Origin of the sequence: Mycobacterium sp. GA-2829, assembly GCF_001499965.1 — a bacterium.
Classification (GTDB): Bacteria; Actinomycetota; Actinomycetes; order Mycobacteriales; family Mycobacteriaceae; genus Mycobacterium.
Map to the genome: position 1 here is coordinate 1 of NZ_LQIT01000040.1, position 50,611 is coordinate 50,611.

General features: G+C 67.1%; 49 protein-coding genes, 1 tRNA gene and 2 pseudogenes. 31 read left to right on the plus strand and 21 right to left on the minus strand.

Translation table 11 applies throughout. The features are described from left to right. Nucleotides 1-232 precede the first annotated feature (232 nt). The 4 genes from AU194_RS31375 to AU194_RS32715 all read left to right on the plus strand — a co-directional run bounded on the left by AU194_RS31375 (nucleotide 233) and on the right by AU194_RS32715 (nucleotide 2,658). On the plus strand, nucleotides 233-916 hold the full coding sequence (locus tag AU194_RS31375; protein ID WP_231743532.1) for a site-specific integrase: 684 nt from the start codon (nucleotides 233-235) through the stop codon (nucleotides 914-916). Nucleotides 917-936: 20 nt separating this feature from the next. Further along, nucleotides 937-1,010, plus strand: a tRNA-Leu gene (locus AU194_RS22050). Nucleotides 1,011-1,174: 164 nt separating this feature from the next. After that, complete coding sequence (locus AU194_RS22055) at nucleotides 1,175-1,888, plus strand: hypothetical protein (RefSeq protein WP_059091405.1); 714 nt, start codon at nucleotides 1,175-1,177, stop codon at nucleotides 1,886-1,888. Then, the gene (locus AU194_RS32715; RefSeq protein ID WP_231743533.1) at nucleotides 1,885-2,658 is read left to right on the plus strand and encodes a hypothetical protein; all 774 of its coding nucleotides are present in this window, start codon (nucleotides 1,885-1,887) and stop codon (nucleotides 2,656-2,658) included. Before AU194_RS22055 ends, AU194_RS32715 begins: the two co-directional genes overlap by 4 nt. Here AU194_RS32715 and AU194_RS22065 read toward each other — a convergent pair. Further along, nucleotides 2,655-3,179, minus strand: a pseudogene (locus AU194_RS22065) (site-specific integrase); the annotation flags it as partial. The gene AU194_RS32715 and the pseudogene AU194_RS22065 overlap by 4 nt on opposite strands. Here AU194_RS22065 and AU194_RS31380 point away from each other — a divergent pair. Next, nucleotides 3,139-3,360 carry a recombinase family protein gene (locus AU194_RS31380; RefSeq protein ID WP_082698790.1) on the plus strand — a complete coding sequence of 74 codons (222 nt, stop codon included), beginning with the start codon at nucleotides 3,139-3,141 and terminating at the stop codon, nucleotides 3,358-3,360. The pseudogene AU194_RS22065 and the gene AU194_RS31380 sit on opposite strands and share 41 nt — an antisense overlap. 419 nt (nucleotides 3,361-3,779) lie before the next feature. Here the strand turns inward: AU194_RS31380 and AU194_RS31385 are convergent, their stop codons facing one another. From AU194_RS31385 to AU194_RS22075, 3 genes are all read right to left on the minus strand, one after another. Continuing rightward, on the minus strand, nucleotides 3,780-4,238 hold the full coding sequence (locus AU194_RS31385; protein ID WP_082698785.1) for a hypothetical protein: 459 nt from the start codon (nucleotides 4,236-4,238) through the stop codon (nucleotides 3,780-3,782). 16 nt (nucleotides 4,239-4,254) lie between these two features. Beyond that, nucleotides 4,255-5,118, minus strand: a complete 864-nt coding sequence (locus AU194_RS22070; RefSeq protein WP_197417710.1) for a TIR domain-containing protein — start codon at nucleotides 5,116-5,118, stop codon at nucleotides 4,255-4,257. Between the two features lie 506 nt (nucleotides 5,119-5,624). Beyond that, entirely contained in the window at nucleotides 5,625-6,479 is an 855-nt protein-coding gene (locus tag AU194_RS22075; RefSeq protein WP_059091406.1) for a MerR family transcriptional regulator, read from the minus strand. Between the two features lie 149 nt (nucleotides 6,480-6,628). Between AU194_RS22075 and AU194_RS22080 the strand changes: the two genes are divergently transcribed. Together AU194_RS22080 and AU194_RS22085 are read left to right on the plus strand one after the other, a co-directional pair. After that, complete coding sequence (locus tag AU194_RS22080; protein WP_059091407.1) at nucleotides 6,629-6,967, plus strand: nuclear transport factor 2 family protein; 339 nt, start codon at nucleotides 6,629-6,631, stop codon at nucleotides 6,965-6,967. Beyond that, nucleotides 6,964-7,803, plus strand: coding sequence for an SDR family NAD(P)-dependent oxidoreductase (locus AU194_RS22085; RefSeq protein WP_059091408.1), 840 nt, complete (start codon nucleotides 6,964-6,966; stop codon nucleotides 7,801-7,803). The genes AU194_RS22080 and AU194_RS22085 overlap by 4 nt, the downstream gene beginning before the upstream one ends. A 1-nt stretch (nucleotide 7,804) precedes the next feature. Here AU194_RS22085 and AU194_RS32895 read toward each other — a convergent pair whose 3' ends face one another. Then, entirely contained in the window at nucleotides 7,805-7,933 is a 129-nt protein-coding gene (locus AU194_RS32895) for a hypothetical protein (protein WP_255374845.1), read from the minus strand. 41 nt (nucleotides 7,934-7,974) lie between these two features. Between AU194_RS32895 and AU194_RS22090 the strand changes: the two genes are divergently transcribed. Further along, nucleotides 7,975-8,370, plus strand: a complete 396-nt coding sequence (locus tag AU194_RS22090) for a nitroreductase family deazaflavin-dependent oxidoreductase (protein WP_059091409.1) — start codon at nucleotides 7,975-7,977, stop codon at nucleotides 8,368-8,370. Between the two features lie 128 nt (nucleotides 8,371-8,498). Here AU194_RS22090 and AU194_RS22095 read toward each other — a convergent pair whose 3' ends face one another. Continuing rightward, on the minus strand, nucleotides 8,499-9,287 hold the full coding sequence (locus AU194_RS22095; protein WP_255374846.1) for a DeoR/GlpR family DNA-binding transcription regulator: 789 nt from the start codon (nucleotides 9,285-9,287) through the stop codon (nucleotides 8,499-8,501). Nucleotides 9,288-9,387: 100 nt separating this feature from the next. Here AU194_RS22095 and AU194_RS22100 point away from each other — a divergent pair, with 100 nt between their 5' ends. The 7 genes from AU194_RS22100 to AU194_RS22130 all read left to right on the plus strand — a co-directional run bounded on the left by AU194_RS22100 (nucleotide 9,388) and on the right by AU194_RS22130 (nucleotide 16,515). Beyond that, nucleotides 9,388-10,950: an FGGY family carbohydrate kinase gene (locus tag AU194_RS22100; protein ID WP_059091410.1), complete on the plus strand. Its 1,563-nt coding sequence runs from the start codon at nucleotides 9,388-9,390 to the stop codon at nucleotides 10,948-10,950. Beyond that, nucleotides 10,947-12,404: an NAD(P)/FAD-dependent oxidoreductase gene (locus tag AU194_RS22105; protein ID WP_059091411.1), complete on the plus strand. Its 1,458-nt coding sequence runs from the start codon at nucleotides 10,947-10,949 to the stop codon at nucleotides 12,402-12,404. Before AU194_RS22100 ends, AU194_RS22105 begins: the two co-directional genes overlap by 4 nt. Further along, on the plus strand, nucleotides 12,401-13,243 hold the full coding sequence (locus AU194_RS22110) for an FAD-dependent oxidoreductase (protein ID WP_059091412.1): 843 nt from the start codon (nucleotides 12,401-12,403) through the stop codon (nucleotides 13,241-13,243). The genes AU194_RS22105 and AU194_RS22110 overlap by 4 nt, the downstream gene beginning before the upstream one ends. Then, nucleotides 13,240-13,461, plus strand: a complete 222-nt coding sequence (locus tag AU194_RS22115) for a hypothetical protein (RefSeq protein ID WP_059091413.1) — start codon at nucleotides 13,240-13,242, stop codon at nucleotides 13,459-13,461. The genes AU194_RS22110 and AU194_RS22115 overlap by 4 nt, the downstream gene beginning before the upstream one ends. A 54-nt stretch (nucleotides 13,462-13,515) precedes the next feature. After that, nucleotides 13,516-14,772 (plus strand): ethanolamine utilization protein EutH, encoded by a 1,257-nt coding sequence (locus AU194_RS22120; RefSeq protein WP_059091414.1) that lies wholly within the window; start codon nucleotides 13,516-13,518, stop codon nucleotides 14,770-14,772. A 118-nt stretch (nucleotides 14,773-14,890) separates the two neighbouring features. Continuing rightward, a complete protein-coding gene (locus AU194_RS22125; RefSeq protein WP_059091415.1) occupies nucleotides 14,891-15,580 on the plus strand; it encodes a TetR/AcrR family transcriptional regulator in 690 nt (229 codons plus the stop codon). Further along, the gene (locus tag AU194_RS22130; protein WP_059091416.1) at nucleotides 15,577-16,515 is read left to right on the plus strand and encodes a R2-like ligand-binding oxidase; all 939 of its coding nucleotides are present in this window, start codon (nucleotides 15,577-15,579) and stop codon (nucleotides 16,513-16,515) included. Before AU194_RS22125 ends, AU194_RS22130 begins: the two co-directional genes overlap by 4 nt. Here the strand turns inward: AU194_RS22130 and AU194_RS22135 are convergent. Then, nucleotides 16,446-17,357, minus strand: coding sequence for an oxygenase MpaB family protein (locus AU194_RS22135; protein WP_059091417.1), 912 nt, complete (start codon nucleotides 17,355-17,357; stop codon nucleotides 16,446-16,448). The genes AU194_RS22130 and AU194_RS22135 overlap by 70 nt on opposite strands. Before the next feature lie 109 nt (nucleotides 17,358-17,466). Here AU194_RS22135 and AU194_RS22140 point away from each other — a divergent pair, with 109 nt between their 5' ends. The 3 genes from AU194_RS22140 to AU194_RS32280 all read left to right on the plus strand — a co-directional run bounded on the left by AU194_RS22140 (nucleotide 17,467) and on the right by AU194_RS32280 (nucleotide 20,036). Then, entirely contained in the window at nucleotides 17,467-18,954 is a 1,488-nt protein-coding gene (locus AU194_RS22140; RefSeq protein WP_082698786.1) for an amino acid ABC transporter substrate-binding protein/permease, read from the plus strand. Between the two features lies 1 nt (nucleotide 18,955). Beyond that, entirely contained in the window at nucleotides 18,956-19,729 is a 774-nt protein-coding gene (locus AU194_RS22145; RefSeq protein WP_059091418.1) for an amino acid ABC transporter ATP-binding protein, read from the plus strand. A gap of 151 nt (nucleotides 19,730-19,880) precedes the next feature. Next, complete coding sequence (locus tag AU194_RS32280; RefSeq protein WP_197417711.1) at nucleotides 19,881-20,036, plus strand: hypothetical protein; 156 nt, start codon at nucleotides 19,881-19,883, stop codon at nucleotides 20,034-20,036. 10 nt (nucleotides 20,037-20,046) lie between these two features. Here AU194_RS32280 and AU194_RS22150 read toward each other — a convergent pair whose 3' ends face one another. Next, a complete protein-coding gene (locus tag AU194_RS22150) occupies nucleotides 20,047-20,937 on the minus strand; it encodes a PHB depolymerase family esterase (protein ID WP_059091419.1) in 891 nt (296 codons plus the stop codon). 119 nt (nucleotides 20,938-21,056) lie between these two features. Here AU194_RS22150 and AU194_RS22155 point away from each other — a divergent pair, with 119 nt between their 5' ends. Continuing rightward, nucleotides 21,057-22,376 carry a ClC family H(+)/Cl(-) exchange transporter gene (locus AU194_RS22155; protein WP_059091420.1) on the plus strand — a complete coding sequence of 440 codons (1,320 nt, stop codon included), beginning with the start codon at nucleotides 21,057-21,059 and terminating at the stop codon, nucleotides 22,374-22,376. A gap of 25 nt (nucleotides 22,377-22,401) precedes the next feature. Here the strand turns inward: AU194_RS22155 and AU194_RS22160 are convergent, their stop codons facing one another. Next, complete coding sequence (locus AU194_RS22160) at nucleotides 22,402-23,259, minus strand: class II glutamine amidotransferase (RefSeq protein WP_059091421.1); 858 nt, start codon at nucleotides 23,257-23,259, stop codon at nucleotides 22,402-22,404. A gap of 195 nt (nucleotides 23,260-23,454) precedes the next feature. Here AU194_RS22160 and AU194_RS22165 point away from each other — a divergent pair, with 195 nt between their 5' ends. The 3 genes from AU194_RS22165 (at nucleotide 23,455) to AU194_RS22175 (ending at nucleotide 25,543) form a co-directional block, all read left to right on the plus strand. Next, nucleotides 23,455-24,093 carry an HD domain-containing protein gene (locus AU194_RS22165; protein ID WP_059091422.1) on the plus strand — a complete coding sequence of 213 codons (639 nt, stop codon included), beginning with the start codon at nucleotides 23,455-23,457 and terminating at the stop codon, nucleotides 24,091-24,093. A 74-nt stretch (nucleotides 24,094-24,167) separates the two neighbouring features. Beyond that, on the plus strand, nucleotides 24,168-25,106 hold the full coding sequence (locus tag AU194_RS22170; protein ID WP_059091423.1) for an NADP-dependent oxidoreductase: 939 nt from the start codon (nucleotides 24,168-24,170) through the stop codon (nucleotides 25,104-25,106). Next, on the plus strand, nucleotides 25,103-25,543 hold the full coding sequence (locus AU194_RS22175; protein WP_059091424.1) for a cupin domain-containing protein: 441 nt from the start codon (nucleotides 25,103-25,105) through the stop codon (nucleotides 25,541-25,543). Before AU194_RS22170 ends, AU194_RS22175 begins: the two co-directional genes overlap by 4 nt. A 16-nt stretch (nucleotides 25,544-25,559) precedes the next feature. On the opposite strand, the gene AU194_RS22180 is transcribed toward AU194_RS22175, so the two are convergent. Next, nucleotides 25,560-26,546 (minus strand): GlxA family transcriptional regulator, encoded by a 987-nt coding sequence (locus AU194_RS22180; RefSeq protein ID WP_059091425.1) that lies wholly within the window; start codon nucleotides 26,544-26,546, stop codon nucleotides 25,560-25,562. A gap of 139 nt (nucleotides 26,547-26,685) precedes the next feature. On the opposite strand from AU194_RS22180, the gene AU194_RS22185 reads away from it, so the two are divergent. Next, nucleotides 26,686-28,167 carry an NAD(P)/FAD-dependent oxidoreductase gene (locus tag AU194_RS22185; RefSeq protein ID WP_059091426.1) on the plus strand — a complete coding sequence of 494 codons (1,482 nt, stop codon included), beginning with the start codon at nucleotides 26,686-26,688 and terminating at the stop codon, nucleotides 28,165-28,167. Here the strand turns inward: AU194_RS22185 and AU194_RS22190 are convergent. Further along, the gene (locus tag AU194_RS22190; RefSeq protein ID WP_059091427.1) at nucleotides 28,151-29,509 is read right to left on the minus strand and encodes an alpha/beta hydrolase-fold protein; all 1,359 of its coding nucleotides are present in this window, start codon (nucleotides 29,507-29,509) and stop codon (nucleotides 28,151-28,153) included. The genes AU194_RS22185 and AU194_RS22190 overlap by 17 nt on opposite strands. A gap of 118 nt (nucleotides 29,510-29,627) precedes the next feature. Between AU194_RS22190 and AU194_RS22195 the strand changes: the two genes are divergently transcribed. Together AU194_RS22195 and AU194_RS31950 are read left to right on the plus strand one after the other, a co-directional pair. Continuing rightward, a complete protein-coding gene (locus AU194_RS22195) occupies nucleotides 29,628-30,476 on the plus strand; it encodes an N-acetylmuramoyl-L-alanine amidase (protein ID WP_059091428.1) in 849 nt (282 codons plus the stop codon). Nucleotides 30,477-30,508: 32 nt separating this feature from the next. After that, the gene (locus AU194_RS31950; RefSeq protein WP_059091429.1) at nucleotides 30,509-32,041 is read left to right on the plus strand and encodes a PucR family transcriptional regulator; all 1,533 of its coding nucleotides are present in this window, start codon (nucleotides 30,509-30,511) and stop codon (nucleotides 32,039-32,041) included. On the opposite strand, the gene AU194_RS22205 is transcribed toward AU194_RS31950, so the two are convergent. Both AU194_RS22205 and AU194_RS22210 read right to left on the minus strand, forming a co-directional pair. Continuing rightward, nucleotides 32,020-33,666, minus strand: a complete 1,647-nt coding sequence (locus AU194_RS22205; protein WP_059091430.1) for an amidohydrolase — start codon at nucleotides 33,664-33,666, stop codon at nucleotides 32,020-32,022. The genes AU194_RS31950 and AU194_RS22205 overlap by 22 nt on opposite strands. Next, the gene (locus tag AU194_RS22210; protein WP_059091431.1) at nucleotides 33,663-34,973 is read right to left on the minus strand and encodes an MFS transporter; all 1,311 of its coding nucleotides are present in this window, start codon (nucleotides 34,971-34,973) and stop codon (nucleotides 33,663-33,665) included. The genes AU194_RS22205 and AU194_RS22210 overlap by 4 nt, the downstream gene beginning before the upstream one ends. 253 nt (nucleotides 34,974-35,226) lie before the next feature. On the opposite strand from AU194_RS22210, the gene AU194_RS22215 reads away from it, so the two are divergent. Continuing rightward, the gene (locus AU194_RS22215) at nucleotides 35,227-35,739 is read left to right on the plus strand and encodes a tetratricopeptide repeat protein (protein ID WP_059091432.1); all 513 of its coding nucleotides are present in this window, start codon (nucleotides 35,227-35,229) and stop codon (nucleotides 35,737-35,739) included. 12 nt (nucleotides 35,740-35,751) lie between these two features. Here AU194_RS22215 and AU194_RS22220 read toward each other — a convergent pair whose 3' ends face one another. The 5 genes from AU194_RS22220 to ectA form a co-directional block, all read right to left on the minus strand. Beyond that, the gene (locus AU194_RS22220; protein WP_059091433.1) at nucleotides 35,752-36,060 is read right to left on the minus strand and encodes a hypothetical protein; all 309 of its coding nucleotides are present in this window, start codon (nucleotides 36,058-36,060) and stop codon (nucleotides 35,752-35,754) included. 74 nt (nucleotides 36,061-36,134) lie between these two features. Continuing rightward, a complete protein-coding gene (gene thpD / locus AU194_RS22225; protein WP_059091434.1) occupies nucleotides 36,135-37,034 on the minus strand; it encodes an ectoine hydroxylase in 900 nt (299 codons plus the stop codon). Further along, complete coding sequence (locus AU194_RS22230; protein ID WP_059091435.1) at nucleotides 37,034-37,423, minus strand: ectoine synthase; 390 nt, start codon at nucleotides 37,421-37,423, stop codon at nucleotides 37,034-37,036. The genes thpD and AU194_RS22230 overlap by 1 nt, the downstream gene beginning before the upstream one ends. A 29-nt stretch (nucleotides 37,424-37,452) precedes the next feature. Continuing rightward, nucleotides 37,453-38,742: a diaminobutyrate--2-oxoglutarate transaminase gene (gene ectB, locus AU194_RS22235; protein WP_059091436.1), complete on the minus strand. Its 1,290-nt coding sequence runs from the start codon at nucleotides 38,740-38,742 to the stop codon at nucleotides 37,453-37,455. Between the two features lie 20 nt (nucleotides 38,743-38,762). Beyond that, nucleotides 38,763-39,332 carry a diaminobutyrate acetyltransferase gene (gene ectA / locus AU194_RS22240; RefSeq protein ID WP_059091437.1) on the minus strand — a complete coding sequence of 190 codons (570 nt, stop codon included), beginning with the start codon at nucleotides 39,330-39,332 and terminating at the stop codon, nucleotides 38,763-38,765. A gap of 299 nt (nucleotides 39,333-39,631) precedes the next feature. Here ectA and AU194_RS22245 point away from each other — a divergent pair, with 299 nt between their 5' ends. Further along, a complete protein-coding gene (locus AU194_RS22245) occupies nucleotides 39,632-39,820 on the plus strand; it encodes a hypothetical protein (protein WP_059091438.1) in 189 nt (62 codons plus the stop codon). Between the two features lie 23 nt (nucleotides 39,821-39,843). Here AU194_RS22245 and AU194_RS22250 read toward each other — a convergent pair whose 3' ends face one another. Next, complete coding sequence (locus tag AU194_RS22250; RefSeq protein WP_059091439.1) at nucleotides 39,844-43,344, minus strand: hypothetical protein; 3,501 nt, start codon at nucleotides 43,342-43,344, stop codon at nucleotides 39,844-39,846. A 184-nt stretch (nucleotides 43,345-43,528) separates the two neighbouring features. On the opposite strand from AU194_RS22250, the gene AU194_RS22255 reads away from it, so the two are divergent. Continuing rightward, the gene (locus tag AU194_RS22255) at nucleotides 43,529-45,151 is read left to right on the plus strand and encodes an alpha/beta hydrolase (protein ID WP_059091440.1); all 1,623 of its coding nucleotides are present in this window, start codon (nucleotides 43,529-43,531) and stop codon (nucleotides 45,149-45,151) included. Here AU194_RS22255 and AU194_RS22260 read toward each other — a convergent pair. Continuing rightward, a complete protein-coding gene (locus tag AU194_RS22260) occupies nucleotides 45,148-45,936 on the minus strand; it encodes a M15 family metallopeptidase (protein WP_059091441.1) in 789 nt (262 codons plus the stop codon). The two genes, AU194_RS22255 and AU194_RS22260, sit on opposite strands and share 4 nt — an antisense overlap. A gap of 141 nt (nucleotides 45,937-46,077) precedes the next feature. Here AU194_RS22260 and AU194_RS22265 point away from each other — a divergent pair, with 141 nt between their 5' ends. Beyond that, nucleotides 46,078-47,508, plus strand: a complete 1,431-nt coding sequence (locus tag AU194_RS22265; RefSeq protein ID WP_059091442.1) for a cytosine permease — start codon at nucleotides 46,078-46,080, stop codon at nucleotides 47,506-47,508. A 9-nt stretch (nucleotides 47,509-47,517) separates the two neighbouring features. Here AU194_RS22265 and AU194_RS22270 read toward each other — a convergent pair. Then, nucleotides 47,518-48,148: pseudogene (locus tag AU194_RS22270) on the minus strand (TIGR03619 family F420-dependent LLM class oxidoreductase). 13 nt (nucleotides 48,149-48,161) lie between these two features. On the opposite strand from AU194_RS22270, the gene AU194_RS22275 reads away from it, so the two are divergent. Both AU194_RS22275 and AU194_RS22280 read left to right on the plus strand, forming a co-directional pair. Continuing rightward, nucleotides 48,162-49,517: a hypothetical protein gene (locus AU194_RS22275; protein ID WP_231743535.1), complete on the plus strand. Its 1,356-nt coding sequence runs from the start codon at nucleotides 48,162-48,164 to the stop codon at nucleotides 49,515-49,517. A 99-nt stretch (nucleotides 49,518-49,616) separates the two neighbouring features. After that, a partial coding sequence (locus AU194_RS22280) for an esterase family protein (protein ID WP_059091448.1) occupies nucleotides 49,617-50,611 on the plus strand: 995 nt, incomplete at its 3' end.

A 50,611-nucleotide genomic window follows, 5' to 3' on the forward strand; every position in this document is an offset into this window, starting at 1 on the left:
ACCCGCCGAAACACTCGACGCACTACTGTGCGACCCACTCAATCCACCCGCTGTTGCATAGACGCCTTGAACCCAAGAGCTGAAAAGAATTAATTATGAATCATATTCAACGTGGCTAGGGGCGCTGTCAGTCGACGGCGGGCAACGCGGAACCGGCCTGTCGGCAAGTCGGATCACCCAAGCTCATCAGCTGGTAGGCGCTGTCCTGAAGTACGCCCAACGGACTGGCAAGGTGGCGAAGAACGTCGCGTTCGAGATCAAGCGGGACGAAGATCTTCCCGAGCAAGGCGAGCGTGAGCGGCGCTATCTGACCCATGCCGAGCTGCTAATGCTGGCGAAGGCTGCTGATCGGTTCGAGACGCTGACGCTCGTTCTCGGGTACTGCGGACTGAGGTTCGGCGAAGCCGTTGCGTTGCGCCGCCGGCATGTGGGGGATCGGATGCTGACGGTGCGCTCGTCCGCAACAGCCGTCACCGGTAAGGGCATCGTGGAGTCAACGACTAAGACGAAGCGGGATCGTCACGTGCCTGTGCCCGAACCGGTTTGGAAAAAGCTCAAGGCCGAGCTGCCCGCCGACCCCAACGCGCTGGTCTTTCCCAGCCGAAAGGGCGGGTTCCTTCCACTTGGCGAATACCGCTGGGCGTTCGACAACGCGTGTGCTGATATCGGCATCGACGGGCTGGTACCGCACGGGCTGAGACACACCACGGCGTCACTGGCGATCAGTGCAGGCGCTAACGTCAAGGTCGTGCAGAGACTGCTTGGGCACGCGACCGCCGCGATGACGCTCGACCGCTACGGCCATCTTCTCAATGACGATTTGAGCGGTGTGGCGGACGCCCTGGGGAAGGCTATCGACAGCACTGCGGTATTACTGCGGTATTCAGAGCATCGTGACGAGGCGGAAAGGGCCTAAATTAGGCTCTGAACTGCAACGCCCCCATAGCCCAATTGGCAGAGGCAGCGGACTTAAAATCCGCCAAGTGTCGGTTCGAGTCCGACTGGGGGCACCGGCGTTCGCGCAGCTCAGAGGCAGTTTCTGCGGGGTCGCACGCTGCTGCCGCAGCGCCTGAATGGACACCGTGACAGCGGCGCGGCGCAGTGAGCCTTGTCGGACCTATCGATTACCTTGGCCCGTGCTGGGGGGAGTGACAGTTCAAAGGGAGGCAGACGGGTGAACGATCCGGCCTGGTACTTAGCCATCCAGGCGGCTGCCGCCGTTGCAACCACGGTCGGCGTGCTCATCGCGCTCTACGTAGCGGTGGTACGGGAACCGCGCAAGGCCGCTGAAGAACGCGAACGGCACCAAGCTGAGATGACCGCACTTAATCGCGCTGAGATGGATCGCGTAGCTGCGCAGGCCCGCAAGATTGTGCCCAGCTGCGTGCGAACACCGATGTTCGGCAATACGTGGTGGACGGTCAAGATCGAGAACGTTAGCAACGCAGTGGCAACGATCCTCAACGTGGACGTGGCGGCTATAGACGCCAGCGGCGCTGTGGTGCCCGACGGATGCCAGCGGGCGAACAACACGATGCCCATTGACGAAGCGTTTGGGCGGTCAATCCAGGCGGCTTTGTCGGGGTCACTGGAAAGTGGCCTTCAACGTTCGGGCTATGGCGCAATGATCCCGCCTGGAACGGCTGGTCAGCTGGCGGGCCAGATGACACCGACGGTCAAGCAAGCTATGCAGGAGGCAATGATTGGTCACTTCGCCGCGGAATGGCAAACCACACTCGGTCCTAACCAAAGCGCGTTGATGGCGTATGTCACCAGTGATCCTAGATTCAAGCTGCGCATCACGATTGACTATGAGGACGAGGCCGGCTACCAGTGGCGACGGATGGACAGCGGTCAGCCTGAGCGCCTCGACAGTGTGACGTCGTGACTCCGGACTGGTTTCCAACTGCGGACACGTGGGCTGCTTGGGCGCAGTGGGCTACTGCCATCATCGCTATCGGCGCAGCAGTCTTTGCCTATCAGCAGGTCAAGTTGGCCCGCGAGACGCGCGAACGGGTAGCGCAACCCGACGTTGTCGTCTACATCGATCACAACGAGGTTCGGCATTACTTGGATCTGGTGATCAAGAACTTTGGACAGACCACGGCATACAACATTCGGTTGAAGTTGCCTCCCTTGCAGGTGGCACCATTTACTAACCAGATCACTGGCGAAGAAGTGACTCACTTGTGGTTGCCGAAAACCATAGCGGTGCTGGCGCCTAACCAAGAGTGGCGTACCGTGTGGGATTCCGCCGTTCGACGCGAGGATTATCGCAAGAAACACAAGGAAAGCCTGGGTAGCAGCTTCGTGGGGAGCGTCGAATTCGACGACAAGATGATCGCGGACAAGCCGTCCTACTCGAACCCAATTTCGCTGGACGCCAACATGTTCTACAACACTACTTGGATCCGCCAGAACGAAAGCAAGACAGCCAAAGACGCGCTTTACGCCATCGCAGGCACGCTTCAGAGCTACCAACGTGAACATCACGGAGTATGGGTGTACACGGTCCCAGGTTACGAGGAGCGTCGTCGTCGCGAAGCGGAGTTCATCGAAGATGAACGCGAGCGCGAGGAATTTCTGAAAGACATCGGCGTTATCCGAGACCACACCGACGGCGACGACACACGCCCGGATAATCCCCGCGAGGGCTAGTTGGCCTTTTGGCCTAACGGCACTACGTTATCTGCAGTAACGACTGCAGTAACGACACCTGGTCCAACCTTCGGCGCGACCATCTCATCCTCATTGATGTAGTCCGCGTAAGTGGTCAGCGTCAGCACGAACGTGGAGTGGCCGAGCCACTTGGACACCTGCGTGTAGTGCTCGCCAGCGCTCAAGTTCATCGTGGGGAACGTATGCCGTAGGTCGTGGAACCGCACAGACTGCAGACCCAATGCCTTACAGGCGGGCTGCAGGTAGTGCTCGTACAGGCTCGCGGCGCATACGGGCTTAGCCCAGTCGAACACATAGCGATTCCGCCGACCGGGAAACAGGGGAGCGTGCGGGATATGCTTGTTGCCCGCCGCGTTGGTGGCGCTGAACGGGTGAACCGTAGCCAGGTAGTCGCGCAGCTCGTCGGCCAACCACGGCGCTAAAGGCACTACGCGATCTGAACTCGCGTCGCTCTTCGGCGTGCCGTACTGCCACAGGCGGCCCTTGCGCCTCGCACCGCGCGCCGTTGTCCGCAAGATCGTCAACAGCCGCGACAGGGGAGACAGCTTCGACGCCATCGCAGGTGCGCTCACCGCCGAGGGTGTCCTCAGCCCTGAGGGTTGCCCGAGGTGGCAGCCGTCAACGGTGCGGCGCATCTACCGCAGCGCCACAACCGAACCGGTAGAGAGTCAGGTGAGCTGATATGGCGAAGGCAAATCGCGTTGTCACCCGGCAGCGCAAGGGCGGCAAGCTCGTGGTCCGGTACAGAGTCGTGTGGCGTGAGCCGCTGCGCGAGAGCTTCGGCGTCCAGCAGAAAGGCAGGTATCGCAACCGAAGCAAGGTGTACGCCGAGTACGCCGAGGCCACCGCGCGCGCTGACGAGTTAAGCGCGGCTGCGGTACGCGGGATTCGCGTGCACGATCTGCGGCACACAGCGGCTGTGCTCTACCTCGGCGCCGGTGTGCACTTCATGCGCGTGAGCCAGATACTCGGGTACGCCACCTACACGGTCACCCTTGACGCATATGGGGACTGGATCGAGCAGGACAACACCGCCCGGTGCCGCTGCCTGCACCGCCGCAGCCGACGAGCGCGACGGCGACGCAGTTGCGGCAATCGGTCTAGGCCGAGAACGGCTCTCCGCAGACGAGGCAATACACCGGCCCGCTGTCTACGCGCTCGTGCGGCAATTTCACCGGTTCCCATGGGTGGCAGGGTGATTCGATAATCAGCATGTCGTCGGGCTCGGTGAGCGGCTCTGGCGTAGGCGCGGTGCTTCTACCGGGTGTGAACTTGATATTTTTGGACCCGCGAAAGGCTTTCTTCAGTTCCTCGTTCACGACATCGGTCGCGTAGAAGTTCACGATGTCGTGCTGGTATTGAACTTGCGCTTGGGTGAACCATTGGTCGTGATCGGCAGTCTGGCCGCATAACGGACAGCTGTATCGCGGCGGATCCACCGCGTCGTTAGGCCGCGACTCTACCGGGCCGTGGTGCCACTTGAATTCGCCTGTGCAATGAGGACATTCGCGCCGCAAGAACCCGTCGGCATCTAGCGGATACTCCACCGAAATCTCCACGAACGTCGTCCCTTCGCTAACTATTGAGATCAAGGAACAGCGACTCGCTGAACTCCTCGCCACTTTCGGTTCGCCCGTTAACGATGAGGTCAAACGTGTCAGGACCACCCATCATTTGCGCGGCGATCAAGCTGACCGACTTCCCTGCAGGGAGTCGTGGGACCTCGACGTCATCGAGATGGCCGTGGAACCTACCGGCATTAGGAGACGTCAGATCGAAAACGTCCTCCGCACCAATATTCGTAATCTGGATGCGGCTTGAGCCCGCACTGCGGTACAAGAACCTGCCGTCCAAGCGACGTTTACGGCGCTGTGAATTACTCGGAACCCTGCGGCCCATCGGGCCACCCGGAGTCGGGGGAGGCGTGAAGTCCCCCGCGATGAGCCAATCCGTGTTCGTTGTGTTGACCGCACAACCCGCGTTACGCAGGCGGTTCGCGAGCTCGTTGCGTTTGGGGGCGGAACCATCCATGCGTATTAGATGTCGGCCAGCAACATCGCTGAACGGGCGAAGCGAACCTAACTCGACGATGATCGTCCTGTCGGGGTGATGGCCGAGTGCCATCCCGGCCTCAAAGAGGACGTTCGGGCGCGCCTGTCCCTTCGGCTCTGTCTCCGGGTCGTCGTCGCCACTCGCATACTCGGGACGAAGGTAAGCCACGTCGTCGGGCGTCAGAAGGACCACGACAGACTTGGCCATCGCGAAGGCCGCGTCTAACGCTTGCCCAATGAATGGCGCGCCCGATCCTGTGGCGCCAATCGCCGTGCTCCACTCGATTGGGTCAAGCCCGATTGCGCGGAGGAACGTGAACATCGCATCGCGCGCCGTCAGATTGCGGCCGTGGACTACGAACACTTTCTTTGGGTCGACCTCAGACACAAATCCCAGCTTATTGGCACAGACTGACAAGTCGCGGCTGTACTGCCTTTGGCGCGTCGGACCGCCTCGGCAGCAAACGCGGCTTCGCGACGTTCGCGTGTGCAATTCGTGTGCAACCCTGAGGGGGTTGGCCCTGTCAGGGCGGTGTAGGTCAACGTTGCCGAGCGCGCGTGAGAACGTTGTCTACCAGTGTCAATGGCGTACACCTGGATAGCCGCCCTCAGGTCAGTGGCACCCTGACGTCCGTTCTTATAAATCCGCCAAGTGTCGGTTCGAGTCCGACTGGAGCACCCTGTTTACCTGGTAGATGGGCCTTCGGTCGCTGAAGTTGGGCTCTAACCCGGCTCGTCCCGGCGCTCGTCGGGGGCCGGCGAAGAGGTCGCCGGGGCGAGGTACTGCGCGGCAGCCTCGCTCAAATAACCCTTGCCAGCCCGCTTATTCCCTTCGTTTCACTGTGGAGAATTAGCAGCAACCAGTGGCGAAAAGAGCCGAACCGCTCGTGCGTGTCAGCCGTCTCCTTCGGATTCGAGCATCGACTGGGGCGGGGCGGTGCTGAAGATCGGCCAGCAGATCTCCGTTGCGGTGAACGTCATCGGTTCCGACGGCGAGCTGCCCAAGTAGTGCTCGCGGATCGGCCCCTGATGGCTGATCAGGCGCTCGTTCACGTACGTGCCCAGCGCGCCGTAGCTGCGGTCGATGCCGTCGTCGTGACCGCCCGGGTGGGTCAGAACCGCGTACTCGGCCGCAGGGAGCAACTCCGCGCGGACACCATCCGGCGGGTCCGCAGACTCGGGTGCGGCGACGAACAACGTTGCACTGCCGCGTGATTCGAGGAACAGTGCCCGGTCGTAGAGCCCACCGGGCACGATCGCGCGATCCGCGCCCGCCGCCGCTGTCACCGCCTCGCGCAGCGTCGTCAGCGCCTCCCCGAACCAGGCGTCGATGTCGGCGGTCTCGATGACGGCACCGACCGCCCACACCGCGAGCGGCGGTTCACTGCGCATCTCCACGTGGGCGGACTTGTGCGCCGGAGACAGCAGTTCACGCAGCGCGCCGACGGCGTCACGGGTCTGCTGCAGTTGCTCCTCCATCTGCGCGAGATGGGTCGCGATGATCTCGGTGCGAGCCGCGGCGTCCTGCGTGCTCAGCAGCGCCTTGATATCGGGGATGGACATCCCCAGCGATCGGAACCGTCGGATGATGTGCGCGTGATCGACCTGGCTGGTGTCGTAGAAGCGGTAGCCGGTGTGGGAGTCGATGTGCGCCGGTTCGAGGACGCCGATGTCGTGGTAGTGCCGTAGCGCCTTCCGGCTGAGGCTCGTCATCACCGCGAAGTCACCGATCGAGACCCTCGCACCCATGACTTCCTCCTCTGCGACGCGCCCCGCGTGCTGCGGGTGGGGCCATCCTGCAGCCTCCCCCAGGGGGAAGGTCAACACGGATGCGTTCCGGAGATTGTTTCCGCGATTCGGCTTGACCCTCCCCCTACGGGAAGTCCCACCGTGGGTTCATGACCACAGATTGGGATGCACTCCCGGACACCGTGAAGACGTTCATGACCGCACTCGACGCCCGGGACACCGACTGTGCCCTCGCCACGCTCACCCCGAACGCCGTCGTCACCGACGAAGGCCACGACTACGCCGGCCATGACGACATCGGAAAATGGGTCGCGACCGCGGGCGTCGAGTACACCTACACCACCGAGTTCACCGGCGCGACCACGACGGACACGACCATCGTCGTCGGGCAGCACCTCGAAGGTGACTTCCCCGGCGGGGTCGCCGACCTCCACTACCGGTTCACCCTCGACGGCGCGCTGATCAGCCGGGTGGTGATCGAGCCGTGAGCAGGCGATGGTTCATCACCGGCGGCACGCCCGGCAACTTCGGGATGGCGTTCGCCGAGGCGGCTCTCGAGACCGGGGACTGCGTGGTGCTCACGTCCCGGCGACCGCAGGAGTTGACGACGTGGGCGCAGCAGTACGGTGACCGGGTACTCGTCGTGCCGATGGACGTCACCGACACCGCGGCGGTGCAGCAGGCGGTGCGCACGGCCGAGGAGCGCTTCGGCGGTATCGACGTGCTGGTCAACAATGCCGGCCGCGGCTGGTTCGGATCGATCGAGGCGATGGACGAGTCCGCACTGCGCGGAATGTTCGAGCTGAACTTCTTCGGGGTGCTGTCCGTGACGCGGGCGGTACTGCCGGGGATGCGCGCCCGCGGGGACGGGTGGATCGTCAACGTGTCGTCGGTGGCGGGTCTCGTTGCCGCGCCGGGGTTCGGCTACTACAGCGCGACGAAGTTCGCCATCGAAGCCGTCACCGACGCGCTGCGCGACGAGGTCGGCGGTCAAGGCATCTCCGTGCTGACCGTCGAGCCGGGAGCGTTCCGCACGAACGCCTACACCGGCTTCGCGGACGAGCCCGTGGTGGAGCCGATCCCGGAGTACCACGACATGCTGAAGGAGGTCCGCGCCACGTTCGTCGCGATGGACGGCGTGCAACCGGGAGATCCGCGCCGAGGCGCCCGCGCGGTGATCGCGGCGATGGCCCAGGAGCCGCCGCCCCGTCGGCTGGTGCTGGGGAACAGCGGATACGACGCCGTGGTCGATTCGCTGCAGCAGACGCTGGCCGACATCCGCGCTAACGAAACACTGTCGCGGAGTGCGGATTTCCCGAGCTGATTCACCGCCTGCTCGGGGCACCGGCGGCGGTGACGTGGGTGGCCGCGCAGTCGACGGACGCGTCGACCAGCGGGGTGGCTCCTTCTGCGCGCCGTGCCAGCGCCACCTCACGCGAACGAGACGCCCGCACCGCGTCAGCAAGGAACTTCGACCAATACCTAGACTCCGAGGATGCGCGTGCCTCGCCGAATCGCAGAGTTCAACAAGCGAGTCACCAATCCGGCGGCTCGCACGATCACACCGTGGCTTCCGAACCTCGGGACGCTCGAGCACGTCGGGCGGAAGTCGGGTAAGCGATATCGAACGCCCCTGTTGGTATTCCAGACCCATGATGGCTACGCCATCCTCATCGGCTACGGCCCACAGACGGACTGGTTGAAAAACGTGCTGGCCGGCGGACCGACGGTGCTGCGTAAGCGTGGACGGGCTGTCGCGCTCGGCAACCCACGGGTGGTGAGCAAGGCCGAGGCCGCGGCCCTCGTCCTACCGCGTTCCCGGCTGCTCTATCGAGCGTTTCCCTACAACGAGGCTGCCGTGCTGCTGACGAATGCTGGCTCGGCGGGTTGACCTTTGTACCGCACTGGACTTGAGCCGAGGGCATGTCATTTCCGGTTGGCGGCGGGCTGTTTCGCCCTCGTTGTCTCGGTTCGGGCACGTGGGCCGGGCGGAGTGCTACGACAAACCGGTCGAGTCGTTCATCCCAATGCCGACTGCGCGAGAATCACTTCGACTCGCTCGTCGTGCAACCGGTCATGCCACTGTTCGTCGATCTCATTGGTGATCAGGACGTCGACATCTGACCATCCGACAGTTCCCGCTATTGCTCGTTGCCCGATTTTCGAGCTGTCGGCCAGTACGACGACGCGGCGGGCCCGCTTGGCCATCGCGGCGGCGATCTCCGCGTCCTGCAGGCTGTTAGACCGCACTCCGAGATCGAGATCCGCGCCGTCGCAACTGAGGAACGCGACGTCCACGCTCAGTTGGGCGATGGCCGCAGTGGCCAGCGGGCCGCCGGTCCCGAACGACGATGCGCGAAGTGCGCCGCCGATCACGATCACTTCAAACGATGAGACGCTCGCCAGTCGTTCTCCGATGTTCAAGCCGTTCGTGGCGATCCACAGCGATGGCGCCCGGGCGGCCAACTCCTCGGCCAGCGCGAGGGTCGTGCTGCCGTCGTTGAGCAGCACCGACGTGCGGTTCTTCACCAGCGCGGCGGCTGCGAGCGCGATGGCGCCCTTCTCGCGAGCGTTCCGGCGCCGTCGCAGCTCGAAAGCCTCATCGAGCGTGCTCGACACCGCGACCGGGGAGGCGCCGCCGCGCACCCGCTTGAGCAGTCCCGCCCGCTCAAGCAGTGTGAGGTCACGGCGAATGGTCGGGAGACTGGCTCCCGTGGCGCGCTGCATCTCGTCCAACGAGGCGAACTGCTGCCGAGAGAGCAGTTCGAGCAGCAGGGCGTGACGCTCCTCGGCATGTATCTCCGGCACGGACTCACATCCTAGTTCCAATCAAAAACGATCATTCTGTTGCTTGTAATGATCGATTATGATTCTATCTCCCCGTCGCAGTCGCGTCTGGAGGTGAGAAATGGCCACGCCACTGGTCCCGCACCGGTCTGCGGTCCGGGTGTGGGCGGGTGTCGACCAAGGCACCACGAGCACCCGCACCAACCTCTACGACGACGACGGCCGCTGCGTCGCGTCGGCGAGTCGACCGTCGCTGACCACGCATCCGAATCCGGGCTGGGATGAGCAGGACGGCAACGCCCTGGTCACCGCCATCGAGGAGACGGTGCGTGAAGCCGTCGCTGCGGTTCCCGGAGCCGAACTCGCCGGAATCGGCCTGGCGAACCAGGGCGAGTCGATCATCGCGTTCAACCGGCGCACCGGGGAACCGCTGTCCAAAGCGATCCTCTGGTCAGACCGACGGGCAGGCGCAGTCGTGGACCGCGTCGCCGCCACACCTGCGGCCGCCACGATCGAGGAGATCACCGGCCTCCGTCTCGACCCCTACTATTCAGCCGCCCGGATCGCGTGGGCGCTGCTCAACCTTCCCGAGGTGGCGGCCGCAGCCGCCGACGGCACACTGGCGATCAGCACCCTGGACGCGTTCTACATCCACCGGCTGGCCCACGGGGCCTATGTCACCGACCCGTCGACGGGAAGCCGCACCCAGTTGATGTCGCTGGACGATCTGCAGTTCGACGCGCAGGTCGCGGCGGCGTTCGGCATCGACCTGGAACTGCTGCCGCGCATGGTCGACACCGTCTTCACCGAACCGCTGCCCACCACGTTGGGCGCGCCGCTGTACGCGAGCGCGGCCGATCAGCTGGCCGCGCTCGCGGCGCTGGGGGCGATCTCGCCGGGCGACACCAAGATGACCTACGGCACAGGCTGTTTCATCGACACCAATGTCGGACCCGCTCCGCAGCGACCGGGTCACGGGTTGATGGCCACCTATGGCTGGACCGTACCCGGTGAGCCCAGGGCCTGGGCCATCGAAGGTGGCGTCTTCAGCGCCGCCACCGCCGTCGACTGGCTGGTGCGCCTCGGTCTCGCCGAAAGCGCCTTGCACGTCACGGATCTCGCGGAGCGCTGCGCCGCGGCGACGGACTCCGTTCTGCGCATGCAGCATCCGCTGTTCCTGCCCAGCTTCACCGGCGTGGGTGCGCCGTGGTGGCGTGCCGACGCGGCCGGCGTGCTGAGTGGCCTGCGGGCGTCCACCGACACGAGCGACATCGCCTACGCCGTGCTCGACGGCATAGCGCACCGGGTCGCCGACGTCATCGACTCGGTGGACGCCGAACTCGGGGCACCGGCGGCATTGCGTGCGGACGGCGGCCTGAGCAGGAACCGGGTGCTCATGCAGCGTCAAGCCGACCTGTGCGGACGCCCCGTCGCCATCGCCGACCACCATGACAACACCGCTGCGGGCGCTGCCGGTCTGGCCGCCATCGGCGCAGGCGAACTGGACCTGGCAGGACTGGCCGCACGGGCGAAGTTCACAAACACCGTCGAGCCGACGCTGCCGGAGTCGCAGCGTGCCCTGGAGCGGGAGCGCTGGCGTGAATTCGTGGAATCCACCATCAGTTTGGAGCCGTCGGCGTTGATCGATGCCGCTCACCGACGGACCGACGAACGGAAGCAATGAGTTCACAGAGTTACGACATCGCTGTGATCGGCGCCGGCGTCATCGGCGCTGCGATCGCCGCGCAACTGTCCCGTCACGCCGTTCGAGTGGTGTGGTTCGAGGCCGCCCATGACGTCGCGGAAGGTGCCAGCAAGGCTAACTCGGCGATCGCGTGCACCGGCTTCGACATGGCCACGGGAAGTTTGGAATCGGACCTGATCCGGCAGGCCAACCCCCAGTGGGAGAGCATCTGCCGGGCACTGGATGTGCCGTTCCGGCGGATCGGGGCACTCTCACTGGCTTTCGACGATGGCGACTCGGAATCGCTGCGCAATCTGCACGGTCAGGCCGACGAGGCAGGTATTGAGACCGACCTGATCTCAGGAGATGCGCTGCGGCGGGAAGCCGGCAGTGCCGCTCCCACCGCGATCGAGGCCCTGCACGTCCCCCGCGAGGCGATCATCGATCCGATCAGGCTCACCATCGGGTTGGCGAAGCTGGCGGTGCTCAACGGAGTGGAACTGCGCCGCTCGACCCCGGTGACAGGTTTTCGGCACCACCTGTCCGGCGCGATCAGCCACGTCATCACCCCCACGGGCGCCACTGCGGTCGGTGCGGTGGTCAACGCCGCCGGTGTCAACGCCGACCTGATCACCGACGAGGCCACCGCAGAACCGTTTACGATGTGGCCGCGCAAGGGCCAGTTCCTGCTGCTGGACCGCGCAGTGGGACACCTGGTGCCCAAGATCATGTGCACCGCGCCGACGCCGCACACCCGCGGAATCTACGCGGTGCCGACCACCAACCGGACGGTCCTCGTCGGCCCCACCGCCGTCGACGGTGACGACCGGGCCGACAAGACCACCGACCGGGACACTCTGGACGCGGTATGGGACAGAGCCGAGCGCCTGCTCCCCGGCGAGGTGAAACGCCGCCACGTCATCAAGACGTTCTCGGGACTGCGTCCCGCCAGCGACCGCACCTACCGCATCGAGGTGTCCGCCAAGGTGCCGAATCTGGTGCACGCGGCGGGCATTCGGTCGACCGGAGTGTCCGCTGCACCGGCAGTGGCCTCGTACGTCGCGGACCTGATCGATGCCGAGATCATGGAATTGCCGGTGAAATCGTCGATACGTGAATCCATCCCGGCGATTCCGCGGTTGGCCGAGATCGACACCGACGCGGCCGCGACCGCGTTCACCGCACCCCCCGGCGTCGCGCCGGATGAGCATCCGATGGTCGTGTGCGCGTGTGAACACGTCACCGCCGCGGAGATCGCGGCCGAATGCCGAGGACCGGTACCGGCCACATCGCTCGACGGGGTGCGCAAGCGGACTCGGGCTACGGCGGGCCGCTGCCAGGGCGCCTACTGCTCAGTGGGCGTCAGCTTCATCCTGTCAGGGGCGACGGGGGAGCAACCCGGTCAGGTCCGGCAAGGCGAGCCCGGTTCACAGTGGGAGACCCCCGCCCGATGAACACCACCAGACCACGTGTCGCCATCGCCGGGTCCGGGTTGGCCGGCCTCCACTGCGCGGTGCAGTTGGCTTCGTCGGCCGATGTCACGGTCTACGAACGTCTTCCTGTCGCCGGCGGTGAACATTGGGAGGACCAGGACCATGCGGGCCTCATCCGTGAGGCCAAGCGACAGAGGGTGCGATTCGCCCCCGGCACCCAGGTGATGCGCTGGGAGGCAGACCGACTGTTGGCGGTCGGGGAGCATGGGGGAGTAGCCGCCGCGGACGCGCTCGTCATCGCCACCGGGCATCGCCCCCCGGCACGCGCGGAACTGCGCATCGACGGTGACCGTTGCGCAGGCATCGTGACGGCAACCCTGGCCCTTCATCTGTTGCAGCAGCGAGTCCGACTGGGCGCCAACGTGATCATCCTCGGTGACTCGCGGTGGGCCACGGAATGCGTCGAGCTCATGACGGCGGGGCGCGGAACAGGCACCTCCGTGCTGTGGCTGGGTGGCTCCGCCGCGATCTCGAACCCATCGGTGACGGTGCGACAGAACGTGCGCGTCACTGCCACCCACGGTATGCCACGGATCACCGGCGTCACCGTCGAAGACGGCGAAAGTGCCGAACAGATCACTTGTGACTGTCTGATTCTCGCAGGACCCGCCGTCCCGTATCGCAACGTCGACGGCGCCGTCCTGGACGACGCACCCGTCGTCTACGCCCAGCGCGAGGTCGGCAGCGCCGAGGACCCGGCGCAGATCGGGCGGCGGGCGGCGAACATGGCGCTCGCACAAGCCAAGACGCAAACCCATCTTCGAACCCGTGTGGCACCCAGGATTGGAAAACCGCTGTGAAAGTCACCTCACCCGTCGGGGAGTTCCCCTATGTCTTCGAACGTATCCGGTTCGAGGGCAACCACATCGTCGCCGAGGGCCGTATGGGGACCTGGCCGGCGCGGATCGAAGTGGACGCGGCGGACATTCCCGCGCCGATCCGCCTGGGCGCGGTCGCCGCCTCGATCAGCATCGCGATCGCGGTGGCCCTCAACCGGCGCCGACATCGTCAGCACTGAACCCTCTCCCTCCCACCCCAGAGATTTTCGGCACGCTGAAAGGAAGCAGCCGGTATGGCCATGCTCGGAAACATCGTCATCTACCTGATGATGGCGTTCGTCGTCGTCGGCGCAGTATCCCTGGCATTCCGCGGTGACCGCGGGATCGGTCACGAGTTCAAAGAGGGCCTTTATGCGCTGGGCCCGCTGTTCATCCCGGTTGCCGGCATCATGGCAGGCCTTCCGTACCTGGCCTGGTTCGTGGAGAACGTCCTGGGCAGGATCTACGAGCCTTTCGGCGCCGACGCGGCCATGGCCGCCACGACCCTGATCGCCAGCGACATGGGCGCATACCAACTCGCGCACATCACCGCCGATTCGACGGGCGCCTGGATGACGGCCTCCATCAACGGATTCCTCATCGGCGCCACGATCTCGTTCATCATCCCGGTCGGTCTGGCGATCCTGGATGTGCGGGACCACAAGTACTTCGCCCTGGGCATCATGAGCGGAATCCTGACGGTGCCCCTCGGCGTGCTCGTCACGATGGGCATCATGATCGTCAGCGGTGGAACTGTGCGTGGTGATGTCGGCACCGACGGTCCATCGACCGCGACGTTCGACGGGTTCACACTGCTCGACGTACTGGTCAACCTGCTGCCGGTCATCATCGTCACGGTGGCGATTGCGGCCGGCCTGTACTTCGCGACGCGCGCCATGATCACGGGCTTCATCTGGTTCGGCCGATTCCTCAACGCGGCGATCTATCTGGTTCTCGCGGTGTCGATCGTCGAACACGTCACCGGTTTCTTCAGCTCTGTGTTCAGCTGGTGGGCCTTCGATCCGATCATCGCCGACGCTGATGACCAGATGCGCGCCCTCGAGGTGGTCGGCAATGTCGCCATCGTGCTCGCGGGAGCCTTCCCGTTGGTCTATGCGATCCGCACATACCTGGACAAGCCATTGACTGTCGTCGGCACTCGCATGGGCATCAGTGCTGAGGGAACCGCGGGTATTCTCGCCGCGACCACCAACATGCTGGCCGCGTTTCATCTGATCCGGCATATGCCGGCCAAGGACAAGGTGCTCGTGGTCGCGTTCGGCACCACGTGTTCCGCGCTGATCGGTGACCACCTGGCGTTCACCGCGAACTTCCAACCGAACCTCATCGCGCCGTTGATGATCGGCAAGATCGTCGCCGGTGTCACGGCGATGCTGCTGGCCCTGTGGATCGCAGTTCCCACCGCGCAGCGCCTGGAGCGTGAGCGCGCGGAGTCGGATGCCCAACAGTCTTCTGGCGACGACAACGTCGCACCGCAGTCGATCGCGTAACGGACACCGCACCGCCGCTGCGGTCGTCTGGGGCGACGATGTCCAGTCCGCTCACCCATTGACTGTGCGCCGCATCACAGTAATATGACCACTGGTCATATGGCGATGTGGAGGCTCGATGCCGACGGTGACATGGGCCCGACTCGATGGCGAGCGGCGGGCAGCGGTGGTGGCGGCCGCGGAAGCGGAGTTCGCCGCGCACGGCTTCTCCCACGGGAGTTTGAACGTCATCGCTCGCCGCGCGGGTGTCGCCAAAGGCAGCCTCTTCCAGTACTTCGCCGACAAACGCGACCTGTACGCGTTCATCACCGACGTGGCGAGTCAGCGGGTGCGCTCCTACATGGAGACGTGCATCCGAGAACTCGACCCGAGTAGGCCGTTCTTCCCATTCCTCGTCGACCTCCTGGACGCGTGGGTCGCCTACTTCGCCGAACATCCCAGGGAACGATCTCTGCACGCCGCAGCGAGTTTCGAGGTGGAGACCGACGCGCGGGTCAGTGTGCGCGCCGTGGTTCATCGCCACTATTTGGAAGTTCTGCGGCCACTGGTTCGCGACGCGCACGCCCGCGGCGACCTGCGGCACGACGCGGATACCGAGACCCTGCTCTCGCTGCTGCTGATGATCCTGCCCCACCTGGCCCTGGCGCCCTACGTACGCGGCCTCGACCCGATCCTCGGGCTCGAAGAACTGTCGCCCGAACAGCCGGCCTTGGCTGTGCGCCGATACGTCGCCGTGCTGGCGGCGGCCTTTCAACCCGTCCCGGTGCAGCCCTCACCGGAAACGACCGCTCAGGAGGTAACACCATGACCAGGACACGCTCGGACTCCCTCGCCGCCGGCGGACTGAACTGGGACAGCATGCCGCTGAAGCTCTTTGCGGGCGGCAACGCCAAGTTCTGGGACCCCGCCGACATCGATTTCTCCCGGGACCGCGAAGACTGGGAATCGCTGTCGAATCTGGAGCGGGACTGGGCCACTCGCCTGTGTGCCCAGTTCATCGCCGGCGAGGAAGCGGTCACCCAGGACATCCAGCCGTTCATGGCGGCGATGCGCGCCGAGGGCCGACTCGGCGACGAGATGTACCTGACGCAGTTCGCCTTCGAGGAGGCGAAGCACACTCAGGTGTTCCGCATGTGGCTCGACGCCGTCGGCATGACCGACGACTTACAGTGCTACCTCGACGATCTTCCGTCGTACCGCCAGATGTTCTACGAGGAACTGCCGGCGTCGCTGGACGCCCTGGCCACCGACCCGTCGCCGGCGGCCCAGGTGCGCGCGTCGGCGACGTACAACCACGTCATCGAAGGCATGATGGCCTTGACGGGTTACTATGCCTGGCACCGGATTTGCGTGGACCGCAAGGTGCTGCCGGGTATGCAGGAACTGGTTCGCCGCATCGGTGACGATGAGCGTCGGCACATGGCGTGGGGCACTTTCACCTGCCGACGGCACGTCGCGGCCGACGACGCGAACTGGGGAGTGTTCGAGAACCGGATGAACGAACTGATTCCCCTCGCGCTCAGCAATACCGACGATTCCTTCGCCCTGTACGACGAAATCCCCTTCGGCTTCGCGAAGGACGAGTTCCAGCAGTACGCGGCCGACAAGGGCATGCGCCGGTTCGGCACCATCAGCAGCGCCCGTGGCCGCGATCTGGCAGAGATCGACGTCGACTACTCGCCCTTGCAGTTGGAGGACACCTTCGCCGCCGAGGACAGTCGCGTGCTCGCCACCTCTGCTTGATCGGCCGTCATCACCCACCGGATCCCGCCGACCAGCACCCGTCCGGCCACCCGAACAGCCGTCGCCTCGACGGGCGGAAAATAGGGCAGCCACAACGGCTTACGTGCCCACCCCGGCAACATGGCCACCGAGGTGGCGGCCAGCACCCCGTAGGGAGCCCGGGCGGGTAACGGCAGCGGCGGGGTCAACAGCAAGAATCGCGCCGCGTCGCGGGCCGCCGCGGTGCTGCGCAGTTCCGGCCGGAACGCCTCGATCCGCTCGCGCAGCTCATTTTCGGTGCGCGGCGGGTCGAGCACGCCGAGCGCGCTTGCGACACGGGCGGTGTCGGCGACGTACGCATCGCGGCCTGCTTGGTCGAGCGGCCGAGCGCCGTAGAGCTGATGTGCCAGTAGGAAACTGTCGATCTCGGCGATGTGCACCCATTCGAGGAGGTGGGGATCACCGGCTTCGTACGGTGTGCCGTCCGGCGCCACCCCGCGCACGCGGCGGTGAATGCCACGGACCTTGTCGACGGCGCGTTGCGCGTCGGCGGCCGGGCCGAAGGTCGTCACGGCGAGAAAGGTGCTGGTGCGCTGGAGCCGTCCCCAGGGGTCGCCGCGGTAGTCGGAGTGCTCGGCGATGCCCGCCATCGCCAGCGGATGCAGCGACTGCAGCAGCAGCGCCCGCAATCCGCCGACGAACATCGACGCGTCGGCGTGGACGCGGCGGATCGGTCGGTCCTCGCCGAACCACCGCGGACCCGGCGTCCCGTGGATACGCGCGCGGTTGTCCGGCCCGTCCGGTCCGGCCACCATCCCGAAGACCGCGCGGCCCAGACCGCCCCTGATCGCGCCCAGCACCATGACCTCGACGGTACGTGGCGGGCCGGGAGCCTGACGCCAAAGCTCCGCGACGGAACCCGGGCAGGGCTAGCGTGTGACTTCGCACCCGGCGGTCAGAGGGGAGACACGCATGCGTATCGGTCGGCCACGACACGGCCGCACGGCGGCGAGGCGACGACCCGCGCGGGGTCTCACCGCTGCCGTCACGGCGATCCTGCTCGGACTGCTCGGTCTGGCGACGCTCGTGGCGCCGCAGGCCGCCGCCGACGGCGAAACCTACGTGATCGCCACCGACACCACCTTCGCGCCGTTCGAATTCCAGGATGCCCAGGGCAACTTCGTCGGCATCGACATGGACCTGATCCGGGCGATCGCCGAGGACCAGAAGTTCACCGTCGACATCAAACCGCTGGGGTTCGACGCGGCACTGCAGGCCGTGCAGGCCAACCAGGTCGACGGCGTCATCGCCGGCATGTCCATCACCGACGAACGCAAGAAGGTCTTCGACTTCTCCGAGCCGTACTTCGAGTCCGGCATCCAGATGGCCGTGCTGGAGGACGACGACACCATCAAGTCGTACGAGGACCTGCGCGGTAAGCGGGTGTCGGTCAAGAACGGGACCCAGGGTGCCGACTTCGCGAACTCCATCAAGGACCAGTACGGCTTCGAGGTGGTGTCCTTCGCCGATTCGTCGACGATGTTCGACGAGGTGAAGACCGGTAACTCGGTCGCCGTCTTCGAGGACTACCCGGTGCTCCTCTACGGCATCGCCCAGGGCAACGGGTTCAAGACCGTCACGCCGAAGGAGGACCCCACCGGCTACGGGTTCGCGGTGAACAAGGGCGAGAACGCCGAACTGCTGCAGAAGTTCAACACCGGGCTGAACAACCTCAAGCAGTCCGGGCGCTATGACGAGATCATCGACAGCTACCTCGGCGAGGAAGCCACCGGCGGGGACGACTCATTCTTCGGGCTGATCAAGAGCACGCTGCCCCTGTTGCTCGAGGGCCTCAAGATGACCGTCATCCTGACCGTCGTCTCCATCGCCATCGCGCTGGTGCTCGGCACGATCTTCGGCCTCCTGCGTGTATCGCGGTCGGTGTGGCTACGAGGCATCGGCACCACCTTCGTCGACATCTTCCGCGGTACGCCGCTCCTGGTGCAGGCGTTCTTCATCTACTTCGGCATACCGTCGGCGCTCGGCTTCCAGATGTCGGCGATGACCGCGGGCATCATCACGCTGTCACTCAACGCCGGCGCGTACATGACCGAGATCGTGCGCGGCGGCATCCTGTCGGTGGACAAGGGGCAGATGGAGGCGGCCCGTAGCCTCGGAATCGGGTACCTGCCGACCATGCGGAAAGTGATCCTCCCGCAGGCGATTCGCACGATGATCCCGTCCTACATCAACCAGTTCGTGATCACGCTGAAGGACACCTCGATCCTGTCGGTCATCGGCATCGCCGAACTGACGCAGACCGGTCGGATCATCATCGCCGGCAATTACAAGTCGTTCGAGATGTGGCTGATCATCGGCATCGTCTACTTCGTCGTGATCATGGCGTTGACGAAGCTGTCGGACTGGGTCGCGAGCCGGGTAGATCGAAGGGGTAAGTGAAATGAGCCAGCTGATACCCGAAGCGGCCGCCGCCGAGCCCAAGGACAAGGTCAAGATCCGCATCGAAGGGCTGAAGAAATCGTTCGGCGACCTCGTGGTGCTCGACGGCATCGACGCCACGATCAAGCACGGTGAAGTCGTGTGCGTCATCGGGCCGTCGGGTTCGGGGAAGTCGACGTTCCTGCGCTGCCTCAACAAGCTCGAGGACATCACCGGCGGCACGGTGATCGTCGACGACTTCGACCTCTCCGATCCCAAGGTGAACCTCGATCAGGTGCGCCAGCGCATCGGCATGGTGTTCCAGCACTTCAACCTCTTCCCGCACATGACGGTCATCGAAAATGTCACGCTCGCACCGCTTCTCACCAAGAAGATGGACAAGGCGGCGGCAGAGAAGAGGGCGCTCGAACTGCTGGATCAGGTGGGCCTCGCGGACAAAGCGCACGTCAAGCCGGCCACGCTGTCGGGCGGTCAGAAGCAGCGCGTCGCCATCGCCCGCGCGCTGGCCATGAACCCGTCGATCATGCTGTTCGACGAGGCGACCAGCGCCCTGGACCCCGAGATGGTCGGCGACGTCCTCGAGGTGCTGCGCGAACTGGCCTCCGGGGGTATGACGATGGTGGTGGTCACCCACGAGATGGGGTTCGCGCGCGAGGTCGCGTCCCGGGTGCTGTTCATGGCTGACGGCAAGATCGTGGAGGATGACTCGCCGGCGGAGGTGTTCGACAACCCCAAACACCCACGGCTGCAGGAGTTCCTCTCCAAGGTGCTGTAGGCCGGGTGAGCGTCGACTTCTACACCAGGGTCGTCGAATCCGCCGATCGACAACCCTGGTGTAGAACTCGGCGACGTCGAGGGCATCGCCACGGTTTGGCCGCGGCTCTACCGGGCCACTCTGAGGCGTCCGCCCAACCCCCGGAGGTCTCATGAGTCAGCGAAACGATCCGCCCGCCAAGCCGTTGGACGCCAGCCAGGCGACCGACGAGCAGCGGGAGGAGCAGGAGCAGCTTGATCATCAACATGACGACCCCGACGGTCCCGGGGCCCACCAGAGCCGCCATGACATCGCCGACGAGACGTAGGCCAGCGGGGTCACTGCGTCGGTGTCGGACGTCGCTCAACCTCGTGGATGAAGTTCCAAATCGACTGGGACGCACTAAAAGTCCCAGGAGCGCCGAACTGCGCGATGTGGTCGTGTTCTGCTGTGCCGGGCCACGAGTGCGCGGCGTCCGCGACGGTGATCAGTCGGACAGCCGCGAAGCCGTCGTCGTCGGCATAACGGGTTTCGCTTGCCGCGCCGGAGAGAACGCAGTGCGGCGGCGGTGATACGCACCGTGACGCAGCGACCCAATGGCCCACCACGGATTCCACGGATTCGTCCCAGCGCGCCCCGACGCCGCCCGCGTACGGGTTGATCGCGTCGAGCGCACCGTGGATGGCCAGCAGTGGCGGCACCTCGCCGAGCGGGGGGACGAAGCGAACTCCGGCGACACAGCACACTGACGCGAATCGACCGCCCATGGCGGCCATCAGATGAGAGCTCAGCCGAGCGCCACCGGAGTATCCCCGCAGATGGATGCGACGCGGATCGGCGCCATGTCGACTGATCAGGCACGCGATGAGGGCATCGACGAACGCCATGTCGTCGGGTTCGTCCCTGGCCACTGGTTCACCGGGCAACGGGCTTCCCGGCACGTTCCACGCCCACCCTTCGGGCCAACCCGTCATCAGGCGGAACGGGATACCGGCCTGGGGAATGACGATCACCGCGCCACGGGCGGCGAACGTCCGCGCGTCGGTGATCGCGGCATGCTCGGCGGGCCATGAGCCGCTGCCGTGCAGATCGATGATCGTCGGAGCGCCGCCCGCATCGATCCCGTCCGGCTGGATCACCAGATAGCGGCGGCGGATGCCCGCGGCCTCGATGTCGTGGACGCGCTCGGTGACGCCGTAGGGCACCCGGCCGCCGAAAGGCACGTCCACATGAGCACGGTATGGCCCCCGGGTTCGTCGAACCGTCGGTTCTCGGCGATTCGCCGCCCGATCTGGGAAACTCAGGGCGTGCGCTTCGACTGCCGGGACGACCACGCGCCCTCTGCGCTATGACAGAACCGGTCGCCGACAACGGCCCAGCGGACGAGTCGAAACGCGGATGGGTGTCCATCTGCCTGACCGCACTCGTCGCGGGCGTGGCGATCGGTGTCATCGGCGGCGGCTTCCGCTGGTGCCTTCAGGCCGCCGACGGGTTGCGCAGCGACTTCGTCGACTGGTCACACACCCTGGCGGGGCCGGGTTGGCTGGCGCCGATCGCCGTCGCGGCGCTCGGTGCGGCACTGGCCGCGCTCGTCGTGCGGTGGGTGCCCCTGGCCGCAGGCAGCGGAATCCAACACGTCGAGGCCGTCTACCGCGGTGACGCGCACGCTCCGTTGCCAATCCTGTTGCCCGCGAAGTTCATCGGCGGTCTGTTGTCCATCGGCTCCGGCCTCGTGCTCGGCCGCGAAGGTCCCACGGTGCACATGGGTGCGGCGATCGGCGCCGAGGCGGCCCGGCGCGCCCGGCTTCCCGACCCCGCCGTCCGGATGATGCAGACCGCCGTCGGCGGTGCCGGTCTCGCCGTCGCGTTCAACGCCCCGATCGGCGGCACCCTGTTCGCGCTCGAGGAAGTCACCAAATCGTTCCGTCTGCAGACGGTGCTGGCCACCCTCCTCGCGGCGGCGTCCGCGGTCGGCTGCGTGCGGTTCATCCTCGGCAACGAACCGGACTTCTTCGTCGCACCGGTCGACGCCCCCGACCTGGCGTGGCTACCCCTCTTCGTCGTCTTCGGGCTGCTGACCGGCGCACTGGGTGTGGTGTACAACCGGCTGGTCCTGTGGTTCCTCGACCACGTCGGCGGGCTGCGACGGGTACCGCCGATCGCCAAGGCCGCGGTGATCGGCGCCCTCATCGGGCTGGCGATGTTCGTGGACCCGCAAGCCGTCGGCGGTGGCGACACGTTGACGCAGCTGATCCTCGACGGCCACGACATCGTGCTGCCGGTCGTGATCGGCTACCTGCTGGTGCGCATGATCGCCGGGCCGCTGTCCTACTCGGCCGCCGTCCCCGGTGGGCTGTTCGCACCGTTGCTGGCAGTCGGTGCGCTGTGGGGGCTGTTGTTCGTGGGAGTATCCGACCCTATCCTGCCCGGTGACGTTGCGGCGCTGAGCATTCCGATGGCCCTGGTCGGAATGGCCGCGTTCTTCGGGGCCACGGTGCGGGCACCGGTGACGGGCCTGGTCGTCGTCATCGAGATGACGGCGACGACGGCGGTCGCCATCCCCATGCTGGCCGCCACCGCGGCGGCCGTACTGGCCGCCGAACTGGCCGGATCGCCACCCATCTACGACTCGCTGCGCGAGCGCATGCTGCCCGAACTGAACCGCTGAGCGTCTGACCCCCGGGATCCGCGTCTCAGTTCAGCGGGTGCTGCGATGATGCGGCCGTCGCACTGAGGTCGCTGCGTTCCAAACGACGGGCGGGCGGGTCAGGCAGCACCATCTGCCGGGTGATCGCCAGGTCGGGTCCGACGTGCACCAGCTCTCCAGAACCCAGGAGTTGCCATCGCTCGTCGTTCATCCTCTCGCTGGCGAACACCACCGATGGCGCGGTCTCCAGGTGTGCGCTTCCGGCCCGAATCCGCTTCGTGCGCATGTCGAATGACCGTGAACGGGCGACGGTGCGGTCAAGCACATACAGCTCGTGGGTGTCGGGGTACCGCAGCGCCCACAGCTCGGTGGCTGTGGCCAGCAGCACGTTGAGCGCGTAGATCGGGACGTTCGCGCTCAACCAGTGCAGCGCGTCGGTCAAGCCGGCTTCGACAGCACCGTCACGATCGCGAATCGAGGCGGTGATCAACGCGAAGACCCGCTCGGAATCGGTGTCGCCCTTCACCGAGTCAGCGGCGCGGAGTTGCGCGAGCCGGGCGTCGAGGATGTCGAGGCCCGCCACGACGCCGTTGTGCGCGAAGATCCGTCCGTCCTGCAGGAATGGATGCGTGTTCTCCGGTTGAGCGGCGCCGGTGGTCGCGTAACGGACGTGCGCGACGAAGGTCGTGCCCGTCGTCTCGCGTGCCTCGGTCGCGAAGGCGCGATCGCGCCATGCCGCGATCGGTTGCTTGAACACCACGGGCCTGCCGCGGGCGTCGAACGCCCCGAGCCCGGTGCCATCGGGGTTGCGGCGACTCTGCTGGGCGAGGCTGTCGGGCGCATCGAGCAGCCAGAACGTCGCGGACACGGGGCGGCCGGCGTGCAGTCCGAACAGACGGCACATCGGCTCACCCGCCCGGCGGGAGCGGTTTGACCATGGGCCCTGTCTACTCCGCCGCGTGGCGTGGAGAGGCGCATTCGCGGATGCCGCACGCGCCCGTCCCTATTTGAGGGGTTCATGGCCGCACAAGGGCGGCGCGGACGGCCCGGGTCGAACCAGCATGGATGTCAGACACCACGCAAGGAAAGGGGCGAACAGATGTCGGAAATCATTGCCGGGGTAGAGATCCCCGATACGGCGGCCGTCGCCGAAGCGACCCGACGCGTCTGGGACACGACGAGCCCGTTGATCTACCACCATTCCCGCCGGGTCTTCCTCTTCGGCCAGCTCCACGCCCAGCACCTGGGCCTCGATCCCGACCCCGAGCTGCTCTACCTGGCAGCCATCTTCCACGACACCGGACTACTGAGGCCGTTCTCCGATGCCGAACAGCGCTTCGAGGTCGACGGTGCGGACCACGGTCGCGCATTCCTGCTCGAGCAGGGGTTCTCCAGCTCCGCAGCCGACACCGTGTGGACGGCCATAGCCCTGCACACCACCCCGGGGATCCCGCACCGGATGGGTCCCGAGATCGCCGCCACCAATCTCGGCGTGCTCACCGATGTCATCGGTCTCGGTCTCGATTGGCTCGATACCGAGCAGCTCGACCACATCCTCGCCGTCCACCCGCGCGGCGACTTCAAGAACGAGTTCCTGAGCGCCTACTTCGACGGATTCAAGAATCGGCCCGAGACGACCAACGGGACGGTGAACTCGGATGTCCTCGAGCACTTCATCCCCGGCTTCCGGCGCACGACCTCGGTCGAGCGCATCCTCGGCTCTCCTTGGCCGAGCTGACTCCCGAGAAATGAGCGGGTACGTCGTGCCGCTGGCGGCACGGGTTCTCACCGAGAAACACGAAAGGATCTGGTATGCAAGCCATCACCGTACGAGACCGTGACGCCGGCCTCGGCGGACTGACTCTCGTCGATCTGCCCTATCCGCACGCCGCCGAGAACGACGTCATCGTCGCGGTCCATGCCGCCGGTTTCACCCCCGGTGAACTGGAATGGCCCGCGACGTGGACCGACCGGGCGGGTCGTGATCGCACGCCCGCCGTTCCCGGCCACGAATTGTCGGGCGTGGTAGTCGAATTGGGCTTCGGTACGACCGGCCTCACTGTGGGCCAACGGGTGTTCGGTCTCGCCGACTGGACCCGCGACGGCGCACTGGCCGAATACACCGCCGTCGAGGCGCGTAACCTCGCCCCGCTGGCCGCTGACATCGACCACGTCGTCGCCGCGGCGCTGCCGATCTCAGGGCTCACGGCGTGGCAGGGGTTGTTCGTCCACGGTGGCCTCAGGCCCGGCCAGACCATCCTTGTGCACGGTGCCGCGGGCGGTGTGGGATCGATGGTCGTCCAGCTGGCGCGGGAGGTGGGTGCCCGGGTCGTCGGCACCGGACGGTCCGACGACCGCGACGTCGTGCTCGGCCTCGGCGCACAGGCGTTCGTCGATCTGGGCGCCGACCATCTGGGGGATGTCGGCGAGGTGGATCTGGTGTTCGACGTGATCGGCGGCGACATCCTCGAGCGGTCGACCGAACTGGTGCGGCCCGGCGGGACGGTCGTGACCGTCGCCGCGCCGCCCAAGGTGCAACCGAAGGACGGGCGCGCCGTGTTCTTCGTCGTCGAACCGGACCGCTCACAGCTCGCTGATCTGGCCCAGCGTGTGCGGGAGGGGCGGTTGCGGCCGCTCGTCGGAGCCGTGCGTCCCCTCGCCGAGGCCGCCGACGCGTTCGCCCGTCGACACCGCGTTCCGGGCAAGACGATCATCCGGGTGGCAGATGAGCCGGAAGGGGCCCGGCGATGACTCGAGCCCGCCTTTTTGCAGGACTGCTGATCGCGCTGACTGCGATGCTGCTCATCGGTTGCGGCGCTGCGGGATCCAGTCCCGCCGAACCGCCGCCCCCGGCGGAGACGGTGACACCCCTGTTCACCGAGGCGTTGCCGAACGTTGCGGGCAAGACCTTCACCTCTGCGGTCGTGACGTTCCCGCCGGCCGCACGCGCGGTTGCGCATCGGCACGGCGACGCCTTCGTCTACGCGTACGTCCTCGAAGGCGCCGTGAGCAGCCAGCTCGAGGGCGCGCCTGCGCAGGTGTACCACCAGGGGCGGAGCTGGTCCGAGCCGCCAGGCGCTCACCACGTGGCCACCGAGAACACCAGCCCGACCGACGAGGCGAAGCTGCTGGTGGTCTTCGTCGCCACCGATGGCGAACCGCTCAAGGTCGACGATCCGCAAGGGTGACGACGTGGCACCGGGCTCACCCGGATTCGGCGCGCGCGGTGCTGAAGCGACGTTGGTAGGCGGCGGGGCTGATACCGAGTCGCCTGGCGAAGACGCGACGCATGCTCTCGTAGCTGGGGAACCCGGCCAGAGCGGCGGCCTGAGTCGCGCTGTGTCGCTGATCGAGCAGGGCCCGGGCCATGTCGAAGCGGATGTTCTCCACGTACCGGGCCGGCGTGGTGCCCAACTCTTCCCGGAACAGCCGAGTCAGATGACGGGTGCTGACATTCAGGTGTCGCGCGAGCGCGACGGGCGAGTGGTCAGCGTGCGGATCCGCTGTCACCAAGTCGGCGACCCTGCGCAGCGCCGGCGAATGCGGCGGCGGTCCCTGTAGCGGAGCCGAGAACTGCGACTGGCCGCCTGAGCGCTGCATGTACACGACCAGGGCCCGGGCGACCTCGCGCGTGAGGTCCGGTCCGTGATCCTCTTCGACCAGCGCGAGGGCCAGGTCGATCCCTGCGGTGATACCCGCCGAGGTGTAGGTGTTGCCGTCACGTACGTAGATGGCGTCGGTTTCCACCCGGCACGTCGGGCATCGGGTGGCCAGCGCACGGGTCGTCTTCCAGTGGGTGGTGGCCCGCTTGCCGTCGAGTAATCCGGCGGCGGCGAGGACGAAGGCGCCGGTGCAGATGGAGGCGACGCGCCGCGCCCCGGCCGCGGGGATCCGTGCCGCGTCCACCAGGTACTGGGGAACCCGGGACCGCGGGAAGCGGTCAGAACCGGGCACCAGGAACGTGTCGGCGGCGGGCTGGTCGGAGACGGCGCCGTCGACCGTGACACCGAAGCCGAGGTTCGACCGAACGTCGTCTCCGGTGGGCGACCACGTCAGGAGCCGGTAGTCGGTGCCGAGCCGGTTGGCCTCCTTGAACACCTCCGCTGGGCCTGCGACGTCCAGGAGCGTCACCCCGTCGTAGACGAGGAACGCGATGCGGCGCGAGGCGCTCGCGAACGAAGACGTAGTCACCCGCTGATTATGTGACCCGCACGGATAGCGGCATCCCGAAACGCCCCTCCGCAGCAGTGGACGTGGTATCCGCAAGTTCTCCGCCGCGACGTCGCCATTCCATTGACTCGCCCCCGCGCCAGCATGCGACAGTTCGTCAATGAGTGAATCCGTCGCCGTCATCGGGGCAGGCCCCGGTGGGTTGGTGACGGCGCGCTGGCTGCTCGCGCAGGGTTTCGAACCGACGATCTTCGAGCAGGGCAGCGGCCTCGGCGGGCAGTGGACGGGGCATCCCGGCCGCAGCGGCGTGTGGCCGGCCATGCACACCAACACCAGCCGCATCCTCACCGCGTTCAGCGACCTGGAGCACCGCTGTGCCACAGTCTTCCCGTCGAACCGCGACATCCTCGACTACCTCCACCGCTACGCCGACATGTTCGGGCTCACCACGCGCATCCGCTTCGACACCCGGGTCGACCTCCTCGACCGCGACGGCGACAGGTGGCGAATCCGCCACGGCGACACGGTGGAGACCTTCGACCGAATCGTGGTGGCCAGCGGTCGCTTCGGTACTCCTGCCCTTCCGGCGGTACCCGGACTCGATGCCTTCACCGGCGCCGCGGGCGTCATCCCCACCTTCGACTACCGCGGTCCTGCGCCCTACCAGGGGCGACGGGTGCTCGTCGCGGGGTGTGCGGTCAGCGCGTTGGAGATCGCCGCTGAACTCGCGCTCCTCGGTGCCTCCCGCGTCGTGGTGACCCAACGGCGCCAACGCTATGTACTGCCCAAATTCGCCGCGGGCGTGCCGTCCGACCACCGCATCTTCACCCGCTACGGCGCACTGGCCAACCAGACTCTCCCGCCGGCGGAAGTGGACCGGCAGCTCAAGGAGATCGTCGTCGAGGCCGGCGGCAGCCCCGAGCAGTACGGGGCGCCGGCCCCCGACCCGTCGTTGTTCGCCGCCGGCGTCACCCTCAACCAGGGCTATCTACCCCTGGTGGCGGAGGGTCGAATCACCGTGCGTCCCTGGATGCACGCCGTCGACGGCACCACGGTGACGTTCGCCGACGGCGCCGCGGAGGACTTCGACGGCATCGTCATGGGCACCGGCTTCCGGATCTCGCTTCCGTTCCTGGACAAGGATATTCGCGCGGCAATCGACGTCGACGACGTGCACCTCGACGCCGACCGGTACACGTTCCACCCCGATCTTCCGGGGCTCGCGTTCGTGGGGATGTGGGATCAGTCCGGCGGCTACTTCGTGCCGCTCGAACTGCAGGCCCGGTGGATCGCCTACACCTGGGGAGGTGTGATCGCGCCGCCGACCGAAGCCGACCAGCGAGCAGCCGTCGCCGCGTACCGCGCCCGTCGCGGATCACCGCAGAAAACGCGAATGAATCTGGCGGCGTTGACTTTCGCGCGCGCGGCGGGCGTCGAACCGGATCTGGAGACCTGGCCGGACCTGCGGCGGGCTCTGCTGTTCGGTCCGCTCGCCCCGAGTTGCTTCCGGCTGGAGGGGCCCGACGCACTGCCCGACGCGGCCGAACGATTCGTCCGCGATGCGGGCGCGTTCGGTGCGATCACCTCCGAGGAGATGACGCCGCGCGAGCAGGCATACGCAGCGCTCATCCATCCTGGGTGACCGCCGCCCTGGCCGGACTCAGCCGCGCGATGATTCCGTCGAGGTCACGGCGGAACATGTCGGGCCGGAACACATGACCGCCGGGAGCCTCATGCGATTCGTTCGGGATACCCGCGGCGTTGAGGCGGTCGCGGAACTCCCGTTGCCCCGCCAGCACCTGGGTCTCGTTCACACTGTCGAACCAGTTGAGGGGGTCCGGGCTGGTGCCTGCGACCATGAACACCCGCTTGTTGCGGTAGCTCTCGATCCGCTCGATCGGGTTGTCGGCACTGACCCTGGCCTGATCCCAGAACGGTGCGCCGTAGACCGTGCCGCCCGCGAGGTCCAGCACCGCCGAGGTGATGTTCGCCCAGTGCACCACCAGGCCGAAGTCACGGCGCAGGCTGGCTGGCCCGGAATGCGAACTCACCGAGGCGAAGTGGCCGAAGTACTTGGCCGCGTACTTCAACGCACCGAAACCGCCCATCGAGAAACCGCCCACCGCCCGCCCGTCGTACTCGGCGATGGTGCGGAAGTTGGCGTCGATCCAGGGGAGTAGCTGCGCGATGTGGAAGGTCTCCCAATTGCGCGGCCCGACGAAGGAGGTGACCGGGTTGGAGTACCAGCCCGCCTGCCCGCCGTCGGGCATCACGACGACGATCGGCCTGCCCGCGGTGAGCTGCCGGATACCGAGGAAGTCGAACTGGCGGAAGTCCGCGGCACCCCCGTGGAGCATGTACAGGACCGGATAGGCGCGCCCGCTGGTGCGGTAGTCGTCGGGGAGCAGGACGTTGACGCCGGGGTTCCAGCCGATCGCGGACGTCTGGAACCGGTAGTACCAGAGTCGGGGGTCGCTTTCGTTGCGGTCGACGATCCGCAGGCCGAACCCGTCGCTGCGCCCGACGAAGACGGCCAGCCGCTGCCCCGCCCTGATCACCGACGGATCGGCGATGCGGTTGACCGCGGCGATCAACGGATGGAACGCGGCGTCACCGTAGTAGCGCGCCGCCAGCGCCGACAACGTCTCGCCTGCGGTCACCGTGTGCCGTGTGATCTCCGGGACGATCAGTTGTTGCCCCACACTGAGCGCACTGTTCTCGGCGATGCCGCTGGCGTGGGCGATCAAGCGATGCAGCTGGGCGTCACCGTAGAAGCGCGACGCCAGCGCCGACAGTGTGTCGCCGGCGACCACCGTGTATCGCGTGAAATCCGGCATCACGAGCCGTTGCCCCACTCTGACGGCGTCCGGATCGGCGATTGCGCTTGCTGTTGCAATCAAACGGTAGAGTCGCATGTCGTTGTAGAAGCGCAACGCCAGCGCCGACAGGGTCTCACCCGCGACGACCGTATGTGTTCTGACCATTGCTTCACTCCAGGTCACCGGGGTCTGGCCACATTGCCTTCCTCGATGGAATCGCACTTCGGCCGCGTCGTGGGCGGATTCGGGTGAAAGCCGTTTAACCGGAGAGAAAGGACTGTTCGTGCCGTCAACCGGACCGTGGACCGGCGACCCGATCTGGCTGGCCGAGGTTCTGCGCGCCGAAGGTGTCCGGCTCGTCGAGTACCCCGGGTGGCGCGAGCGCGGCCACGGTGACTTCAAGGACATTCGCGGCGTCATGGTGCACCACACCGGTTCGGACCGCGCCAGCGCGGCGTCCATCGCCGACGGCAGGCCCGATCTCGCCGGACCGCTGTCGCAACTCCACATCGCGCGCGACGGCACGGTGACCGTCGGGGCGGTGGGGGTGGCCTGGCACGCCGGTGTCGGCATGTATCCGTGGTTGCCGACCAACATGGGCAACTGGCACACGATCGGGATCGAATGCGCCAACTCCGGGACCGGTCCGACGGCGCCGCACCGCACGAACTGGCCCGACGCGCAGTACGACGCGCTGGTCCGGTGCTGCGCGGCGATCAACCGCCGCCTGGCCCAGAACGCCGACCGCACGATCGGGCACAAGGAGTACGCCGGCCGGGCGCAGGGCAAATGGGATCCGGGCGCCATCGACATGACCGTCCTGCGGGCCGACATCCAAGCCCGCATCGGCAGCCTTCCGCACCCCGCGCCGACACCCAGACCGCCGGTGCCCGTCGGTCGTTACGCCGACCTCCTGCTCACCCGCGGGTCGCGAGGCCCGCAGGTCGCGCAGCTGCAGCGTCAGCTCAAGGCGAACTACGCCGCCTATGCGGGGCATCTCGCCGTCGACGGCATCTACGGCCCGCTCACCGAGGCCGCGGTCCGCGAATTCCAGCGACGGACCCGGGGCCTCAAGGTCGACGGGATCGTGGGTCCTGCGACGGCTGCCGCCCTGAACCTGATGCTGGTGTGAAAGCCAGGCCACCTCCGGCTACCGTCCACAGCGTGCCTGTCTCCATCCGCTCGCTCCTGGCGCACTTCGACACGAGCACCACCCTCGTAATCCCGGCCGACAAGGCCACCGGGCCGTCGATCGACGAACCGGTGGCCTGGGTGCACAGCTCCGAGCTCGAGGACCCCACCCCGTTCCTCGACGCCGGCCAACTGTTGCTCACCGACGGCGGCCAGTTCCCGCGCGGATCCCACGATCAGCAGTGCTACGACGCCTACGTCGAGCGGCTGCACCGGCACGGCATCCGCGGTCTGGGCTTCGGCACCGCCATGGTCCACGGTCACCTGCCGGCCGAGCTCGAATCCGCCTGTCGCCGTTGTGGTTTACCGCTCTTCGTCATCACCGACCTCACCCCGTTCCTGGCGTTCGTACGGTACGTCGCCGACAAACTGGCCGAGGAACAACAGGCCCGTATCCGCTGGTCGCTCGACGCCCAGCGCGCGATCGCCCGCGCGGCGATGCGACCCGACGGCCTGACCTCGATCCTCGCCGAACTCGAAAACCAGCTCGACTGTTCGGCGCAACTGTTCGACGCCGTCGGCGCGCCGATCCGCTCGCTGGCCGACCCGCCGACCGGCGCGCTGGACACCGCGATCCGGGACGCCGTGCGCACCACGCTCGAGCGCGGCGCCCGCTCGTCCTCGCGCGTCGTGCTGGGGGACCGCGAGTTCCTGGTGCAGACGGTCGGGCGCGGATCCCGCCTCGACGGTGCGCTGGTGCTGTCCGGGCTGCACATCGCCGATCCCGCGGCGGCGGACCTGGTCAACAGCGTGGTCGCGCTGGCCAGCCTTGCGCTCACCCAGAACCGCGCGCTCGACAACGCGCACCACCACCTGCGGGCCGGCCTGTTCGAACAGCTGCTCCGCGGCGACCGCGCGCTGGTGACCCGTACCGCCCAGTCGGTGTGGGGTGGGTTGCCCGCCGAACCGTTGACCGTGCTGGTCGCGCCCAAACCGCACCACAGCGACTTCCTGCTCGACGCCCTCGAACGCGAGGTGGCCGAACGCAACGGCCACGTCTTCTTCACCCAGCGCGGCAACCACCTTGTCGTCATCGCGGAAACCCCACCGCCCGAACATCTTTCGGAACTTCTTTTCGGTCACTCGGCCTCGGTGGGAACGTCGTCGGACGTGCGCTACGGAGCCCTGTCACGCGGCGTCGCCGAAGCCGAACGCGCCCTGCGCTACGCCGTGCAGACCGGTCGCACCGCCGTGGCGTTCCAGGAACTCCTCGACCGCGGGGTGCTCGGACTGCTGCAGGGCGAACAGCTCGACACCGTCGCGCGCGGCATCCTGCGGGTTCTGCACGAGCACGACTCCGCCAAAGGGGCAGATCTGCTTCGCACGCTGCGGGTCTGGATGGGCAACGAATGCGCGTGGGACACCACCGCGCGCGAACTCGGCATCCACCGGCATACCCTGCGCAACCGCGTGCACCAGGCGGGACGGCTACTGGACCTCGACCTCGACGTGCTGCGCGACCGCCTCGAACTCTGGGCGGCCCTTCAGCTGATGAGTGACGACTGACGGCTGCGCTCGTACACGCACTGCCCGGCGACCCACGTCTGCTGCACCATGATGTCGGTGAGCTCCTCGGTGTCCACGGTCAGCGGGTCACGGTCGAAGACCGCGAAGTCCGCCAGCTTGCCGGGTTCCAGTGAGCCGACCGCGTTTTCGCGATGCACCGAGGCGGCGGCCGTCAGCGTGTGGCCGCGCAGCGCCTCCGCGACGGTGAGGCACTGGGCGTCGGAACCCAGGCGCCTGCCCGACAGTGTGCGGCGCCGCACCGCGGCGGACACGGCCTCCAGCGGCAGCGGCGGGCAGACCGGCGCGTCGGACGACAGCACCACCGGCACGTCCGCGTCGCGAAGCTCGCCGAGCGGCATCACCCGCTCGGCGCGGTCACCGAGCACACCGGTCAACTCGTCGCCGTACCGCAACAGGTATTGCGGCTGGGGGACCGGCCACAACCCGAGGTCTCGGCACTGCCGCACCTGCGCGGGGGTGGGCGCACCGAAATGCTCGATCCGGTGACGCACGTCGCCGCGATCACCCGCGGCGAGCTGCTCGTGCGCGTCGAGGACCACCTGGATGGCCGCGTCGCCCTGGGCGTGCGTGGCCGACTGCAGGCCCAGCGCCGCGACCCGCCGGATCATTTCGGCCAGTTCACCATTGGGGTGGTAGAGGTAGCCGAAGTCGTCGACGCTGCAGCAGTACGGCGTCGAGAAGCGCGCGGTGCCCGCCGTCAGTGCACCGTCCGCGTACAGCTTGACCCCGGCCAGCGCGAGCCGTTCGTTCCCGAATCGTCCGCACAGACCGAGGGTTTCGAGTTCGGTCAGCAGGCTCGAGATGACCAGCATCTCGGCGCGCACGGTCAGCGTTCCGCTGCGGTGGGTGCGCAGGTAGGCCCCCCACTCCCGGCCCGTCACCTGCGCGTCGACGATCGTGGTGATCCCGCGGGCGTGCATCTGTGCCTGTGCGGCGAGCAGTTGCGCGTCGAGGGTCTCGGGGGCGTCGGGCAGGTGGAAGTTCGGCCCGTTGTTGGTGATCTTCACCCCGAACCGGCCGGTGAGCCAGTCGGCGGCCGCATCCCACACCGTGCCGTCCGGCGTACCGTCGGCCTCGCGGCCGAAGTGCCCGCCGGGCGGGTCGGGGGTGTCGGTGGTGACGCCCATCTCGCGCAGCGCCCAGCTGTTGACGATCGCACCGTGTCCGCTGGAGTGGAACACCAGGACCTCGCGGTCCGTGGCGACGCGGTCGAGGTCGTGGCGGGTGAGCAGCCGCGCATCGGCGACGTTGCCATGGTGAAAGCCCTTACCGCGCACCGCTCCCGGCTGGACCGCCGCCCTGGCCGTCAGCGCAGAGACGACGTCGTCGATCGTCGGCGCCGACTCCCAGCTGCAGTCCACCCACGACTCGAACTGTCCGTACATGAGCGGGTGGCAGTGTGCGTCGACGAAGCCGGGAAGCACTGTCGCGCCGTCGATGTCGACCACTTCGGGCCGGGTCACGGCGAGCGACCGGCACTCGGCCTCGGACCCCACCGCGACGATGCGGTCATCGCGCAGCAGCATCGCCTCGACCGCGGTGTGGTCCGCCCGCGGGCGGATCGTGGCGCCGACGACGAGGACCTCGCGCAGACCGACCGTCATTCCGCCGTTTCCTGCACGGTGTCAGCGGCTTTCGCCGCGGCGGCGAGCTGACGGGTCGCCAGCACACAGCCCGCGGCCACGAAGCACATCACCGCCAGGTAGGCGAAGATCAGCACCGGCGAACCGCTCGACATCCCCAGCAGGGTGGGCAGCACGATCGGCGTCAGCGCCCCGGCGGTCAACGCCGCACCCTGGTACGCCAGCGACGTCCCCGTGTAGCGCACCCGCACCGGGAAGATGCCGGCGAGCACCGCGGCGATGGGCCCGTAGTTGAAGCCCGTGAACAGCGCGGTGATGATCAGCATCAGCGTGATGATCGCGAACGAGCCGGTGTGGGCCAGCAGGTACAGCGGGACGGCGACCACCGCGATACCGATCAGGCCGACGGCGGTCACATAGCGGGGCTGCCACTTGTCGCCCAGCCAGCCGGCCAGCGGGACGAACATGATCTCGAACAGGCCCGCGATGATGAGCGCGTTGAGCAGCATGTCCACCGGCACGCCCGCCTCCTCCGAGGCGTAGGACAGGAAGAACGACGAGGTGACGTAGTAACCGCCGGTGGCGACGAGCATGGCGCCGATGCCGATCAGCAGCGTGCGCGGTGCCCGGAAGACCTCCCGCACGGGGGCGGTGGACAGTTCGGCGGCCTCGCGGGCGCGGGCGAACTCGGGGGATTCGCCGACGATCAACCGGACGATGAGGCCGATGACGACGAGCACGGCCGACGCCAGGAACGGGATCCGCCACGAACCGGCGGCCAAGCCGTCGCCGATGTGCTCGGAGACCGCGAACACCGCCGAGGACAGCGTGGCGCCGACCGACGATCCGAGTTGGGCGAACGACCCGAAGAACGCGCGTCGGTCCTTCGGGGCGTGCTCGATGGCCAACAGCGCAGCGCCGCCCCATTCGCCGCCCATCGCCACACCCTGCAGCAGTCGCAGGATGATCAACAGCAGCGGCGCCACGGGTCCGACGGATTCGTAGGACGGCAGCAGACCGATGCCGAACGTGCCGATGCCCATGAGCAGCAGCGTGGCGATGAGGACGGGTTTGCGGCCGTACTTGTCGCCGAGGTGGCCGAAGATGAACGCGCCGAGGGGGCGGCCCAGGTAACCGAAGGACGTGGTGCCGAAGGCGACGATGGTGCCCAGCACCGGGTCCATGTCGGGCGGGAAGAAGACTTCGCGGAAGACCAGCGCGGCGGCGGTCGCGTAGATGAAGAAGTCGTACCACTCGATGCTGGTGCCGGCGAGTGCGGCGAGTGCTGCCCGCCGGGGCCGTGCGGCGGGTACCGATTTGGTTGTCACGGGATTCCTCTTCGCGGGAGAACTGTCGTCACACACGCCCGTAGGTGGTGTGGTGCATCACGCTAGAGAGGGGTGATCACCCATACAACCGGACGTTTGTCGATTGGTCGAGGAACTACTCGACGAATGTCCAGTCAGTACGCCTGAGAGGCTATGCGGCCACGCCCCAAAGGTGTGCAATGGACGGAGGGGAGGCCGACGGGGACGAGGTGCCGACGTGTCGTCACGTGACCGACTCGAGGCGGCCGTAGGGATGGGCTACGTACAGGCCATGAATGACCTGGCGTGGTACCTCGCCTACGAGGTGGATCCGCCGGATCTTGCCGGGGCGCTGCTGTGGTTCGAGCGGGGCGCACAGGCGGGCGATCCGAATGCCATGGACAACCTGGGCTGGTTCCTGCTGCATCAGACGGATCCGCCCGATCTCGTCGCCGCCCGCGAGTGGTATACGAAAGCGGCCGAAGCGGGTCACGCGAACGCGATGAACAATCTGGGTCACCTGCTCACCCAGATGTGGCAACCGCCCGACGTGGCTGCCGCGCGCATGTGGTGGCAGCGGGCCGCCGAAGCCGGACACGCGGGCGCGATGACCAATCTCGGAGTGCTGCTGTCAGAGTGGGCGGATCCGCCCGACCTGGCCGCGGCGAGGCATTGGTACCGGCGGGCGCTCGAGGCGGGGCAACCCCTCGCCGGGAACAACCTCAGGATGTTGACCGCTCGACGCCCGGGCCTGCGACGGTTGTTATCGCGACGGCTGCTTCGGTGAGCCCAGCGCGCGTCACAGCATGGCGACGATGAAGAAGATGATCGCCAGTACCACCAGGATCAGCCCGACGAGCACCAGGAACGCGCCCAACGACGCTCGCCGCTGCTGCTCGTCGGCGTCGGACCTGGTGGCGCCCTTCACTGACGTCTTCATCGTCGCGAAGAGGTCCGACCACGCGATGCGCGACAGGCCCCGCCGGGTGGCTGCCCCGTCCCGCATCGGCTGGTCGGGGACGGTGCCCACCCCGTTGCCGTAGAACGTCAACCCCACGACCACGGCCACCGCGGCCAACACCAGCAACACCACACCGAGCCCCACCATCGCATGCCTCCTGTCGAGGAACCGTCAGGCATCGCATACCCGCATCGCGGGCGGGCCGAACTCGGCGGCGGGGGTCAGCCCGCGACGGGCCGGAAGTCCCGCGCGGCGAGATACTCCGGGCGCGGCGACGACGCCGCGAACGGCTCGCACAGCGCGTTGTCGACGGAGTTGAACACGAGAAAGATGTTCGACCGCGGGAACGGCGTGATGTTGGAGCTTGAACCGTGCATGACGTTCGAGTCGAACCACAGCGCATTGCCCGCGGGCCCGGTCACCTGATCGATGCCGAACCGGGAGGCCGCCTCGGTCAGCGTGGCGTGATCGGGAACGCCGGTCTCCTGCTTCACGAGCGACGACTTGTGGTTGTCGTCCGGTGTGGCGCCGACGCACGGATAGAACACCTCGTGCGAACCCGGCATCACCATGAGCGAGCCGTTGTACGGGTAGTTCTCGGTCAATGCGATCGAGCAGGAGACCGCCCGCATCGCGGGCATCCCGTCCTCGGCGTGCCAGGTCTCGAAATCCGAGTGCCAATAGAAGCCGGTACCGGTGAAGCCGGGCATCACGTTGATCCGCGCCTGATGGATGTAGACGTCGCTGCCCAGGATCTGCCGGGCCACCGGCAGCACGGTGTCGAGCGAGATCACCTCCGCGATCACCTCGCTGAGCAGGTGCGGCTGGAACACCGATCGGATGCTGCCGTTGCGTTCGCGGATGAAGCGCGGATCCGACGCATCGGAGACGTCGCTGATCCGGGCGAGCTCATCCTGCAACGGCTGCAACCAGATCGGGTCAAGCGTGCCGGGACGCACCAGGTAGCCCGCGGTGGCCATCGTCTGCAGGTCCGCCGCGCCGAGCGGGCCGTCGGAATCCCGGCCCCACACCGTGGGTTCGCTGCGGGCGATGGGCGGCATGGCCCGGTCGAGCCTGGTTGGGTAGTTGTCGCGCACGCGCGCCGCGGTGCCGGCCGTCATCAGCTCGCCACCGGCGCCGGGTAGGCACCGGACTCGTCGTGGACTTCCTGCCCCGTCACCGGCGGGTTGAACACGCACAGCATGCGCAGCTGCTCGTCGCAGGTGACGCGGTGACGGTCGTGGTCGTTGAGCAGGTACATGGTGCCCGGCCGCAACGCGAACTCCTCACCGGTCTCGTGGTTGAGCAGCGTGCCCGTGCCTTCCACCACCCAGACGGCTTCGACGTGATAGCGGTAGTGGAACTCGCTCACCGAGTTCGCGTTGATCGTCGTCTCGTGGAAGGAGAAGCCGACGCCGTCGTCGGCGAGGATGATCCGTTTGGAACGCCAATCCTTGGCCGCGACGTCGCGGTCGGTGCCGGTGATCTCCTCTGTGGTGCGCACGATCATGAGGGGTCCTCTCAGTCTTGGGGTTGAATTCAGGCCAGCGACACGGCGACGGCTTCGGCGAGCACGTCGATACCGGACTCGAGGTCGGACACCGAAGTGGTCAGCGGCGGAAGCAGTTTCACCACTTCATCGGCGGGCCCACTGGTCTCCATCAGCACACCGCGCTCGAACGCCGCCCGGCACACCTCGCTCGCCTTGTCGGCGTCGGCGAACTTCAGGCCCTGGGCCATGCCGCGTCCACGCGCGCCGACACCGTCGTGCTGGGCCGCGATGGCCTCGAGGCGCTCACGCAGCAGGGCGCCCTTGGCCAGCGTCTGCTCGGTGAAGTTGTTGTCGCGCCAGTAGTTACGCAATGCCGCGGTCGCCGTGACGAACGCGGGGTTATGGCCGCGGAAGGTGCCGTTGTGCTCGCCCGGTGCCCACACGTCGAGGTCCCTGCGGAACAGGGTCAGTGCCAGCGGCAGGCCGTAGCCGCTGATCGACTTCGACAGCGTCACGATGTCGGGCACGATGCCGGCTTCCTCGAAGCTGAAGAACGCGCCGGTGCGCCCGCAACCCATCTGGACGTCGTCGACGATGAGCAGGATGTCGCGGCGGCGGCACAGCTCAGCGAGTGCCCGAAGCCATTCGGCGCGAGCCACGTTCAGCCCGCCCTCACCCTGAACCGTTTCGACGATGACCGCGGCGGGCCGGTTGAACCCGCTGCCACTGTCGTCGAGCACCCGCTCGAACCAGTGGAAGTCCTCGGTGACGCCGCCGAAGTAGTTGTCGTAGGGCATCGGCGTGGTGTGGACGAGGGGGATACCCGCGCCCGCGCGCTTCATCGAGTTGCCCGTCACCGACAGCGCACCCAACGTCATACCGTGAAAAGCATTGGTGAAGTTGATGATCGCCTCACGGCCGGTCACCTTCCTGGCGAGCTTCAGCGCCGCCTCCACGGCGTTGGCGCCCGTCGGGCCGGGGAACTGCACCTTGTAGTCCAGTCCGCGCGGCTGGAGCACGAGATCCTGGAACGTCTGCAGGAAATCGCTTTTCGCGGCGGTGGCCATGTCGAGCGAGTGCACGATCATGTCCCCGGTCAGGTACTCGATGAGCGGTTGCTTGAGTGCGGGGTTGTTGTGCCCGTAGTTCAATGCGCCTGCGCCGGCGAAGAAGTCGAGGTAGCGCCGGCCGGAGGTGTCGGTCAGCCAGGAGCCCGAGGCCTGCGCCATGACGGTGGGCCAGCCACGGCAGTAGCTGCGCACCTCGGATTCGACGGTGGAATACACGTCGGGCAGTTCGAAATCAGGAGTGGTGGTCGGTTCCGCGACGGTCGACATGGTTCCTTTCGGTAGAGGGGTCAATCAGCGATGGGGCCGATTCGGAGGAGCGGCTCGTCGTCGTGTGCGGCGTCGGGATCGAGATGTGCCGCGGAGAAGTGCTCGTGCTCGGTCAGCCGCACGCGATGGCGCCGGGCGAACGCGTTGAACAGTGCGCGGGACGCGGCGTTGCCTGGTGCCACGGTGGTTTCCACCGTGATCGGGTGCCCGTGCCGGTCGTCTCGTACCCGCTGTACCAGCGCGTCGAGCATGGTCCCGGCCAGTCCGGTGCCGCGGGCCGATTCGGCGACCGCGACCTGCCAGACGAACAGGACCTCGGGTCGGGTGGGTGGGTGATAGGCCGTGATCAGGCCGCGCAGGTCACCGTCGCGGTCGGCGACGATGGTGGTGTCCGCGAAGTCCGTGGCCATCAGCATGTAGGCGTATGTGGAGTTCACGTCCAGCACCCGGGTCGAGGCCACCAGTCGGTGCATCGCGATCACATCGGCACGGTTTGGTCGGCGCAGGTAGCGCTCCCATGAATTCCGTTGCCGGACAATGTCGTTAGGACCGTGAGTCCACGGTTTGGTCACTATTTCGTTGGCATGCATGTATCGGGTTGTTCACCGCCGAACAAGTCGTCGAGTTTCGTCAGTTTCAGGTCATCGGCAGCCTGACGTTAAGACGCCGAACGAAACGAAATCAAGCGCGCCGAGGCGCTCTCACGGGGGTCGGCGCCCGCTGATCTGGCGCGCTGGCCAGTGGCGATGTACGGAAAGCGGGGACTTCTCTGTGTGACGTCATCGTTACCGAATCGTTACACAGCGTTTGTACAGATTCGGATGTACTGCCGGCCCATACCGCCAGCCGTCGACCCGGACTGCTGCTGCGCCGGGCCCGACGGTGCCGGGTGCGCCTGCTGCTGATGGCCGCCGACCGGACGCTGACACCGCACCGGCGCGCGCTGCTGGCGCGGCGGATCCGGTGGCTGGTCGCGGCGACGATCTCCTACAACGTCGTCGTGGCGGTTGTCGCCGGTGGCCGCATTGGTGATCGCCACCGCTGCGGTCAAGGAGGGCCGGGAGGCCTGGCGTGGTGAAACCTGCTGCCCCTGAGCCGGTCTCAGAAGTCGACCTCGACCGGTCCGGCTTCACTCGGTGCGTACGAGAAGTCGCCCAGGTAGTTCAGTGACACTTCCATCCCTCGCTCGAGGCCCGGGAAGTAGACGAAGAAGTGGCCGCTGTTGGTGACCTCGTCGTGGGCGGCGATCTGGTTGTGCGGCGGCTCTCCGGGGTACCGCGCGGTGGCGAGCACGACGCCGCGCGTGACCGGCGAGCCGTTGGGCAGCAGGACCCGGCCCGTCACCCCGGGTTCGGCGTTGAAGCCGATTTCCCGGATCTCGGTGGTGCGGCCCGAATTGACCTGTACCGCGGCGCCGCCGGTGCACTGCGCTCGGCAGACGCCGTTGACCCAACCGGAGATCTCCAGCATGTTCGGTGTCTCCCAGAGCAGTTCCTTGTTGATGTCGGCGGCGAACTTCGGGTCCCCGTCCAGCGACTCGGTCATCACCAGCAGGTCGGCGCTCTGCTTCGGGCCGAGCCGCAGCCAGCTGTGCTCCAGATAGGTGCGGTAGTACGGCATCGTCTGCTTGACCAGGGGGAAGACCACCGCGGATTTGCTGGTCGGGTTCTCCAGCTTCACCGTGAAGTGCTTACGGGTGGACGGCGACGCGGTCTCCGACCAGAACTTCGTGTAGTTGCTCTGGGCGAAGTTGTCCCGGTCACTGCTCTCGTGGAGCTCGGGGGAGCCGGGCTCCTCGTACAGCGGGATGTCGACGGTGATGCAGTAGTGACCCTGCGCGGGCGGCACCCAGTCGACGGTGAGCTCGGAGGTCGAATTCGCGGGGATCGTGACGGGCGCCGACGACCCCATGGGCTGTGCGGGTGGCTGTTTGCCGCCGTTGGTCGTGAAGTCCAGAGCGGAGAAGGAGGCCCGCACGTCCTTGGCGGGAAGCGCGCCCCGATTCCTGACCTTCGCGATGACCCGGTTCGGGTTTCCGGCCCACGGCACGTTGAGCCAGCGGGAATCCGCATCGCTCTTGGCGTTTCGCACCTCGATGTCCGGGCTCTGCCACTGATGGTCACCGTTGGGCCAGGTGCGGATGGACAGTTCCGGCCGGGCGCTGGAGTCGTACCGGATCTCGATGTCGGCGCTGTCGGGTCGGATCGCCTTGGTGGTGACGATGAAATCTTTCGGGGCGCCGTCGGTGAAATCCTTCTCCTTGTAGTTCTTGTCCACGGTCAGGAAGGCACCCTGGGTCCTGCGGCCGTCGGTGTCGTCGACGGCATCGGGATCGTCCTCCAGGCGCATCGTCATGACCCGGCTGTCCAGGTTCTGCGCACCCTTCGGCGACACCACGTCCGTACCGACCACCACCGGACCCATGGGCAGATTCGCATCGCCGATGGACATGCCCTGGCGGCTACGGAATTCGAGGTAGTAGTTGCGGCCGGGCGCCAGCCGGATCTCGGCACCGCGAATGCTGTTCGCGGGGATGGTCTTCGCTTCGAGCGCTTGCAGCGTGATGGTCTCGACCACCGGCTGTCCGTTGTTCGCGGCGAAGTTGTACGCCTTGACCTCCTTGGCGGGCACCCAGCCGAGCGCCATCCGGGAAGGCAGACTCAGCTGCGGCAGACCGCCGTCGTTGCACATCAGGTCCCACTCGCCGAGTTCCCGCTGGACCAACCCCTGGTTCATCCACGGGTAGAGGTACAGATCGGGGAGTTGCAGTGTGTGTCCGAGTTCATGGGCCAACGTCTCGTAGATCTGCCTGCCGTCGATCGCCGTCCAGTTCTCCGGCATCATCAACATCGGCAGGGTGGCGTCCTTGCCGTTGAGCTTCACCGTCATCGTCGTCTGCTGCGGCCACACGAACCGGCCGATGCTGCTCGAGGTGGGCGGGTTCGCGCCGGTCGGATTGTTCACGGTCCGCACGACGAAGGCGACAGCGTCGGTCTTGGCGAAATCGACGATCGGCGGATTGCCCACTTTCTTGGCCGCCTCGTTGGCCTGTTCCAGCGTCGAGACCATGGTCTTCCAGGCATCCGGTTTCGGGTTCCACCGGCGCGGCAGTGTGGCGCCCGGGTTGGCCGGATCGGGGACGGTCTCCACCTCGAAGAGGTCGTCCCAGCTGCCGGCAGCGTGGATCGGGCCTGCGACGGTGTTGCCGACGAGCTCCATGCTGAACTTGCCGTATGACACCTCGGCGAAATAGCCTGCGACGGAACGGGTCACACCGCCGGAGGTGACCCCGCCGGTGAAGTGGTCGAACCACTGGGTGCGGATCGGGTTGAGCGCGGCCGCCGCGGTCGGATAGAGGTTCGTCGTGGTGTCGACCAGGACGATCGCGACCCGCCACTTGGCGGGCGCCTTGAACATGTCGATGTTCTGCACGCCGGCTTCACCACCGCCCCATGCGGGTTTGACCACGGGGCTGTGCACCTTTCCGGTGACGCAGAAGCTCGGGCCCACGTCGAGGTCGTGCCAGGTGGGCTCGATCTCAAAGGCGGTGCGGCCGACGACAATTCCGGTGGCCGTCTCCCGGGCCACGATCTCGCCGATACCGGGTTTCCAGCCGGCGGTGAGCAGCAGGTGCGGGTGGTCGGAGTCGAATGTCTCGTCCCGGGACGGCGACACCGCGCCCATCGCGGCGTCGTCGACGCTCAGCGTGATCTCCTCGAGTGCCAGTCCACTGCCGGTGACGTCGATCCGCACGGGTGCGTAGCCGCCGATGAACAAGGGGTTCGGGTCCATGGTCAGCAGAACGCGTTCCCGAATTCCCGTCGGCAGCGCATCCTCGAGCACCGAGTCCGCCGTCGTCATCAACACCTGTCCGCGTGGCGTCACGGCGACGGCCGTGACCGGTGCTCCTGCGCCCGCCGACGCCGGGCGCCGCAGGGTGCCGTCTCGGCGAACGCACACGAACGATCCGTTTTTGGAGACGACCAGCGCCCAGTCGCTGTCGAGCGCGGCGACGTGCCCGCCGAACGGAAGTGTGCCCGAGGACATCTGACTGGCGGTGCCGTTCGCCCAGTCGGCGAGTTGGAGCACCGGACCGGCCGGCGTCGAGGTGAGCAGGAACGCCGACGTGGCATCCGCGACGGCGGCATCGGTGGCCCCGTCGAGCGACTTCAGCAGCGAGGTCACGGTGCCGCCCGGATTGGCGCCCAGGTTGTAGGAGTCGAGATGCGGCGACGGCGTTCCGTCGAGCACGACGAGGACAGGCACTCCCGCGATGTGATTCGCCCCGACGGCGCGGACATCGTCGGGGGATTGCGCGAACGGGGTGGCGTCGGTGCGGTCGGCACGGGCCAGCCGCGCGACCCAGGTGCCGTCTCCGTCGGTGATCAGCAGGCGGTCGGTCGCATCGTCGTAGGTGAGGTGGTTGATGTCGTGGTATCCCTCGCCGATGACGCGGTGCTCGTAGCCGTCGGGGACCGGCCGAAGCAGATCGAGCAATGTGAGCCGGCCGCTTCGTTCGCCGACGACGGCGACTTCTCGGGCCGCCGAGTACGCAATGGACGTGACGTTGGTGAATCCGGTCGCGACGGTGGGTGCGGGCATGTCGGTCTCCTCAGTGGGCAGGGACGAGGCTGTGCACCACGGTCGGATCCCCGACGGCGAAACGCACGAGTAGTCGACTACCTGTTTCCGTCTGCGACCGCGGGAGCAACCCGCGAAACCACCCTCGGCCCGTGTCGAACTGTGTCACGATCCGCTTCGGCAAACTCGTGGACAGGGGGCGGCGATGGAACGCGTGCCGATGTGGTTGGGGGTCGGCGTGGTCGCCGCGGGTGTCTCGGCGGCGGCACTGGCCGGCGCCGGGTCTGCCGCCGCGGAATCCGATGACACCGGCCCGTCGGAGCCCACTCGTTCCGAGCAGACCGACCCCGGACCGACTGCGGACACCGGAGGTGACGCCGACGCCGATGCCGGCACCCTCGACGCCGACACCGACGAGGCCGAGGCCGACGAGAAGCCCGCCGACGAAGAACTGGGCGAGGAAGAGGAGGAGCCGGAGGAAGAACCCGAGGAAGAGCCCGTCGAAGAACCAGTCGACAAGGAACCGGTTGACGAGGGACCGGTCGAGAACGAACCCGTCGATGTCATCAAGGAGGAGGAGGCCCTCCCTGCCGAGGACACCGTCGCGGTCGCGGCAGTGAGCCGCCGCGAATCCGTCGCGCCGACAACCGAACTCGCCGGTCCTACGCTGTCGGTACCGAAACTGCCGACGCCGCTGCCGTCACCGTTCCCGTACCTCGACCAGCTGCCCCCGGTCTTCAAGGCCTTCGGCTCCGTCGTCTTCGACGTCCTCGGCACCGTCACCAAGGTCTTCACCGGCCCACCCCAACTCCCGCCCGGCAGCACCGTCACCGTGCGCACCTCGATCCTCGAGATCGACGGCCGCCGCGTGAGCGCGGACTGGTACTTCCCCGACACCGACGAAGCCCCGACGCGAATCATCTACCTGCAGCACGGGTTCCTCGCCAACGGCACGATGTACAGCCACACCGCGGCGTACCTCGCCGAACGCACCAACAGCGTGGTCGTCGCGCCGACCCTGACCTCGAATCCTTTCCGGCCTGACGGGTTCTGGCTCGGAGGCGACCCCATGTACCAGGCCGTCGCCGAACTGTTCACCGGCGACCGGGAGGCGCTCAACGACAGCGCGGCCGCCGCCGGAGTCACCACCCGCTACGGTGCCGACGCCGTCCTGCCCAGCGCGTTCATCCTGGTCGGCCACTCGCTCGGCGGCGGACTCGTCGCCGGGGTGTCCGGCCACTACGCCCGATTCGTCACCACCCGCGGCGAGGAGAACCACCTCGCCGGGGTCATCTCACTCGACGGTGTCCCGCCCCGCGACGACATCGTGCGCAACTCGCTCGAGGCGCTCGACGCCACCGGCGATTACGTCCCGTTCCTCGAACTCCACGCGCCGACCAACTACCTCAACTCCACCAGCAACATCACCCAGGCCCTGGACGCCGGACGCGCGGGCAAGTTCCACGGCGTCGAACTCGTCGACGGCGTGCACATGGATGCCATGATCGGCGGGAACCCGATCATCCAGCTCTCCGCCTACCTGGTCGCCGGCATTCCGAAACCCCAGAATCCCGGTGCCGCACAGCTTTTGATGGCCGGCTGGGTCAACGACATGTTCGCGGGCCGCATCGACGCGGAGACCGGCACCTGCGTCGGCGACGATTGCGCCGGCACCTATGGGCCGCCCGGCTCGCGGGTCGGCATCCCGACACCGAAGGGCAGGGCGACGGCCACAGTGCTGGGCGTGCCCGTCGCGACCACCCGTCCGTCGGTCATCCCGCCGTCACTCTGGCAGCCCACCCGCAGCCTGCTGCTGCGGGTGGCCTAACCCGCGACCGAGGACCCGTCGACCGGGAAGTCGAAGTAGGTGTCCGGGTAGGTCTCCGGCTGGAACGTGTAGTGCCACCACTCGTTCTCGTAGTTCTCGAAGCCCTGCCGCTCGAGACCCTCCTTCAACAACAGCCGGTTCTCGAGCTGCTCACCCTGCACCCGCGGATCGAGCGTGTGTGCCAGCGTGTCGAAGCAGTCGTACCCCGTGCCCATGTCGATCGTGTTGTCACCGAAGCGTTGCGCGACCGGGGCGGCGCAGTCCACCAGCGGCTGTCCCGGCACGTACGACGCCTCCGCACGCGCGGGCAGCGCGACGAGGGTGAGGTCGACAGTGCTGCCGCGGCTGTGCCCGGACTGTTCGGCGATGTACCCGTCGGCGAACAGCTGCGACTTGTCGACCCGCGGATAGAACCCGGCCTTCATCCGCTGATCCGGCACATCCTTCGCCCACGCGACGAAGTCGTTCACCGCACGCTGCGGCCGGTAACAGTCGTAGACCTTCAAGGAGTACCCCTGCTCGACGAACTCCCGCTGCGCGCGCTGCAGCGCCTCGGCCGCGGGCCGGGTGATCAGGCACAGCGGCGCGAGGTACCCGTCGACGGGGTCGCCGGTGAAGTTGTGTGGGGTGACGTAGCGGATGTCGGACAGGATCGTGGGGTCCACCTCGTTCAACGCCACGAAATTCGCCGGAGCCGTCGGTTCGGGTTGTGCGGCGGCGACCGGAGCCGTCACGATGGCGGCGGCGAGAAGGGCTGCGGGCATGAGGCGCGAGACGTCCGGCATCCCCTCATTGCACCACTACGTCTCGCCCGATGGTGAGCGGAAAGTGAATCGGCGATGTACAACTAACTCCCAGATCGTCGACCACACCGCTCGAGGCTGGCACCGCAACGGCGCGGATCACCTCCGAAGAACAGGAACCGCATGTCCGCTGTCGCCGCCGGCGAGCACCTGCCCGAAATCGCCGAGAAGTTCGAATCCGAACTCTCCGTGATCCCCGAGTCCGCGCGCACCACCGACGTGCGCGGGCAGTTCTGGATCTGGGCGGGTGCCAACATCGCGCCGATCAACTGGGTGCTCGGTGCGCTCGGCGTCTCGATGGGGCTCGGCATGTGGGAGACCATCGCCGTGCTGGCCGTGGGCAACCTGATCGGGATGTCGCTGTTCGGGCTGTTCGTCGTGATCGGGCAGCGCACCGGTCTGACCGGGATGGTGCTCGCCCGCGCGGTGTTCGGCCGCCGCGGCGGCTACGTACCGGCGGCCGTGCAGGCCCTGGTGTGTATGGGCTGGTGCGCGGTCAACACGTGGATCGTGCTCGACCTCGTCATGGCGCTGCTCGGCCGCATCGGCCTCGTCGACCCGGACAACGCCGCGGTCGGGCCCCGCATCGCCGTCGCCGCGGTCATCATGGTCATCCAGGTGGTGATCGCCTGGTTCGGCTACCGCGTGATCACGGCGTTCGAACGCTGGACGGTCCCGCCCACGATCGCCGTGCTGGTCGCCATGACCGGCGTCGCGTGGATCGGACTCGACGTCGACTGGGGTTACGCCGGCGACCCGTCGCTCACCACGGGTCAGCACATCGCGGCGCTGAGCGCGGTCATGACCGCGATCGGGATCGGTTGGGGTATCACCTGGTTCGGTTACGCCGGTGATTACTCGCGGTTCGTGTCCACCTCGGTGCCGTCGTACAAACTCTTCCTCACCAGCGCGCTCGGACAGTTCCTCCCGGTGCTGTGGTTGGGCGCGCTCGGCGCGACGTTGGCGACGCTGAGCACCTCGACCGATCCGGGCGAGATCATCGTCGACGCCTACGGCGCCCTCGCGATCCCGGTGCTACTGCTGGTTGTGCACGGCCCGCTGGCCACCAACATCCTCAACATCTACACCTGCGCGGTGTCCACGCAGGCGCTCGACATCCGCGTCGACCGCCGGGTGCTCAACCTGGTCATCGGCGCGGTCGCGATGGTGATCGTCGTGCTGTTCGTCCTCAACGGGGACTTCGCCGCCACCATCGACGCCTGGCTGGTCGGCATCGTCGGGTGGTTGTCGCCGTGGGCGGCGGTGATGCTCGTGCACTGGTTCTACGTCGCCCGCAGAGAGGTCGACGCCGAGGCGCTCGTGGCCCCGGCCAGCGCGGGTCTGGTGCCGTTGGTGCGGCCGACGGCGTTGGTGTCGCTGGCCATCGGCATCGTGTTCACCTGGCTGTTCATGTACGGCATGATCCCGCTGCTGCAGGGCCCGATCGCCAGTGCGCTCGGCGGTGTCGACCTGTCCTGGTTGGCCGGCGGAACCGCCGCGGCGACAACTTATCTCGTGCTCGAGACGATCCGGGGCAGGCAACCGGCCAAATGACAGCGCGCCTCAGGCGATGCGCAGCGCCTCGGCGAGGTGGGTGAGCACCGCGAGGTGCTCGTCGACGGTGCGCAGTCCGGCGCCCATCGTGTTCACCGACGCGTGTGAGGCGCCGGCGGCGTCCCACGCCTGGAGTGCCGAGACCGTGGCGTCGTCGTCGCCGCGCCAGCCCCGCACCGGTCACCCGGTGGAAGTCGCCCTCGAACGTCACGGTGGAATGGGTCCGGAGCTGCCGGAGCAGGTCGATCTGCTCGTCCGAGCGCTTACCGCGGTTCGTGAAATCCTCACCGAGCGCCTCGTATTCGACCGGGTTCCACCCCACGCCAACACCGAACCGCAACCGCCCGCCGCTGAGCAGGTCGACCTCGGCGGCCTGTTTGGCCACCAGCGCGGTCTGCCGCTGCGGCAGGATGATCACCCCGGTGACCAGTTCGACCGCCCGGGTGACACCCGCCAGGTAGCCGAACATGACCAGCGGCTCGTGGAAGGTGGTGTGCACGTCGTAGGGCCCGGCCCTGTCCCGGTGCACCTCGGGGTCGGCGCCGACGACGTGGTCGTAGGCCAGGATGTGGCGGTAGCCGAGCCCCTCGACCCGCTCTGTGATCGACCCGAACGCCGCGGTGCCCGATACGGCCGTGATTAGAGTGACGTGGGTGGACAACACGCTCGCCTACATCGACCAGGCATCGTTTCTCGGGCTGCGGGCGCTCGGCCGGGGACCGCTCATCCAGTTCACCTGGGTCTACGAGCGGTCCGTCGACCTCGAGGGCCTGCGCCGTTTCCACCGCAACCTCGGACACGGTCTGCTGGGCCGCCGCGTCGAACGGTCACCGCTGCCGTTCGGCCGGCACCGCTGGGTCGCCGACACCGGACCCGCCGACCTGGACGTCGCCGCCGCCGACCGGCCCCGCCACGACGTGTGGACGTGGGCCGATGAACGCGCCGACATGCCCATCGACCCCGAACACGGCCCGCAGTGGCATCTCGGCGTCCAACCCCTGATCGGCGGCGGGGCCGCGGTCAGCCTGGTGGTCTCGCACACCACCGGCGACGGGCTGGCGATCTGCGAAGCGGTCACCGACGCCGCCACCGGCGTGCGGCGCGACCTCGGCTACCCGCTGCCGTCGACGCGCGGCCGCAGAGCGGCGATGGTTGAGGACGCCCGACAGGCGGTGCGCGCGATCCCCGACATGGGCCGTGCGGTGGCCGCCACCGTCCGCGTCGCCCGGTCCCAGCGCGACGATCTGGCGTCGTCGATGTCCTCGGCCCGCGCACAGACGGTGACGAGCGAGGACCGTACCGTCGTCGCTCCGTGCGCGGTGGCGCTGGTCGGCATCGATCAGTGGGATGCGCGCGCGAAAGAGTTGGGCGGCAACAGCAATTCGCTGCTGGCCGGGCTGGCGGCGCGCATCGGATACCTGCTCGGCCGCACCGACGACGCCGGTGAGGTGACGCTGTCGTACCCGGTCAGCGAGCGGGTCGCGGGCGACACCCGCGGCAACGCGCTGACCGAGGCGCGGATGAAGGCGGATCCGGTGCAGGTGATCACGGATCTGAAGCCGTTGCGCGCCACCATGAGACAGGAGTTCGCCGCACTGCGCGACAACCCGAACCAGCTGCTCGAACCGCTGCCGCTGACACCGCTGACCCCGCGGGTGCTGGTGCGCCGACTGGAGTCGATGATCGTCGAACGCGGTGCCCCCGTCGGCTGCTCGAACCTCGGTGACCTCGACCCCGCGGTGAACCGGCCCGACGGGACCGACGCGGTGTTCATGGCGCCGCGCATCGTCGAGCCGAAGATCACCACGACGATCCTCGACCGGTCGGGCGGACTGCTGTTCCTCGGGTCGTGCCGGCTCAACGGGCTGGTGACGGTCACCGTCGCCGCGTGGCGGCCCGGCGGCCACAACACCAAGGACGCCCTGCGCGACGTGGTCGTCCAGGCATTGGGCGATCTCGGCCTCACCGGCACCGTCGAACCCGAACCTCACGATCTCCGCAAGGTCTGATAACGACCGGATCAAGGCCCGCGCTGCGTCCGCGGGGCCCCGTCCGCCCGCTGTTAGCGTCCCGACGTCACGCATGTGGAAGACGAGGTGGGGTTACCGGTGACTTTGCGATTCAGCGGCAGGAGATGGGTCAGGACGGTGGGCGCTGCGCTGCTCACCGCCGCGCTGGCGGTGTCGGTCGGTGTGGCGCCGAACGCGTCGGCGTACTCGCGCGACGGGTTGCCGATCGAGACGCTCTCGGTGCCGTCGCCAGCGATGGGCCGCGACATCCGCGTCCAATTCCAGGGCGGCGGACCGCATTCGGTCTACCTGCTCGACGGGCTGCGCGCTCAGGAGGACGCCAACGGCTGGGACATCAACACCGCGGCGTTCGAATGGTTCCACGAATCCGGGGTGTCGGTCGTCATGCCGGTCGGCGGACAGTCGAGCTTCTACGCCGACTGGTATCAACCCGCCGCGAACAACGCGGGCACGGTCACCTACAAATGGGAGACCTTCCTGACCCAGGAGCTGCCCGCTTGGCTGGCCGCCAACCGCGGACAGGATCCGCGCGGCAATGCCGTTGTCGGACTGTCGATGTCGGGCAGCGCGGCGCTCAACCTCGCGACCTGGTATCCGGCCCAGTTCGTCTTCGCGAGCTCGCTGTCGGGGTACCTCAACCCGTCCGCGGGGCTGTGGCCGACGCTGATCGGCTTCGCGATGCGTGATGCGGGCGGCTTCAACCCCACCGCGATGTGGGGTCCGACCAGTGACATCGCCTGGCAGCGCAACGACCCGACCGTCAACGTCAGGCGACTGGCCGCCAACGGCACCGCCCTGTGGATCTACTGCGGCGCCGGGGTGATGACCGAACTCGACACCGGCAACGACTTCGGCGGCAATTTCAGCGCCGGCTACCTGGAGAACATCACGCTGTCGTCGAACAAGGAATTCCAGCAGAAGTACCTCGCCGCGGGCGGGCACAACGCCGTGTTCAACTTCCCGCCCAAAGGCACGCACAGTTGGGGATACTGGGGCTCGCAGCTGCAGGCGATGAAGCCCGACCTGCTGCGGGTGCTGGGGGGGGGGGTCGCCCCCCCCCCCCCACCCCCCCC

Coding starts and splice junctions, on each gene's coding strand:
- AU194_RS22075 (WP_059091406.1), bottom strand. CDS start 6,479: ATGGGTGCGAGGGTCTCGATCGGTGACTTCGCGGTGATGACGAGCCTC.
- AU194_RS22080 (WP_059091407.1), top strand. CDS start 6,629: ATGACCACAGATTGGGATGCACTCCCGGACACCGTGAAGACGTTCATG.
- AU194_RS22090 (WP_059091409.1), top strand. CDS start 7,975: ATGCGCGTGCCTCGCCGAATCGCAGAGTTCAACAAGCGAGTCACCAAT.
- AU194_RS22100 (WP_059091410.1), top strand. CDS start 9,388: ATGGCCACGCCACTGGTCCCGCACCGGTCTGCGGTCCGGGTGTGGGCG.
- AU194_RS22105 (WP_059091411.1), top strand. CDS start 10,947: ATGAGTTCACAGAGTTACGACATCGCTGTGATCGGCGCCGGCGTCATC.
- AU194_RS22110 (WP_059091412.1), top strand. CDS start 12,401: ATGAACACCACCAGACCACGTGTCGCCATCGCCGGGTCCGGGTTGGCC.
- AU194_RS22120 (WP_059091414.1), top strand. CDS start 13,516: ATGGCCATGCTCGGAAACATCGTCATCTACCTGATGATGGCGTTCGTC.
- AU194_RS22125 (WP_059091415.1), top strand. CDS start 14,891: ATGCCGACGGTGACATGGGCCCGACTCGATGGCGAGCGGCGGGCAGCG.
- AU194_RS22130 (WP_059091416.1), top strand. CDS start 15,577: ATGACCAGGACACGCTCGGACTCCCTCGCCGCCGGCGGACTGAACTGG.
- AU194_RS22135 (WP_059091417.1), bottom strand. CDS start 17,357: ATGGTGCTGGGCGCGATCAGGGGCGGTCTGGGCCGCGCGGTCTTCGGG.
- AU194_RS22140 (WP_082698786.1), top strand. CDS start 17,467: ATGCGTATCGGTCGGCCACGACACGGCCGCACGGCGGCGAGGCGACGA.
- AU194_RS22145 (WP_059091418.1), top strand. CDS start 18,956: ATGAGCCAGCTGATACCCGAAGCGGCCGCCGCCGAGCCCAAGGACAAG.
- AU194_RS32280 (WP_197417711.1), top strand. CDS start 19,881: ATGAGTCAGCGAAACGATCCGCCCGCCAAGCCGTTGGACGCCAGCCAG.
- AU194_RS22155 (WP_059091420.1), top strand. CDS start 21,057: ATGACAGAACCGGTCGCCGACAACGGCCCAGCGGACGAGTCGAAACGC.
- AU194_RS22160 (WP_059091421.1), bottom strand. CDS start 23,259: ATGTGCCGTCTGTTCGGACTGCACGCCGGCCGCCCCGTGTCCGCGACG.
- AU194_RS22165 (WP_059091422.1), top strand. CDS start 23,455: ATGTCGGAAATCATTGCCGGGGTAGAGATCCCCGATACGGCGGCCGTC.
- AU194_RS22170 (WP_059091423.1), top strand. CDS start 24,168: ATGCAAGCCATCACCGTACGAGACCGTGACGCCGGCCTCGGCGGACTG.
- AU194_RS22175 (WP_059091424.1), top strand. CDS start 25,103: ATGACTCGAGCCCGCCTTTTTGCAGGACTGCTGATCGCGCTGACTGCG.
- AU194_RS22185 (WP_059091426.1), top strand. CDS start 26,686: ATGAGTGAATCCGTCGCCGTCATCGGGGCAGGCCCCGGTGGGTTGGTG.
- AU194_RS22190 (WP_059091427.1), bottom strand. CDS start 29,509: ATGGTCAGAACACATACGGTCGTCGCGGGTGAGACCCTGTCGGCGCTG.
- AU194_RS22205 (WP_059091430.1), bottom strand. CDS start 33,666: ATGACGGTCGGTCTGCGCGAGGTCCTCGTCGTCGGCGCCACGATCCGC.
- AU194_RS22215 (WP_059091432.1), top strand. CDS start 35,227: ATGGGCTACGTACAGGCCATGAATGACCTGGCGTGGTACCTCGCCTAC.
- AU194_RS22220 (WP_059091433.1), bottom strand. CDS start 36,060: ATGGTGGGGCTCGGTGTGGTGTTGCTGGTGTTGGCCGCGGTGGCCGTG.
- thpD (WP_059091434.1), bottom strand. CDS start 37,034: ATGACGGCCGGCACCGCGGCGCGCGTGCGCGACAACTACCCAACCAGG.
- AU194_RS22230 (WP_059091435.1), bottom strand. CDS start 37,423: ATGATCGTGCGCACCACAGAGGAGATCACCGGCACCGACCGCGACGTC.
- ectB (WP_059091436.1), bottom strand. CDS start 38,742: ATGTCGACCGTCGCGGAACCGACCACCACTCCTGATTTCGAACTGCCC.
- ectA (WP_059091437.1), bottom strand. CDS start 39,332: ATGCATGCCAACGAAATAGTGACCAAACCGTGGACTCACGGTCCTAAC.
- AU194_RS22250 (WP_059091439.1), bottom strand. CDS start 43,344: ATGCCCGCACCCACCGTCGCGACCGGATTCACCAACGTCACGTCCATT.
- AU194_RS22255 (WP_059091440.1), top strand. CDS start 43,529: ATGGAACGCGTGCCGATGTGGTTGGGGGTCGGCGTGGTCGCCGCGGGT.
- AU194_RS22260 (WP_059091441.1), bottom strand. CDS start 45,936: ATGCCGGACGTCTCGCGCCTCATGCCCGCAGCCCTTCTCGCCGCCGCC.
- AU194_RS22265 (WP_059091442.1), top strand. CDS start 46,078: ATGTCCGCTGTCGCCGCCGGCGAGCACCTGCCCGAAATCGCCGAGAAG.